Source organism: Salipiger mucosus DSM 16094, assembly GCF_000442255.1.
GTDB classification, from domain to species: domain Bacteria; phylum Pseudomonadota; class Alphaproteobacteria; order Rhodobacterales; family Rhodobacteraceae; genus Salipiger; species Salipiger mucosus.
In genome coordinates, this window is the sequence record NZ_KE557279.1 from 167,409 (window position 1) to 223,367 (window position 55,959).

Consider the following 55,959-nt stretch of genomic DNA (forward strand, 5'->3'; position numbering starts at 1 on the left):
CGACACCAAGGACAGCGTGGCACAGCTGCGCGAAGGCGGCGTCTTCTGCGTCAACATCGTCGAATACGCCATGCGCGACGCGATGAACGCGACCTCCGGCCCCTGGGAAGCGGGCACCGACGAATTCGAGCTCGCGGGCATCGAAAAGGCCGAGTGCGAGACGATCGACTGCCCCCGCGTCGCCAATGCGCCCGCCAACCTCGAGTGCAAGGTCACGCAGATCGTCCGCCTGCCGGGAAAGGCCAACTTCGCCACCTTCGGCGAGGTGACGGGCGTGCACATGCGCGACGACTGCCTCAAGGACGGCATCTTCGACGTCCTGGCCTACAACCCGCTCTCTCGCATGGGCTACCGCGACTACACGGTGGTGCGGGAAAAGTTCAGCCTCAAGCGCCCGGGCGAGTGACGCGGGGCGCGCCGAAACCATAGCCGCCGCCAGCCCGGCGCTCGAAGCGCCGGCCCAGACCTTTCATCTTTCCGCAAATACGCCGGGGGAGGCCGCAGGCCGTGGGGGCAGAGCCCCCGCCCGAGCGCCGCAGCGCGCGGCCTCCGGCCGACGCGGGCGCAGGCCCGCGCCGCAAACCGGCTCAGTGGCCGCCGATGATGCCCGTGCGCACGTGGTAGTCCACGGCCAGCGCGTATTCCGGGTCGTCCTCGGAATCGACCATCAGGTGCCCGGCCTTGGTCAGCAGCCGGTGGCAATCGCGCGACAGGTGCCGCAGCTGGATGCGCTTGCCGGCGGCTTCGTATTTCGCGGCCACGGCCTCGATCGCCTGCAGCGCGGACTGGTCGACCACGCGGCTGCCCTCGAAGTCCACGATCACCGTCTGCGGATCGTCCTCGATCTGGAACAGCTCGACGAACCCGTCCGACGAGCCGAAGAAAAGCGGCCCCTGCACCTGGTAGACCTTCGCGCCCTCGGGCGTGCGGTAGGTGCGCGCGTGGATGCGCCGCGCGTTGTTCCAGGCGTAGGCCAGCGCCGAGACAATCACGCCCACGACGACCGCCACGGCAAGGTCCTCGAGCACCGTGACGACGGTCACCAGCACGATGACGAAGGCATCCGTCAGCGGCACGCGGAACAGGATCCGCAGCGAGTTCCAGGCGAAGGTGCCGATCACCACCATGAACATCACGCCCACCAGCGCGGCGAGCGGAATGAGTTCGATCAGCGGCGAGGCGAAGAGGATGAAGCACAGCAGGAAGAGCGCCGCCGCGATGCCCGCGATCCGGGTGCGGCCGCCGGAATTCACGTTGATCATCGACTGGCCGATCATCGCGCAGCCCCCCATGCCGCCGAAGAAGCCGGTGACGGTATTGGCCACGCCCTGCGCGATGCATTCCTGGCTCGCGCCGCCACGCTGGCCGGTCATCTCGCCGACGAGGTTCAGTGTCAGCAGGCTCTCGATCAGGCCGATGGCGGCGAGGATCACCGCGTAGGGCAGGATGATTTCCAGCGTTTCGAGGTTGAGCGGCACCATCGGCACGTGGAAGGCCGGGAAGCCGCCCTGGATGGAGGACAGATCGCCCACGCGCGGCGTGTCGAGCCCGAAGACGATGACGAGGGCCGCGGTCACCGCGATCCCGGCCAGCGGCGCCGGCACGATCTTGGTGACCTTCGGCAGCAGCCAGATCACCGCCATGGTCAGCGCCACGAGCCCCAGCATCAGGTAGAGCGGCATGCCCGAGAGCCATTCACCGCCGCCAGCACCGTGAGCCGAGACCTCGGCCGTGCCCGGCACCTTGAACTGCGTGAGCTGCGCCATGAAGATCACGATGGCGAGGCCGTTCACGAAGCCCAGCATCACCGGGTGCGGCACCAACCTTATGAACTTGCCCCAGTGCAGCGCCCCCGCGATCATCTGCAGGATGCCCATGAGCACCACCGTCGCGAAGAGGTACTCCACCCCGTGCTCGGCCACCAGCGCCACCATGACCACCGCGAGCGCCCCCGTCGCGCCCGAGATCATGCCGGGCCGCCCCCCCAGGACCGAGGTGATAAGGCCCACCAGGAAGGCCGCGTAGAGACCGACCAGCGGGTGCACGCCCGCGACGAAGGCAAAGGCCACCGCCTCGGGCACCAGCGCCAGCGCGACGGTCAGACCCGACAGCACATCGGTCTTGACCTGCCCGGGCGTGAGCCGGGTGGTGGGCGCGACACTGAGGTCGGGCATCGTGATACGGTTGGCGTAGCGGGCGAGCAGCGGCTTGGCCATCGGGAGGGTCCTATTCTTTCCTGGGTGCGGGGCCGCGGATACTGCAATGCAGCGCGAAAGGCCACCCGTTAGCGCAAATCCGCGCCGCCGAGGCGTGATCCGGGGCCACAGCAGCGACCGGCGCCAAAGCGCTGCGCACATGGCGCGCCACCCCGCGCGATCCCGGTGCCGGCCATCGGGGCCGGCCTTTCCTTCCCCGCCCGCGCGATGCAGTCTGCGCGCAGGCAAGGCGACAGGAGACAAAGGGCATGGCGGCAACGATGATCGGGGTGATCGGCGGATCGGGGGTCTACGACCTGGAGGCACTGGAAGACCGCGAATGGGTCGCGGTCGAGACGCCCTGGGGCGCGCCCTCGGACAGGATCCTGACCGGCACGCTCGGCGGCGTGGCCATGGCCTTCCTGCCGCGGCACGGACGCGGCCACGTGCACGCCCCGTCCTCGGTGCCCTACCGCGCCAATATCGACGCGCTGAAGCGACTGGGCGTGACCGACGTGGTCTCGGTCTCGGCCTGCGGGTCCTTCCGCGAGGAGATGGCGCCGGGCGACTTCGTCGTCGTGAACCAGTTCATCGATCGCACTTTCGCGCGGGAAAAGTCTTTTTTCGGGCAGGGTTGCGTGGCGCATGTCTCGGTCGCGCATCCCACCTGCCCGCGCCTCGGCGCCGCCTGCCTCGCGGCCGCGCGCGAGGCAGGCGTCAGCGTGCACGAGGCCGGCACCTACCTCGCGATGGAGGGGCCGCAGTTCTCGACGCTGGCGGAATCCAAGATGTATCGCGACGCCTGGGGCGCGGACGTCATCGGCATGACCAACATGCCCGAGGCCAAGCTCGCCCGCGAGGCCGAGCTCTGCTACGCCTCCGTCGCCATGGTGACGGACTACGACAGCTGGCATCCCCACCATGGCGAGGTCGACATCACCGACATCGTGCGCGTGCTGAAAGGCAACGCCGACAAGGCCCGCGCGCTGGTCTCGGGCCTGCCCGCCCTGCTGGGCGCCGAGCGTGCGCCCTGCCCGCACGGCTGCGACCGCGCGCTGGACTACGCGATCCTGACCGGCCCCGACAGCCGCGACCCGGCTCTTGTCTCCAAGCTCGACGCGGTGGCCGGCCGCGTGCTCTGAGCGGCCGCGCCCGCTCGCGTTATGGGTTCAGGTTCTTTCATGCTATGCTCGGAATACGAGCATTTCAGCACGGAGAATTTTCATGAACCGCGACACGATTCGCATCATTCAGCGACGCCTGGCCGAGCTTGGCCATTACTCCGACGAGATCGACGGCATCCGCGGCGACAAGACCCACGCCGCGGTGCACTTGGCGATGACGGGCCTCGGCGCCGATGTGCCCGCCGACTGGCCCGAATGGTCGGAGAAACGCCAGACCATCGGCTTCCTGCAGCACTACTGCTGGTCGAAGGAGATCGACGCCGGCCGCATCGACGGCTGGTGGGGCCCGCAGACCGAGTTCGCCGCCTGGGCGCTGGCGCAGCTTCTCGAGACCGGCGCAGTTCCGACCTTCCGCGACATCACCCCCTCGGAAGCCAACCCGAACGGCTGGCCCGACGAGGGCGGCGTGACCGCCTTCTACGGGCCGCACGGCGCCACCGACTGGAGCCGCCCGCCCCCGAAGCTGGTCAAGGTGACCTCGCCCTATCCCTTCAAGATCGCCTGGAACCTGGCACAGAAGCGCAGCTTTCTCTGGGCGCACGAACGCACGGCGGACAGCCTCGCGCGGGTGCTGAAGGAGATCTTCCGCCATTACGGCGAGGCCGAGATCGACCGGCTGTCGATCAACGTCTTCAGCGGCGACTACAATCCGCGCAAGAAGCGCGGCAGCGCGCACCAGTGGTCGATGCACTCCTGGGGCATCGCCTACGATTTCGACGACCAGAACAACAAGCTGCGCTGGGGCGCCGACCGCGCGCGCTTTGCCCGGCCGGACTACGAGGCCTTCTGGAACATCTGGGAAGCCGAGGGCTGGGTCTCGCTCGGCCGTACGGAAAACCGCGACTGGATGCACGTCCAGGCGGCCCGCCGTCACTGACCTTTTCCCCCGCGCCGCGCTGGCCTAGGGTGGCGCGGCGCGGGGGTCCTCCCCGGCCCTTGTCCGCTTCGGGGAGTTGGTCATGCCGCTGGATCTCTGGTTCGCCTTCGTCGCCGCCGCGACGGCGCTTCTGCTGCTGCCCGGGCCGACCGTGCTGCTGGTGCTGTCCTATGCGCTCTCGCAGGGGCGCAGTGTCGCGCTGGCCACCGCCGCGGGCGTGGCGTTGGGGGATCTCGCCGCGATGACAGCCTCGCTTGCGGGGCTCGGCGCGCTGGTCATGGCCTCGGCCACGCTCTTCACCGCGCTGAAGTGGGTCGGCGCCGTCTACCTCGTGTGGCTGGGCTGGCGCCTGCTGCGCACCGCGCCCGCCGAGGGCCTGCGCGTGCCGCAGGCCGAGGTCTCGGCCCGCGGCGTCTTCGGCCATGCCGCCATGGTGACCGCTCTGAACCCGAAAAGCATCGCCTTCTTCATCGCCTTCGTGCCGCAGTTCGTCGATCCGGCGCTCCCGCTGCTGCCGCAGTTCGCCATCCTGACGGCCACCTTCGTCACCCTCGCCGCGCTCAACGTGCTGGCCTACGCACTGGCGGCCGACCGGCTGCGCCAGGTCATCGGCCGGCCCTCGGTGATCGCCTGGTTGACCCGCGCCGGCGGCGCCGCGCTGATCGGCATGGGTGTGCTCACCGCAACGCTTCGCCGCGCCACCTGAAAAGAGGTTCCATGCCCGACAATCGCCAGATCCAGGATTACATCCGCCCCATCGTCGACTTCCCCAAGGAAGGCATCGTCTTTCGCGACGTGACCACGCTCTTCGCCTCGCCGAGGGGCTTCCGCATGGCGGTGGACCAGCTGCTGCATCCCTACGCCGGCACCCGCTTCGACAAGGTCGTCGGGCTTGAGGCGCGCGGCTTCATCCTGGGCGGCGCCGTGGCGCACCAGCTTTCGGCGGGCTTCGTGCCGATCCGCAAGAAGGGCAAGCTGCCCGCAGCCACCATCGCGGAAAGCTACACGCTGGAATACGGCGAAGCGGTGGTCGAGATCCACGACGACGCCATCGCACCGGGCGAGCGCGTGCTGCTGGTCGACGACCTGCTCGCCACGGGCGGCACGGCCGAGGCCGGCATCAAGCTGGTGGAGCGCCTGGGCGGCGAGATCATCGGTTGCGCGTTCCTCGTCGACCTGCCCGACCTGGGCGGCCGCGCGCGGCTCGAGGGGCTGGGCATGGACGTCCACGCCCTCTGCGCCTACGCTGGCGACTGACGCGTGCGGCCGTCCGCCCGCGGGCGGACGGCGCGAGGCCAGGGTCAGGCCGCGTTCGTGTTCGCGGCCTGGCGCGAGGCGTCAGAGTTCATGTCGATGAACTCCAGCACCAGCGGGCGGATGTTGTTGCGCCAGCTCTTGCCCGCGAAGATGCCATAGTGGCCCGCGCCGGGCTCGAGGTGGCTGGCCTTCAGTCGATCCGGAAGCCCGGTGCACAGGTCCAGAGCCGCCACGCATTGCCCGGGCGCCGAGATGTCGTCGTTCGCGCCCTCGACCGTCTTCACGGCGACATCGGTGATCTTGCCGATATCGACCTTGTGGCCGTCGACGACGAACTCGTTCTTGGCGATCTCGGTGTTCTTGAAGATGCGTTCGACTGTCGAGAGGTAGAACTCGGCCGTCATGTCCATGACCGCGAGATACTCGTCGTAGAAACGGTTGTGCGCGTCGTGGTCCGAGGCCTCGCCGCGGCTGACGCGGAACATCTGGTCGGTGAAGGCCTTCGAGTGGCGCTCGGCGTTCATCGACATGAAGGATGCGAGCTGCAGCAGGCCCGGATAGACCATCCGGCCGACGCCCGGGTACTTGAACCCGACGCGCTGGATCATGGTCTCCTCGAGCTGGCCCATGGTCACGCGGTGGCCGAAGTCGGTGACGTCGGTGGGCGTGGCGCTCGGGTCGATCGGACCGCCGATCAGGGTCAGCGTGCGCGGCTGCGCATCGGGATCGAGCTCTGCCAGATAGGCCGTGGCCGCCAGCGTCAGGGGCGCCGGCTGGCAGACCGCGATCACGTGGCTGTCGGGGCCGAGCGCGCGCATGTAGTCCATGAGGTAGAGCGTGTAATCCTCGATATCGAACTTGCCGGCCGAAATCGGAATGTCCCGCGCGTTGTGCCAGTCGGTGACATAGACCTCGGCATCGGGGATCAGCGACAGCACGGTCGAGCGCAGCAGCGTCGCGTAGTGGCCCGACATCGGCGCCACCAGAAGGATCTTGCGCGGCTTTTCCTCGCGCCCGGCGACGTCGAAGTGCAGCAGGTCGCCGAAGGGCTTTTCCACCACCGTGCGGATGTTCACGAGGTGATCCTTGCCGTCCTCGCAGGTGATGGAGCGGATGCCCCAGCTGGGCTTGACCACCATGCGCTCGAACGAGCGTTCGATGACCTCGCCCCAGGCCGCCATCATCCCGATCATCGGGTTCGGAATGCCGGCGAAGGCCGGGTAGGACGCCAGCGTCTTGGCGGTCGAGCCGAGCCACTGGTTCGTGTTCCGGAAAGTCTCCATCAGGTCGTAAGTCGCCATGTAGCGCATGGGTCGGGTCTCCTTGTGACAGGGGCCGAGGCAGCCTCTTCGCCGCCCGGGCGCCCCTCCCCTGCGCCCTGGGTCAACTTGCACGTTCCACGCGTTCCGCCGCTTTGCCCCTGAGTGCCACGACGTATAAGGTGGATCGGGGGAAAGATAGGGGGGATTCGTTGTCATGACAACAGAAGCGACCGAACCAGGCCCGGAGCAGGACACGCTGACGGCAAATCTCGCCCGGATCGAGGAGCTTACGCAGAGGCTCGTCGAGGCGCTCGCGCAGCGCCGTCCGGGCAATCCTGCGCTCGGCGGACCCGAGCCGGGGCTCTACGCCAAGGCGGCGCAGGCCTACTGGCAGGAGTGGATGCAGAACCCCGCCAAGGTCTTCGAGCAGCAGGTCGGCTACTGGGGCAAGTCGCTCACGCATTTCATGGAAGCGCAGCAGGCGCTTGCCCGCGGACAGCTCTCGCCGCCCGAGGATCCGGGCCCCAAGGACCGCCGCTTCAAGAACCCGCTGTGGGATTCGCATCCCTACTTCAACTTCATCAAGCAGCAGTACCTCATCAGCTCGGAGGCGATCCGCGAGGCCGTCGACGAGATCGAGGACCTCGATCCCACCGAGAAGCGCCGCCTGCGCTACTTCGCCCAGCAGATCACCGACATGCTGGCGCCGACCAACTTCTTCGCGACCAATCCCGACGCGCTTCAGAAAGCCGTCGAGACCGAGGGCGAGAGCCTCGTGAAGGGGCTCGAGAACCTCGTCGCCGACCTCGAGGCGAACAACGGCGAGCTGGTCGTGCGGCTGGCCGACGAAGAGGCCTTCCGGATCGGAGAAAACATCGCGACCGCGCCCGGGCAGGTGGTCTGGCGCAATCACATGATGGAGCTGATCCAGTACTCTCCGACCACCGAGAAGGTGCACGAGACGCCGATCGTGCTCTTCCCGCCGTGGATCAACAAGTACTACATCCTCGACCTCAAGGAATCGAACAGCCTGATCCGCTGGATCGTCGACCAGGGCTACACGCTTTTCGTGGTCAGCTGGATCAACCCCGACGAAAGCTATGCCGATGTCGGGCTCGAGGACTACATCGACGACGGTTTCCTCACCGCCATGCGTGTCGCCCGCGAGATCTGCGGCGTCGACCGCGTCAACGCGGTGGGCTACTGCATCGCGGGCACGACTCTGGCCCTCGTGCTCTCGCTGCTCAAGAAGCGCGGCGACAAGCAGGTGAAATCGGCCACCTTCTTCACCGCACTCACCGATTTCTCGGACCAGGGCGAGTTCACGCCCTTCCTGCAGGACGATTTCATCGACGGCATCGAGGACGAGTGCAACCGCTCGGGCATCCTCAAGAGCTTCATCATGTCGCGCACCTTCTCGTTCCTGCGCTCGACGGACCTGATCTACACGCCCGCGATCCGCTCCTACATGATGGGCGAGACGCCGCCGGCCTTCGACTTGCTCTACTGGAACGGTGACGGGGCCAACCTGCCCGGCCGCATGACGATGCAGTACCTGCGCGGGCTCTGCCAACGCAACGAGTTCGCCGAGGGCCGCTTCCAGCTGAAGGGCGAGACGCTGGACCTGGCCGACGTCGACGTGCCGCTGATCTCGATCACCGCCGAGACCGACCACATCGCCGCCTGGAAGGACTGCTACCGGGGCGTGCAGAAGATGGGCTCGCGCTCCAAGACCTTCGTGCTGTCGGAATCGGGCCACATCGCCGGTATCGTGAACCCGCCCAGCAAGAAGAAGTACGGCCACTACCTGAACCCCGACCTCAAGCTTCCGGCAGAGGAATGGCAGGCGCAGGCCGACTACCACGAGGGCTCCTGGTGGGGGCACTGGGAATCCTGGCTGGGCAAGCGCTCGGGCAAGATGGTCCCGGCGCGCGAGCCCGGCGATTCGGCGCATCCGCCGCTCTGCCCGGCCCCCGGCACCTACGTCACGGTCAAGGCCAACCAAGGATAACAATCCCTTGGACGCCATTGCTGCGGCGCAGCATTTCACTCTTGAAATGCTGCGCCGCAGCGTGCATATTCCTGTAAGCCCGAGGAAATAGGGCGGGGTGGGCCCGCCCGGGCAGACAGACAGGATTTTGAACTATGGCCGCCAAGACCCAAGACTTCACCGCCATGATGAAAGACATGATGGGCGCATTCCCCGTGGACACCAAAGCCATGGACGAAGCGTTCAAGACCTCCGCGACCCTGAACGAGAAGCTCTCGGCCGTCGCGCTGGAAGCCGCCGAGAAGTCGACCGAGCTGTCGGCCAAGTGGACCAAGGACACCCTCACCAAGATGTCCGAAATGTCCAAGGCCAAGAAAGAGCCGGCAGACTACGCCAAGGCGATGACCGAGTTCGCATCGGCGCAGGCCGAAGTGACCGCCGAGAACATGGCCGCCTTTGCCGAGATCGCGAAGAAGGTCCAGATGGACACCGTCGAGCTGATGATGGCCGCAGGCAAGGACTTCTCCGAAGACGCCACCGCCGCCATGAAGAAGGCCACCGACGAGATGACCGCGACCGCCAAGAAGGCATCGACCGCAGCGGCCAAGTAATTCCTGCCCTTCCGGGCAGACCAGGACATTGCGCCCCTCTCCTCCCAATCCTTCGGCGCAATGATCGGGGCGGGCTCTTCGGAGCTCGCCCCTTTTTTCATCAACCGACCGATGTTCGCAGGATGCGCCCCCGGCCTCGGCTGGCGCACAGTTCCGCGCCTTGACGCCGAAGGCCTCGCGGTCGACGGAGGGTGACGGGCTGTGCCACGCAGGCCCCCTCATCCAAACCAGCGATCAGGACCTTTCATGCGCAGGGATGCTACCGAACGCGAACTTCAGGCCCAGACGAACCCCAACCACCCACCGCACGACACTGCTGACGAACCCATCGGCCCCGGCAAGATCGCGGCGCTGATCGCCGGCCCGGTGCTGGCGCTTGTGCTCTACCTGCTGCCCGCGCCCGCCGGGATGCCCGAGACCGCCTGGCACCTCGTCGCCGTGACCGCCTGGATGGTGGTCTGGTGGCTGAGCGAGGCGATCCCCCTGCCCGCCACGGCGCTGCTGCCCATCGTGCTGCTGCCGATCCTCGGCATCCAGCCCATCGACGACGTGACGCCGCGCTACGGCAACGACCTCATCTTCCTCTTCCTCGGCGGCTTCATCCTTGCCGGGGGGATGCAGAAATGGGGCCTGCACCGCCGGATCGCGCTCTTCATCGTGCGCGCCATCGGCAGCACGCCCTCGCGCATCGTCATGGGCTTCATGCTGGCCACGGCCTTTCTGTCGATGTGGATCTCCAACACCGCGACCGCCGTGATGATGTATGCCGTGGGCGTTTCGGTCATCGAGTTCATCGACGACCGGATCGAGGACAAGAAGCTGGTCCACAACTTCGGCGTCGCGCTGATGCTGGCCATCGCCTACTCCGCGTCGATCGGGGGGGTCGGCACGCTGATCGGCACGCCGCCGAACGCGCTCATGGCCGGGATCCTGTCGGACAGCTACGACGTCGAGATCGGCTTCATGCAGTGGATGCTGCTCGGTGTGCCCGTCGTGCTGGTCATGCTGCCGCTCGCCTACATCGTGCTGACGCGACTGGCCTTCCCCATGTCCGGGCTCGAGCTGGGCTCGGTGCGTTCGGTCATCGACGACGAATACAAGCAGCTCGGCCGCATGGACCGGGGCGAGATCATCGTTGCCGTCGTCTTCGGTGCGGCCGCGTTCTTCTGGATCACGCGCAGCTTCCTTGGCCTGCCCATCGACGACAGCGGCATTGCCATGACCGCCGCGGTGCTGCTCTTTGCCCTGCCCGTCGGCCGGAGCCAGGGCTTCGTGCTCGACTGGAGCGTGGCGCGCAGCCTCCCCTGGGGCGTGCTGATGCTCTTCGGCGGCGGTCTCGCGCTGGCCGGGGCCTTCGACTCCACCGGCCTCGCGCAGTGGATCGGCGACCAGGTCGCCTCGCTCGAGGGCATCAACCTGTGGATGCTGATCTTCGTGGTGGCCGGGGCGATCATCGTGCTGACCGAGATCACCTCGAACACCGCCTCCACCGCCACTTTCCTGCCGATCCTCGGCGCCGTGGCCGTGGGCCTCGGTGTCGCGGTGCCCTGGCTGACCGTGCCCGTCGCGCTTGGCGCCTCGATGGCCTTCATGATGCCCGTCGCGACGCCGCCCAACGCCATCGTCTTCTCCTACGAGCGCATGACGCTGAGCGACATGGTGCGCGCGGGCATCCTGCTGAACATCTGCTCGGCCGTGGTCGTCTTCCTCGCGATGCGCCTGCTGGCCGGCCCCGTCTTCGGGATGTGAGCCGCGCATGAAAAAGGGCGCGCCCCGCCGGGCGCGCCCTCGCTTGTCCGTTCAGACCGGCGATCAGTCGACGATGGTCGCCTCGGTCTTCTCGCGGATCTCGTCCTCGGTCACGCCGGGCGCGCATTCGACGATCTTCAGACCGCCCTCGACCACGTCGAGCACGCCGAGGTTGGTGATGATGCGGTCCACCACGCCGGTGCCGGTCAGCGGCAAAGTGCACTTCCTGAGAAGCTTGGGCTCGCCCGTCTTGTTGGTGTGGTCCATGACCACGACCACCTTCTTCACGCCGGCGACGAGGTCCATGGCCCCGCCCATGCCCTTCACGAGCTTGCCCGGGATCATCCAGTTCGCGAGATCGCCGTTCTCGGCCACCTCCATGGCGCCCAGGATCGCAGCCGCGATCTTGCCGCCGCGGATCATGGCGAAGCTCTCGGCGCTGTCGAAATAGGACGTGCGGTTCAGCTCGGTGATCGTCTGCTTGCCGGCGTTGATGAGGTCGGGATCCTCTTCACCCTCGTAGGGGAAAGGCCCCATGCCCAGCATGCCGTTCTCGGACTGCAGCGTGATGTCCTTGTCGCCGACGTAGTTGGCGACAAGCGTCGGGATGCCGATCCCGAGGTTGACGTACCAGCCGTCTTCCAGTTCCTGCGCGGCGCGTTCGGCCATCTGGTCGCGTTCCCAGGGCATTACACGGCCTCCTTCTTGCGGGTGGTGACCTTCTCGATGCGCTTCTCGTGCTCGCCCTGGATCAGGCGGTGCACATAGATGCCCGGCAGGTGGATGCAGTCGGGATCGAGCGAGCCGCGCGGCACGATTTCCTCGACCTCCGCGACGCAGACCTTGCCGCACATCGCCGCCGGCGGGTTGAAGTTGCGCGCCGTCTTGCGGAACACGAGGTTGCCGGTGTCGTCGGCCTTCCAGGCCTTCACGATCGACAGGTCCGCGAAGATGCCTTCCTCGAGGATGTAGTGATCCTCGCCGAACTTCTTCACTTCCTTGCCTTCGCCGATCTGCGTGCCGTACCCGGTCTTGGTGTAGAAGCCCGCGATGCCGGCGCCGCCGGCGCGCATGCGCTCTGCCAGGGTGCCCTGCGGGTTGAACTCCAGCTCCAGCTCGCCGGACAGGTACTGCCGCATGAACTCGGCGTTCTCGCCGACGTAGGAGCTCATCATCTTCTTGACCTGCTTGCTTTCGAGCAGCAGGCCCAGCCCGAAGCCGTCGACGCCGGCGTTGTTGGACGCCACGGTCAGATCCTTCGTGCCCGCGTCGCGGATCGCCTGGATCAGGAGTTCGGGGATACCGCAGAGGCCGAAGCCGCCCGCCGCGATCAGCATGCCGTCGTGCAGCAGGCCGTCGAGCGCCTCTGCCGCCGAACCGTAGACTTTCTGCATGAAGTCCTCCCTATGGATTGGTGACGAAGGTTGTGCCGCGCCGCAGAGGGAGAGTCAACGAAGGCGCCCCCTTGCCCCGGGGGGGCGCCCCGCGCCTGTCAGATGAGGCGCACCTGCGTGCCCACCGGGCAAAGCGCGAAAAGCTCTTCGATCTTGGGGTTGTAGAGCCCGATGCAGCCGTCCGAGCTGCGCCGCCCGATCTTGCGCGTGTCGTGCGTGCCGTGGATGATGTAGGCGGGCCAGCTGAGATACATCGCATGGGTGCCGAGCGGATTGTCCGGCCCGGGCGGAATGTATTCCCAGTCGGGGAAGCGTTCCAGTTGGCTGGGCGTCGGCGTCCAGTCCGGGCCCACCTTCTTGCGCACGATCTTGGTATAGCCGCGCTTGGTCAGCTGCTCGGTCTTGGGCACCGAGGTCGGATAGACCCGGTAGTCGGTGCCGTCGCCCGACCAGAAGTGCAGCGCCCGCGAGCGGGTGTCGGCAACGATCGTGGCAACGCCGAGGTCATCGAAGTGGTCGCGCCAGTCCTGCGCCACGAAGCTCGAGATATTGCGCCGCGTGGTCGTGGCCGCCTCGGAGGCATGAACCTGGGCGGGCACCAGCGGAAGCGCGCAGGCGGCCCCGGCGGTGGCAAGCAGGCGGCGGCGTGAAAATCCGTTGTTCGACATGGTGTTGCGGTCTCCTCATCGTGGCTGACAGTACGCAACCTGAAGTGGCGGCCGAACAAAGACCAATCACGTATTCTTGTGTGTCGATGTATCGGTGCGCATCGGCCACACGGGGCCGTTCCGATGCCGTGAAACCGGGCATTCCCGGTCGAAAGGCGGTGGCCTCGGCGCCCGCCGGGGCCACGCGCTGTCACGCGTCGTCGGCCTCGTCCGTCTTGGCGGCCGCCTTGCCGGCGGCGGCCGTCTTGGACGTGCTCTTGCTGGCGCTCGTCTTCTTGGCGGCGGTCTTCTTCGGCGCGGCTTTCTTGGCCGTGGTCGCCTTCTTCGGAGCGGCCTTCTTCTTGCCGCCGCCCTTCTTGGCGGCCTTCTCGGCGATGAGCGGCAGCGCGCTCTCGAGCGTCACCTCCGAAGGCTCGGTCTCCTTCGGCAGCGTCGCGTTGATCTTCTCCCACTTCACGTAGGGGCCGTAGCGCCCCTCGTAGACAGCGACCTTGCCGCCGTCGGGATGCTCGCCAAGCTCCTTGATCGGCTTCGCGGCGGCGCCCCTGCCCCGGCCGGGGTTGGCGCGCTTCTCCGCAAGAAGCTCCACCGCGTGGTTCATGCCGATCTCGAAGACCTCCTGGAACTCCTTGAGGTTCACGTAGACCGGCTTCGCCTCGTCGGGCAGCTGGTGCACGACGTAGGGCCCGAAACGGCCGAGGTTCGACTTGATGACCCCGCCTTCGGGGTGCATGCCGATCTCGCGCGGCAGCGTGAGCAGCGTCAGCGCCTTCTCGAGCGTCATGTCGTCGGGCGACCAGCCCGGCAGATACTGCCCCCGCGCCTTCGGCAGCGAGGCGCGCGGCGGTTTCTTGACCTCGGGCGTCGGCTCGCCGCGCTGGACGTAGGGGCCGAAACGGCCGGCCTTGAGCCAGATCTCGTCCTCGTCGTCATAGCCCAGCAGCTTTTCCTCGCCCTCGGCGCCCTCGCCCGCGATGGGGCGGGTATAGGTGCACTCGGGGTAGTTGCCGCAGCCCACGAACCCGCCGGTGCGCGATGTCTTGAGGTGCAGCCGCCCCTGCCCGCAGCGCGGGCAGATGCGCGGATCAGAGCCGTCCTCGCGCGGCGGGTAGAGCTGCGGCGCGAGCGCGTCGTCGAGCACGTCCAACACCTCGGCGATCCGCAGATCCGAGGTCTCCGAGATCGCGGCCGAGAAATCGCGCCAGAACTTTGCCAGCAGCGACTTGTAGTCCATCTCGCCGGCCGAAACCTCGTCGAGCTCGTTCTCGAGCTCCGCGGTGAACTCGTAGCCCACGTATTTCCGGAAGAAGTTGAGCAGGAAGATCGTGACGATCCGGCCCTTGTCCTCGGGGATCAGGCGGTTCTGTTCCTTGCGGACGTACTCGCGGTCCTGGATCGTGCCGATCACGCTGGCGTAGGTCGAGGGCCGGCCGATGCCCAGCTCTTCCATCTTCTTGACCAGCGTCGCCTCGGTGTAGCGCGGCGGCGGCTGGGTGAAGCTCTGCGTCGCGAGCACCGAGCCGTTCTCCGACAGCACCGCGGACGAGGCCGTCTGCATGCCGCCGGCACTTGCGCTCTCGACCACCTCGTCGCCCTTCTCGGCCGCCTTGGAAAACTGCTGATGCAGCCCGGCCTTGGCGAACGTCGCGGCGTCGCCTTCCATGATCTGCGGCAGGCGCTTGTCGTCGTCGTCGGCCACGTCGTCGCGGCCCTCTTCGTAAACCTTCAGGAAGCCGTCGAAGAGCACCACCTGCCCCGTCGCGCGCAGGCCCACCTGGCCGTCGTCGCTGGCGATCTCGACGGTGGTGCGCTCCAGCCGCGCGGCCTCCATCTGGCAGGCGAGCGTGCGCTTCCAGATCAGGTCGTAGAGCTTGCGCTGGTCGGCCTCGCGCAGCTTGAGCGACTCGGCATCCGCCGCCATGTCGGTCGGTCGGATGCACTCGTGCGCTTCCTGCGCGTTCTTGGCCTTGTTCTTGTAGATGCGCGGGCTGCCGGGCACGTAGTCCTTGCCGTAGCGGTCGGCGATGGCATCACGGCAGGCGCTGACCGCTTCCGGGGCCATGTCGATGCCATCGGTCCGCATGTAGGTGATATGGCCGGCCTCGTAGAGGCGCTGCGCCGCGCTCATGCAGGCCCGGGCGCCCATGCCGAACTTGCGGCTCGCTTCCTGCTGCAGGGTCGAGGTCATGAAGGGCGCCGAGGGGTTCCGGCTCGATGGCTTGGCCTCGACGCTGGCGACCTTGAGGGCGCGCGAGGTGATGGCCTGCACCGCAAGCTCGGCCTGCGTGGCGTTCTCGATGTCGTAGCGGTCGAGCTTCTTGCCGCCCAGCACTGTCAGACGCGCCTCGAAGTCCTGACCGCGCGGCGTGCTCAGCAGCGCCTTGACCTGCCAATATTCGCGGGGATCGAAAGCCTCGATCTCCATCTCGCGCTCGACGATGAGGCGCAGGCAGACCGACTGCACGCGCCCCGCCGACTTGGCGCCCGGCAGCTTGCGCCAGAGCACGGGGCTGAGGTTGAACCCCACGAGGTAGTCCAGCGCGCGGCGAGCGAGGTAGGCCTCGACCAGCGGCGCGTCGATCTCGCGCGGGTTCTGCATCGCCTCGGTGACGGCGCTCTTGGTGATCGCGTTGAAGGTCACGCGACGGACGTCCGTGTCCTTCTTGATCGAGCGCCGCTTGGTCAGCGCCTCCTTGAGGTGCCACGAGATCGCCTCGCCCTCGCGATCGGGGTCGGTCGCGAGAATGAGCGCGTTGTCGGTCTTGAGCGCCTCGGCGATGGCTGAAACGTGCTTGCGGGAATCGTTCGCGATCTCCCATTTCATGGCGAAATCGTGCTCGGGATCGACCGATCCGTCCTTGGGCGGCAGGTCCCGGACGTGTCCGTACGAGGCGAGAACCGTGTAGTCGGAGCCCAGATACTTGTTGATTGTCTTGGCCTTGGCCGGGGACTCGACGACGACGACGGGCATGAAAGCTCTGACCTCTCGGACATTATTGGAACGGCCTGCTCGCGGGCCGTCATGGCGGCGCAAGATGTGGGACGCAAGGGGGGAATGTCAATGTGGCCGCCGGCCACCGCCCCCGTGAGGGGCCCCGGTGGCCCTAGACGACGAGCGACAGGAGCCCGCCCGGGCGCCGCTCGATCCGGCCCTCGACCTCGAGATCGGTAAGCGCCGGAGAGACCGTGCCGGAGGTCGCGCCGAGGTCGCGGATGAGCTGATCCTCGGCCAGCGGCGCGGGGCCCAGCCGTGACAGGATCTGCGCGTGCAGCGCGGCGGTTTCGGCCAGGCTGCGCTTTTCCGGCGCGGCGGGCGGGACCCGGGGGTCTTCCGCAGGCGCCTCGAGCGGCAGGTCGCGCTGCGGCGCCGGGGCCTCGGATGGTCCCAGCGCCTCGACCACGTCCTCGGCGCTGCGGACAAGCCGTGCGCCGTCGCGGATCAGGATGTTGCAGCCGCCGGCCCGCGCATCGAGCGGATGGCCCGGCACGGCGAGAACCTCGCGCCCCTGGTCCAGCGCGCAGCGCGCGGTGATGAGCGAGCCGGATTTCGCCGCGGCCTCGACCACGACGACCGCGCGCGAGAGCCCCGAGACGATGCGGTTGCGCGCCGGGAAATGCCGCGCCTGCGGCTGGGTGCCCATGGGCTGCTCGGACAGCAGAGCGCCACCCCTGGCCCGGATGCCCTCCGCCAGACCCGCGTTTTCCGAGGGGTAGAGCACGTCGACGCCGCCGCCCAGGACCGCTGCCGTGCCTGTGTCCAGCGCGGCCGCGTGCGCGGCCGTGTCCACGCCGCGCGCCAGCCCCGAGACCACGACGAATCCCGCCTCGCCCAGCCCCTGCGCAAGCGCGCGGGCCATGCGTGTGCCCAGAGACGAGGCATTGCGTGCGCCCACGAGCGCGATCATCGGCCGCGCCATGACGCCCGCGTCGCCGGCGGCCCAGAGGATCGGCGGCGGATCGGCGATGTCCGAAAGGTCGGCGGGATACTCCGGTTCGCCCCGGCAGATCATGCGCGCGCCGTGGCGCCGAGCCGCGGCGAGTTCGGCCTGCACGACACCCTCGGGACAGATCTGGTAGTTCTCGACACCGGCGGCCCGGGCGACCCCGGGCAACGCGGCCAGCGCGGCCGCCGCGTCACCATGTTCGGCCATCAGCCGCCAGAAGGTCGTCACGCCCACGCGGCGCGAGCGCAAGAGACGGAGCCACAACACCCGAGCGTCTTCCGTGGTGGGTGGGAGTGGGGGGTGAGCGGAAGAATAATTGTCCTCGGTCATTCTGACCCCGTCTTCTTGCAGGGTCAGGTCTAGCGCGACCTTCCTTAATTGCAGGTAAACGGCCACAAGATTTCTGGCGGCCCGTCCCCGCAGGGACGGCGGATCAGGCGGCCGCGCCGCCCACCGTCAGACCGCCGATCATCACCGTGGGCTGGCCCACGCCCACCGGCACCCACTGGCCCTGCTTGCCGCAGTTGCCCATACCGGGGTCGAGCGCCATGTCGTTGCCGAGCGCCCGGATCTGGCCCAGCGCCGTCGCCCCGTCGCCGATCAGCGTGGCGCCCTTGACCGGCGCGCCCACCTTGCCGTTCTTGACGCGGTAGGCTTCCGTACAGCTGAAGACGAACTTGCCGTTGGTGATGTCGACCTGCCCGCCGCCGAATCCCACGGCCCAGATGCCGTCATCCAGCCCCGCCACGATGTCGGCCGGGTCGCTGTCGCCGCCCAGCATGTAGGTGTTGGTCATGCGCGGCATCGGGATATGCGCGTAGCTCTCGCGTCGGCCGTTGCCGGTGGGCTGCGCCCCCATGAGGCGCGCGTTCTGCCGGTCCTGCATGTAGCCCACCAGCACGCCGTCCTCGATCAGCACGTTCTTGCCCGAGGGCGTGCCCTCATCGTCCACGCTGATCGATCCGCGCCGGTCGGGGATGGTGCCGTCGTCCAGAACGGTCACGCCCTTGGCCGCGACCTGCTGGCCCATGAGCCCCGCGAAGGCCGAGGATTTCTTGCGGTTGAAGTCGCCTTCGAGCCCGTGGCCGATGGCCTCATGCAGCAGGATGCCGGGCCAGCCGGGGCCAAGCACGATGTCCATGACACCCGCCGGAGCAGGCTCGGCGCGCAGGTTCACCAGCGCGATGCGCAACGCCTCGCGGGCCTTGGCCTGCCAGTCCTGCGGCTCGAGCAGGCCGTCGAGCGTGACACGCCCGCCGCCGCCCGCGGTGCCGGATTCGCGGCGGCCGTTCTCCTCGACGATGACGCTCACGTTGACACGGGTCATCGGGCGCACGTCGGTCACCAGCACGTCCTCGGGGCGCAGGATCGCGACCTCCTGCAACGAGGCGGCGATGGTAGCCGTGACCTGCACCACCCGGCTGTCGAGGGCCCGGGCGAAGGCGTCGATCTCGCGCAGCGTGTCGACCTTCACAGGAAACGACTGCCCGTCGATCGGGTCGGCATCGGTGTAGAGCCGGCGGTTGGTGCCCGCGGGCGGCGGGGCCATCACGCCGCCGCCGTCGCCCACCGCGAGACGCGCCGTCTCGGAGGCCCGGCCGATGGCGGCCTCGGAAAGCTCGGTCGCATGGGCATAGCCCGCAACCTCGCCGGCGACGGCGCGCAGGCCGAATCCCTCGGAGGCGTCATAGCTCGCGGTCTTGATTCGCCCGTCGTCCAGCACGAGCGCCTCGGATCGCTTCCGCTCGAGAAAGAGTTCCCCGTCCTCGGCGCCCTCCAGCGCCGCGCGCAACTGGGCCAGCGTGCGGTCGCGGTCCAGCGCGGTCTCGAAGGGGCGGAAGGGGCCGTCACTCATTGTCTTCCTCGCGTGATTTGATCTAGATCAAGAAAAAGCGCCGTTTCGCCGCAGCGGTTCGGCTTTATCTGGTGCCCGCTTTGTGCAATTTAAAGGCACAGCTCAACGGGGAGGGGTATGTCCGGGCGACCGGCCCGCACGCCATCCTCCTGCGACGACACAAGAAAGACAACCGGATCAGGTGAGACATGCGTAAGATTTCGATGCTGACGGGCCTCCTGGCCGGCCTCACGGCCGCCCCCGCCCTGGCACAGGACCTCGAAACGGTGGGCAAGCCCCACGCGGGCGGCATGGGCTTCCAGCCCGCGGCAACGGGCCTGGCCGAAGACCTGCAGTGGCTGGACGGGATGATCCTGGTCATCATCACCGCGATCTGCATCCTCGTGGCCGGCCTGCTCCTCTTCGCCGTCCTGCGCTACAACAGCCGCGCCAACCCGAACCCCAAGAGCTTCACGCACAACACCCCGCTCGAGGTGGCCTGGACGCTGGGTCCCATCGTGGTTCTCGTGGTGATCGGCGCCTACTCGCTGCCGGTGCTCTTCAACCAGCAGGAAATCCCCGAGGGCGACGTCGTCATCAAGGCGACCGGCTACCAGTGGTACTGGGGCTACGAGTACGTCGGCGAAGACCTGGGCTATGACGGCTACATGATCGGCTCGCCCGCGACCGGCGGCGACAACCGCCTGACGCCCGAGGTCGAGGAGCAGCTGACAGAAGCCGGCTACTCGCGCGACGACTTCCTGCTCGCCACCGACACCGCCATGGTCGTTCCCGTGGGCGCAACCGTGGTCGTGCAGGTGACCGGCGCCGACGTGATCCACTCCTGGACCATCCCCGCCTTCGGCGTGAAGCAGGACGCCGTTCCGGGCCGGATCGCCGAGCTGTGGTTCACGCCCGAGCGCGAGGGGATCTACTACGGCCAGTGCTCGGAGCTCTGCGGCATCCAGCACGCCTACATGCCGATCACCGTCAAGGTGGTCAGCCAGGAGGCCTACGACGCATGGCTCGCCGCCTCCAAGGAAGAGGGCTGGTACGTGGACGTGAACCAGTTCCTCGCCGGCGCCTGATCCGGTTCCGCGCATCCCGGACCGCCGGGATGCGCCCTTCTCCGACTGACTGCCCGACTGCCTGAAAGACCCAGATGACCGACCTCAGCACCAACGCCAAGGTTCCCGGCGCCGAGACCGAAGCGCAATTCGGCGACTACTTCGCGCTCCTGAAGCCGCGCGTCATGACGCTGGTGGTCTTCACCGCCTTTGTCGGCCTGCTGGCAGCGCCGGCGTCGGTGCATCCCTTCGTGGGCTTCTGCGCGATTCTCTTCATCGCCGTGGGCGGTGGCGCCTCGGGCGCGCTGAACATGTGGTGGGACGCCGACATCGACGCCGTGATGCGCCGCACCGCGCGCCGTCCGATCCCCTCGGGCCGTGTCGAGGGCGGCGAGGCGCTGGCCATCGGGCTGGTGCTTTCGGCCTTCGCGGTAGTGTTCCTGGGGCTCGCCACCAACTGGCTGGCCGCCGGCCTGCTGGCCTTCACCATCTTCTTCTACGTCGTGATCTACACCATGTGGCTGAAGCGCACGACGCCCCAGAACATCGTCATCGGCGGCGCCGCCGGCGCCTTCCCCCCGATGATCGGCTGGGCCGCCGCGACCGGATCGGTCAGCGTCGAGGCCGTGCTGATGTTCTGCCTGACCTTCATGTGGACGCCGCCGCACTTCTGGGCCCTCGCGCTCTTCATGCGGGGTGACTACGACGCCGCCAAGGTGCCGATGCTGACCGTGACCCACGGTCGCCGGTCGACCCGCGTGCACATCCTCGTCTACACCGTGCTGCTGGCCGCGCTGGCCGTCGGCACCGCCTTCACCGCCGTCGGCGGGCCGGTCTACCTGGCGACCGCGCTGGTCCTCAACGCGCTCTTCCTCAAGGGCGCCTGGGACATCTTCCGCCGAGACGAGGCGGCCTCGGAGGCGGACAACTACAAGGCCGAGAAAGCGTTCTTCAAGCTGTCGCTGCTCTACCTCTTCGCGCATTTCGGCGCGATCCTGGTCGAGGCCGGCCTGGCACGCTTCGGCTTCGGAGGCTGGGCATGAGCATCGCGCGCCTCCACGACCTCCACAAGCGCCGCATGGGCCGCAACCTTGGCGTGGGCCTCGTGCTCGCGGCCTTCATCGTGATCATCTTCGGCCTGACGATCGTCAAGATCGGGCGCGGCGACTTCTCGACCAACCCGGGTGCGCCCGGACGGGCCATTGAGGAGACGAGCAATGAAAACTGACGGCAACAACCCCAAGAAGACGGTCCTTCAGCTCGTGGGCGTCGTGCTCTTCATGGGCGGCATGGCCTGGGCCTCGGTCCCGCTCTACGATTTCTTCTGCCGGGTGACCGGCTACGGCGGCGAGACCGGCGTGGCCTCGGCCACCACCGGCGAGGTTCTGGAGCGCGAAATCACGGTGCGCTTCGACGCCTCGAAGGAGCGCGGGATGCCCTGGGAGTTCAAGCCGATGCAGACCGAAATGACGGTCAAGATCGGACAGGACGGCCTGGCTTTCTACGAGGCCTACAATCCGACCGACCGACCGATCGCCGGGCAGGCGGCCTACAACGTCTACCCCTTCGACGCGGGCAACTTCTTCAACAAGATCGCCTGCTTCTGCTTCACCGAACAGGTGCTGATGCCCGGTGAGCGTGTCGAGATGCCGGTGAACTTCTTCGTCGACCCCGCGATCGTCAACGATCCGGACGCGAAGCACACCAACCACATCACGCTCAGCTACACCTTCTACGAGATCGACCTGCCCGAAGAGGTGCAGGCTTCGCTCGAGACCGAGAACGCGGACGCAAGCTCCGTCAACTAACGCCGAGATCCAACGAGGGAAACGAGATGGCGCACGCTAAAGAACATGACTACCACATCCTGAGCCCGTCGATCTGGCCTTTCGTCGCTTCGGTCTCGTCGTTCGTGATGCTCTTCGGGGCCGTCCTTTGGATGAAGGACAGCGGCCCCTGGATCTTCCTGATCGGCTTCGTGGGCGTTCTCTACGTGATGTTCGGCTGGTGGTCGGACGTCATCGCCGAAAGCCGCGTGGGCGATCACACGCCCGTCGTGCAGATCGGCCTCAAGTACGGCTTCATCCTGTTCATCATGTCCGAGGTGATGTTCTTCCTCGCGTGGTTCTGGAGCTTCTTCAAGCACGCGCTCTACCCGATGGGGCCGAACTCCCCCGCGCAGGACGGCGTTTGGCCGCCCGCCGGGATCGAGACCTTCGACCCCTGGCACCTGCCGCTGATCAACACCCTGATCCTGCTGTGCTCGGGCGCGGCCGTGACCTGGGCGCACCACGCGCTGGTGCACGAGAACAACCGCGAGGACATGAAGTGGGGCCTGATCATCGGCATCGCGCTCGGCGCCATCTTCACGGTCTTCCAGGCCTATGAATACAGCCACGCGGCCTTCGGCTTCTCGGGCAACATCTACGGCGCCAACTTCTTCATGGCGACGGGTTTCCACGGGATGCACGTGATCATCGGGACGATCTTCCTCTTCGTCTGCCTGCTGCGCCTGCTGGGCGGCGACTTCACGCCCGACAAGCACGTGGGCTTCGAGGCGGCCGCCTGGTACTGGCATTTCGTCGACGTGGTCTGGCTCTTCCTCTTCGCCGCCATCTACGTCTGGGGCGGCTGAACCGCACCGCGACGCAGACCATCACAAGCGCCCGCCCTCACCGGCGGGCGCTTTGCCGTTCCGGCAAGCGCATCCGCCGCGCCCCACCCCGGCCATTCCACCTTGAAGCTGCCGGTCCCCCCGCGATAAAGCAGGCAGGACACGCCCCTGCCCACAGCCGGACCTTTCGTGACCCGCTACCTCGCTCCCCTGCTCTTCGGCCTCATCGGCGCCGCCATCCTGGTGGGGCTGGGCACGTGGCAAGTGCAGCGCCTTGGCGAGAAGGAGGGCATCCTCGCCGAGCGCGAGGCGCTGATCCACGGCGCGCCGCAGCCCCTGCCCCGGACGATCGCCCCCGAGGAGCAGCGCTATCGCCCCGTGGAACTCTCGGGCGAGATCCTGCCCGGCGCCCTGCGCGTCCTGGTCAGCCGCAAGCAGATCGGCCCGGGCTACCTTGTCGTCTCGCCGTTCCGCACTGACGACGGGCGCCTCCTGCTTCTGGACCGCGGCTTCACGCCGGTCGACAACCGCGATCTCGCGCCGCGCAGTGGACCGGCCCAGGTGACGGGCAACCTTCACTGGCCGGACGAGCGCAACGCCTCGACGCCTCAGAACGACATCGCGGGCAACACCTGGTTCGCCCGCGACATCGGCCCCATGGCCGAGGAACTGGGCACCGAGCCTCTGCTGGTCGTCGCGCGCAAGATCACGCCCGCGGACGCCGCGATCGAGCCGCTGCCCGTGGACACGAGCAACATTCCGAACGATCACCTGCAATACGCCATCACCTGGTTCTCACTGGCAGTGGTGTGGCTGGGCATGACCGCCTATTGGATATGGCGGAGAGCGACCACGAGGGAGACCTGATGCGCTACATCTCGACCCGGGGCCAGGCGCCCGCGCTGAGCTTCGAAGAGGCGATGCTGTCGGGCCTTGCCCGTGACGGCGGGCTCTACGTTCCCGAAACCGTGCCCACCATGAGCGCGGAGGACATCCGCGCCCTGCACGGGCTGAGCTACGAGGAAACCGCCTTTCGCGTGATGCGGCCCTTCGTCGGCGACAGCTTCACCGACGAGACCTTCGGCGACCTGATCGCCAAGGCCTATGCCGGCTTCGGCCACGGTGCGCGCGCGCCCATGGTGCAGCTTGCGCCGGGGCACTTCCTGCTGGAGCTGTTCCACGGGCCGACGCTGGCCTTCAAGGACTTCGCGATGCAGCTCATCGGGCAGCTCTTCGAGGAGGCCCTGACCCGGCGCGGCGAACGGGTGACCATCGTCGGCGCCACCAGCGGCGACACCGGCAGCGCGGCGATCGAGGCCTTCAAGGGGCTCGACGCGGTGGATGTCTTCATCCTCTACCCGCACGGACGCGTGTCCGAGGTGCAGCGCCGCCAGATGACCACGCCGACCGAGGCAAACGTCCATGCTGTCGCGCTCGACGGGCATTTCGACGACTGCCAGGCGCGGCTGAAGGACATGTTCAACGACTTCGCCTTCCGCGACGAGGTGCGGCTGGCGGGCGTGAACTCGATCAACTGGGCGCGGGTGCTGGCGCAGGTGGTCTACTACTTCTCCGCCGCCGTGTCGCTGGGCGCGCCTGACCGCAAGGTCAGCTTCACCGTGCCCACCGGCAACTTCGGCGACGTCTTCGCCGGCTACATCGCCAAGAAGATGGGCCTGCCCATCGACAGGCTTGTCGTGGCGACCAACCAGAACGACATCCTGCATCGCTGCCTGACCTCGGGCGACTACGTCACCTCCGAAGTGCACCCTTCGGTCTCGCCCTCCATGGACATCCAGGTCAGCAGCAACTTCGAGCGCGTGCTCTTCGACGCTTACGGCCGCGACGGAAATGCCGTGGCACAGCTCATGGACGAGCTGAAATCCGGCGGCGGCTTCCACGTCAGCCAGGGCGCGCTGCAGGCCCTGCGCGAGCATTTCGAGAGCGGCCGCGCCTCCGAGGACGAGACACTGGCCACGATCAAGGCCGCACGCGCCAGCATGGGCGAGCTGCTGTGCCCCCACTCGGCGGTGGGCGTGAAGGTGGCGGACGAGCACCGCGCACCGGACACACCCATGGTGACCCTCGCCACCGCCCATCCCGCCAAGTTCCCCGACGCGGTCGAGCAGGCCAGCGGCATCCGCCCGCCCCTGCCCGAGCGCATGGCCGACCTCTTCGACCGGGAGGAGCGCATGACGCGCGCGCCCAACGACCTGTCGGCCCTCGAAACCCTGATCCGAGAGCGTATTCCCCAGTGACAGTCGACCTGACCACCCTGCCCAACGGCATGCGTGTCGTCTCCGAGCGCATGCCCTCGATGAAATCCGCCGCCATCGGCGTCTGGGTCACCGCAGGTGGCCGCAACGAACGCCCCGAGCAGAACGGCGTGGCGCATTTCCTGGAACACATGGCCTTCAAGGGCACCAAGACCCGCAGCGCGCTGCAGATCGCCGAGCAGATCGAGGACGTGGGTGGCTACATCAACGCCTATACCTCGCGCGAGGTGACGGCCTACTACGCCCGCGTGCTCGAGAACGACACCAGGCTCGCGGTCGAGCTGATCGCCGACATCCTGCGCAATCCGGTCTTCGACAACCGCGAGATCGAGACCGAGCGCGGCGTCATCCTGCAGGAAATCGGCCAGTCGCTCGACACGCCCGACGACGTGATCTTCGACTGGCTGCAGGAGCGCGCCTATGCCGACCAGCCGTTGGGCCGCACGATCCTCGGCGAGACCGAGAACATCCGCCGCTTCGGCAAGGGCGATCTTTCGACCTTCGTCGAGGAGCATTACGGCCCCGAGCAGCTGATCCTCTCGGCGGCCGGTGCCGTCGATCACGAGGCGCTGGTGGCCCAGGCCGAGGCGCTCTTCGGCGACATGGGCAGCCGCAAGGCCACCGGCCCCGAGCCCGCGCGCTTCACCGGCGGCGAGATGCGCCGCGAGAAGGCGCTCGAACAGGCGCACATGGCGCTGGCCTTCGAGGCGCCGGGCTATCGCGATCCCTCGTTCTTCACTGCGCAGATCTACTCCATCGCGCTGGGGGGCGGCATGTCCTCGCGGCTGTTCCAGGAGATCCGCGAGAAGCGGGGCCTGTGCTACACGATCTTCGCGCAGAGCGGAGCCTATGCCGACACCGGGCTGATGACGATCTACGCCGGCACCGGGGGCGAGGACCTGCGCGATCTCGCGACGCTGACCATCGACGAGATGAAGCGCGCCGCCAGCGACATGACCCCCGAGGAGGTCGCCCGTGCCCGGGCCCAGATGAAGGCCGGGCTGCTCATGGGCCTGGAAAGCCCCGCGAGCCGCGCCGAACGCATGGCGCGGATGATCCAGATCTGGGGCAAGGTGCCCGCGATCGAGGAGACCGTGGCGCGCATCGACAACGTCACCACCGGCGACGTGCGGCTTTTTTCCGAAAGCATGGCAGCCGAGTCGTCCGCGGCGCTGGCGCTTTACGGGCCCGTCGGCAGCGCCCCCGATCTCGGGGAGTTGCAGGCGCGCAGGGCGGCGTGATGCTGGCACGGCGGCGCAAGCTGAGGCTCGAGACCGAGCGTCTGACCCTGCGCCCGCCGCACCACGGCGACTACACGGGCTGGGTGTCCCTTCGGCTGGAGAGCCGCGCGTATCTCGAGCCCTGGGAGCCCTCCTGGGCGCCCGACCACCTGTCGCGGCGAGCCTTCACGAACCGCGTCTACTGGGCCAACCGCTCGATCACGGGCGAAACCGCGCTGCCGCTCTTCCTCGTGCGGCGCGATGACCAGGTGCTGGTGGGGGCGATCACGCTCGACAATATCCGCCGCGGGCCCGCGCAGTCGGGCACGCTGGGCTACTGGACGGGCCAGCCCTTTGCCCGCCAGGGATACATGCGCGAGGCCATCGCCGGCGTCGTGCATCACGCCTTCGAGCGCATGGACCTGAGCCGGATCGAGGCCGCCTGCCTGCCCGAGAACGTCGCCTCGCGCGGGCTGCTCGAGCGGTCGGGCTTCAAGTACGAGGGCGTCGCGCAGAGCTACCTGCAGATCAACGGCCGCTGGCGCACGCATGTCCTTTATGCCGCGCTGCGCGGCGACCGGCGCGGGCGCACGCAGGTCGGCTGAGGCCCCGCCACTGCGCAAGGATTGCGCAACGGTGTGGCCTCCCCGACTTGAAGGCGGGTGTTCACGCGACTGTCAGACGCGACCGCGCCGCTTTACGTTAGGGTCAGGTGCAGAGACACCGGAGCCCCTCATGCGACACCTCGTCCTGATCGCCAGCCTCCTCTGCCTCGCCCTGCCGGCGACGGCGCAGGAGACGCGCCGCCCGTCCCACTGCATCGCCATCGCCGACGCCGATCCGGGCATCCGCTACCTGCACAAGGCCTCGTGGACCGAGCCGGTGCCGGAATATTCCGTGCGGATCCACTACATCGCCCATGCCTCCTTCCTCATCCAGACGCGCGGCGGGCTGGAGGCTGTGACCGATTTCACCGGCTTCATCGGCAATGCCGACCTCATCCCCGACGTGGTGACGATGAACCACGCCCACGACACGCACTGGACCGCCAATCCCGACCCGGCGATTCCGCATGTCTTGCCGGGCTGGGGGGAGGAGTTCGGCGCCGGGATCGACCACTACCTCGACCTCGGCGAGATGCTGATCCGCAACGTCTCGACCGACATCCGCTCGGGGCGCGGCGGGGCGGAGGAGGATGGCAACTCGATCTTCGTCTTCGAAGTCGAGGGGCTCTGCATCGCGCATCTCGGTCACCTGCATCATGAGCCGAACGAGGAGCAATACGCGGCACTGGGGCGCGCGGACGTGCTGATGGTGCCGGTGGATGGCGGCATGACCATGCCGCTCCCGTCGATGGTGCGCGTGGTCGAGCGGCTGCGCAGCTCGATCATCCTGCCGATGCACTGGTTCTCGGGTTACGCGCTGGAGCGCTTCCTCGAGGACGTTTCGGACACCTTCGCGGTGGACCGCCGCAGCGATCCGGAAATGGTGGTGAGCCTGCGCGACCTGCCCCCGCGCCCGACCGTCGTCGTGTTGCAACCGCAGTGGCTGCGCGACCCCGGCTGAGGCGAAGCCGCAAAAGTCTTCGAAGACTTTTGCAGATTCCTTTGAAGGAATTTCGGCCGCGCCGCGAGGCTTGGCATCCGCGCCGAAACGGATAAGTCTTCCCGCGCAGGAGGACACCCATGACACTGAACCCCGCCGACGACGCCTTCGCCGAGACCCTTGCCGCGCAGCTGCCCGAGGGCACCCTGCGCCGCGCCGAGCCGCGCCACCTCGAGGAGCCGCGCGGGCGCTGGACGGGCGTCTCGGAATGGGTCGCCCTGCCCCGCGACACCGACGAGGTCGCGACGATCCTGCGCGCCTGCAACGCGGCACGGGTGGGCGTGGTGCCGCTGGGGGGCGGGACCGGGCTCGTGGGCGGACAGGTCGCCCCTGAGGGCACGCCCGCACCGCTCCTGCTGTCGCTGGAGCGCATGAGCGCGGTGCGCTCCGTCCATCCCGAGGAAAACGTCCTGATCGCCGAGGCGGGCGCCGTGCTGGCCGACGTGCAGGCGGCGGCGCGCGAGGTGGACCGGCTCTTCGCCCTCTCGCTGGCCTCGGAGGGGACGGCGCGGATCGGCGGGCTGCTCGCCACCAACGCCGGCGGCGTGAACGTGCTGCGCTACGGCAACGCCCGCGACCAGGTGCTGGGGATCGAGGCCGTGCTGCCCGACGGCAGCGTGCTGCGCGGGCTCAAGCGGCTGCGCAAGGACAACACCGGCTACGACCTGCGCAACCTGCTGATCGGCGCCGAGGGCACGCTGGGCGTCATCACCGCAGCGAGCCTGCGGCTGGCCGCCGTGCCTGCCGCGCAGGGCACCGCGCTCATGGTTGTCGAGAGCCCCGAGGCGGCGCTTGCGCTGCTGGCCATGGCCCGGTCGCAGATCGGCGAGGGCATCAGCGCCTTCGAGCTGATGTCGCGCACGGGCTTCGACTTTCTCGCGGAAACGCTGCCCGAGGTGCGCCAGCCCTGGGACGAGCCGCCGGAATGGTGCGTGCTGATCGAGCTGGGCCTCGCACGCGGGCTCGACCCGGCGGAGGCGCTGGAGACGCTCTTTGCCGAGGCGCTCGAGGCGGGGCTGGTGCGGGACGGCATGGTGGCGCAGTCCGACACCCAGCGCGGCGAGTTCTGGGCCATGCGCGAGCGCATGCCCGAGGCCAACCGGCTGGTCGGCGCGATCTCGTCGCACGACATCTCCCTCCCGCTTGGCGCGGTCGCCGCGTTCATCGAACGTGGCGCGCCGCGGCTGGCCGAGATCGGCGAATTCCGGATCAATGCCTTCGGGCACCTGGGCGACGGCAACCTGCACTACAACGTCTTCCCGCCGCGCGGCGGGCGGCGCGAGGATCACGTGTCCCAGCGCGAGGCGATCAAGCGAACGGTGCATGACCTCGTGCACGAGATGGAAGGCTCGGTCAGCGCCGAGCACGGCGTCGGGCGGCTGAAGGTCGAGGACCTGGAGCGCTACGGCGATCCGGCGCGGCTGGCGGCGATGCGGGCGATCAAGGCGGCGCTGGACCCGGCGGGGATCATGAACCCGGGCGCCGTGCTGCGCCGCGAGGCCGGCTAGGCACGCCGCCTGCGGCGGCATGCCGTTTGGATATTTGCAGCCAGAAGATGCCCCGCGCGCGGCGCCTCAGTTCGACGCGACGCGGAAGACGCAGCCGTCGGAGACGAGCTGCGGGGGCGTGAGGCAAAGCCCGCGGGCGACGCCGAAGGCCGCGAGGACCTTGGGCACGTAGTCGCGGGTCTCGGCGTAGGGCGGGACGCCGTCGTGTTTCGGGATCGAGTTCTCGCCCGCGTTGTAGCCCGCCAGCACGAGGATCGGGTCGCCGTCGAAGCGCTCCATCAGGAAGTCGAGGAAGGCCACGCCGCCACGGATGTTGTCGACCGGATCGAGCGCATCGGAGACGCCGAAGCGCGCCGCCGTGGCGGGCATGAGCTGCATCAGGCCCTGCGCGCCTGCACCGCTGACCGCGTCCGCGCGGCCGCCGGATTCCACCGACATCACCGCCAGCGCCAGCGCGGGCGAGACCCTGGTGCCCACGGTGGCCTTCAGCAGCTCGATGCCGTGCGACGCGGCAAGACCCTGCAGGTCCTGCAGCCGCGGCTCCGCGACACGGCCGCCGCTGGGCGGGTTGCCGAGTTTGACCAGCGCGGGCTCGAGCCGACCGGGGCCACTGTCGTTGAGCGCGGGCGAGACCGCCTTCCAGAACCAGTCGTAGCGCCCCTGCCCGGCCTCGCGGCCGGATGTGCCTCCGGCCGAGGGCTGCGCCGGCGGGGGCGCGGGCGCGCGCGGGGCCGGGGCGATCTGCACGGTGATGCGCTTTCGCGTGCCCGGCTCCGGCGGGGTCACGCGCTTCGCGGAGAATTCCGGAAAGGGCGTCGGCTCGGCCGGGAGCGGCCCGGCGCAAAGGACCGACGTCACGGCCAGCCCGGCCAACATGCGTCGCATTGCTCGATCTGCCTCTGATCTTGTCGTTGCCGCCAGCATCGCACAATCGGGCAGGCGCGGCCAAGATCGTCGCCGGATTCGCACCACGGATGTGGCAGATGCGCCCTGAAGCGGAGGGCCAGAAAGGCCGAATCGTCCGAAATCGATATATTTATAAAGCCCAATCAATGGCTTGCTTGTTTTTTCCCCTGAAAATTACGGGACTGCAAAAACAAACCATTCGCGCCCAACTCATGCCACGTTCCGGGAGCTTTATGACCTCATACCGCAACGGGGACGGGCAAGTGAGAGAGGCCCGAACAGGATCCGAAGCGGTCAGGAGACAAACGGAACGCAGAGACTGGAGAGAGACTATGCAGAAATTCATCAACACCTTCCGCAAGGACGAAGACGGTGCCGTGACGGTCGACTGGGTCGTGCTGACCGCTGCCGTCGTGGGCATGGCAATCGCCGCCTACACCACCATCGAGACCAACGCGAATACCCTGATCAGCTCCGCGGGCACCGCGGTCGGCGACCAGGACGACTTCTGAGGCTCTGCAGCTAAACGCTGCGTGACCTGACCGGCGCGCCGGGCCGTCCCCGGTGCGCCACCCCACAAGACGCCCCCGCCGGGGCAGAGACCGGAGAGAGACTATGCAGAAATTCATCAACACCTTCCGCAAGGACGAAGACGGTGCCGTGACGGTTGACTGGGTCGTGCTGACCGCTGCCGTCGTGGGCATGGCAATCGCCGCCTACACCACCATCGAGACCAACGCGAACACCCTGATCAGCTCCGCGGGCACCGCGGTCGGCGACCAGGACGACTTCTGAGGCGCTGCAGCTAGACGCTGCGTGACTTGATCGGCGCGCCGGGTCGTCCCCGATGCGCCACCCTAGGAACCGACGCCCCGCCCGGGCTGCGAGTGGAGAACCGAAATGCAAAAATTCATCAACACCTTCCGCAAGGACGAAGACGGTGCCGTGACGGTCGACTGGGTCGTGCTGACCGCTGCCGTCGTGGGCATGGCAATCGCCGCCTACACCACCATCGAGACCAACGCGAACACCCTGATCAGCTCCGCGGGCACCGCGGTCGGCGACCAGGACGACTTCTGAGTCTTTCATGCGTGACATTGCCCGGCCCGCCAGTCCGGCGGACCGGGCCTATCCAGCTGAGTTTCACTGCGAGACGGCACCATGCAGGAATTCCTCGAATTTTTCCGCCATGACGAAACCGGCGCGGTCACCGTGGACTGGGTCGTCATCACGGCGGCCGTCGTCGGAATGTCCGCGATCTCGTTCTTCGTGATCGAAGACAACGGCACTGCCCTGATGAACTCCGCCGCCACGGCGGTGGCGGACCAGGACGACTTCTGAGCCGCATTGCGCTCCGGCGTGGCACCGAACGAGGCTGTGGCCAGAAGGCACGGCCTTCTTATCGTTTCGGTAATAGCCCAAGGCACCCGGCCGGGGCATTCGCCGCACAAGAACCCCGCAAGCGACCTTTTTTGACCACAATGCGCGGTCAGGACTGCCATTGATCGCGTGTCGAGAACGCGCATCGGACGGACACCGCAGCAGACCCCGAAAGGACAGAGAACCATGCGACTGGTATTCGGACTTGTGCTGATCGTGGGGCTCGGCCTGGCCGGGTTCGCGGTCTACATGGCTCAGAACTACATCGGTGCCTACCAGACGGCGCTGCAACAGGAACGCGAGAAGGCGGTGAAGGCCGTTCCCACGCAGCCGATCTTCGTGGCCACCCGCGCGATGATGCACGGTGAGCGGCTGACCGCCAAGGACGTGAAACTGGCTCCCTGGCCCAAGGAAATCCTTCCCGAAGGCTTCTTCGACGCCGAGACGCCGCTCTTCGAGGACGGCGACGAGCCGCGCTTCGTGGTGCGCCCGATGGAGGCCAACGAGGCGATCCTGGCCGTCAAGGTCAGCGAACCGGGCGGCTCGGCGGGCCTGACCTCGCAGCTCGAGCCCGGGCAGCGCGCCTTCGCGATCAAGGTGGACGTGGCAACCGGTGTGTCGGGGTTCCTTCGCCCCGGCGACCGGGTCGACGTCTACTGGACGGGCCGCGTGCCCGGCGCCGACCGCAACCTGCCCTCGGGCGACGTAACCAAGCTGATCGAGACCGGCGTGCGGCTGATCGCCATCGACCAGTCGGCCAACGCCGAGAACTCGGAAGCGAGCAACGATCTCAAGACCGTCACCGTGGCCGCGAGCCCGCAGCAGGTGGCAAGCCTCGCACAAGCGCAGAGCACGGGCCGGCTGTCGCTGTCGCTGATGGGCGCCAAGGACACCACCGTCGCCGAGGCCATCGAGGTGAACCAGAGCACGCTGCTGGGACTGAGCCAGCGGGAACAGACGGTCGAGAAGGAAACGGTCGAAGTCTGCAGCACCCGCGTGCGCCGCGGCTCGGAAGTGGTCGAGATCCCCATCCCCTGCACAAACTGAGCGAATTCAGATCGTTGACGTGGGGGCGCCGTGATGCGCCCCCTTTTCACGACATGCGGAAAAACCGCGTCTGTTGCGCGTTATCCACATAAGCCTTTCCGCCGAAGTCGTTGATTATTGCATAAAATCGGAAACTGCCGCACAGTCCGGTCAACTGCAGGCCCCAAGACCTGCGATCGAGGCGTGATCGAAAGGCAGGTCACATGAACATCGACGGATTTCTGAAGGCGGCCCTGGTGGGTCTCACCCTCGGCACGAGCCCGCTTGCGCTCGATGCACGGGCCGAGAACCTGCGGGTGGTGCGCACCGGCACCGAAAGCGTGCTGAGCGTGCCGATGAACCGCGCCGTGGTGGTCGAAAGCGACGAGCCCTTCGCAGAGCTGTCCATCGCCAACCCCGCCATCGCCGACATCTCGTCGCTGTCCGATCGCACGATCTACGTGCTGGGCAAGACGCCGGGCACGACGACGCTCACGATTCTCAATGCCAACGGCCAGCTCATCACCAACGTGGACGTGCGGGTGGCCGCGGATGTCACCGAATTCAAGGAGCGGCTGCGCCAGATCCTTCCCGGCGAGACCATCGAGGTGCGCACCGCCAACGACGGCATCGTGCTGTCCGGCACGGTATCGAGCATCCAGAAACAGCAGCGCGCGCTGGAGCTTGCCGAGCGCTACGCGCCCGAACGGGTCTCGAACCTGATGACCGTGGGCGGCGTGCAGCAGGTCATGCTGAAGGTCCGCTTCGCCGAGATGGAGCGCTCGGTCGCCAAGACGCTGCGCTCGTCGCTTTCGGTTGCCGGTGACCTGCTGGGTGGCGACGTCGGCATCAATACCGAGACAGGAACCTGGCTGGACGGATCGAACGAGCTCGGCTCGGGCGTCAGCGTGAACAGTGAAACCGAGGGCGCCATGCTCCTGGGCTTCGACGCCGGCGCGCTCGAGGTGGGGATCCTTCTCGAGGCGCTGGAAAGCAAGGGCGTCGTGCGCACCCTGGCCGAGCCGAACCTGACCGCGCTGTCGGGACAGGAAGCGAAGTTTCTCGCGGGCGGCGAATACCCGGTGCCGGTCTCGCAGCAGGACGGCATGATCACCGTCGAGTTCAAGCCCTTCGGCGTTGAGCTGAACTTCACGCCACGGGTCGTCGACGAGGACCTCATCAACCTCGAGCTCGAGGCGGCGGTCTCCTCGATCGACCCGGACAGCGGCTTCGATCTTGAGGCGATCCGAATCGACGCCTTCCGGCGCCGCGAGACCTCGACCACGGTCGAGATGCGCGACGGCGAGAGCTTTGCCATCGCGGGGCTCCTGCAGGACGATTTCCGCGACGTCAACGGACAGGTCCCCTGGCTGGGCGACATCCCGGTGCTGGGCGCCCTGTTCCGCAGCGCCGAATATGAACGGCAGCAATCGGAGCTGGTCATCATCGTGACCCCGCACCTCGTGACGCCCACTCGCGGCGAGGCGCTGGCACTGCCGACCGACCGCATCAAGCCGCCGTCGGAAAAGGATCTTTTCCTCTACGGCCGGACTGCCTCGGACGAACGTGCCCCCGTGCGCGGCGCGGCGGGCGAGGTTGCCAAGCAGGACTTCTCCGGGTCCTATGGCTACGTGATGGACTGAGCGGATGCAGGGGCAGAGCATGATCAGGATTTCCTTGGCGCTGGCCTCGCTTGGCCTGATCGGCGCATGCAGCGTGAGCAACGATCCCACCACCCGCCAGTTCTACGAAGAGGCCGGCTCGATCACCGACAATGGTGATTTCGGCAACGCCACGATGAACAACACGCAGATCATGAACGGCGAGAAAGCCTACGTCTACGATCTGTCCAAGCGCTTTGCCGACGAGGTGACGAGCACCGTCACCTTCGCCTTCAACAGCGCGACGCTCGAGCCCGCCGCGATCAACACGCTGCGCGAACAGGCCAATTTCATCCGCCAATTCCCCGAACTGACCTTCCGCGTCTACGGCCACACCGACCTCGTCGGATCGCAGGCCTACAACAAGGCGCTCGGTCTGCGCCGGGCACAGGCGGTGGTGCGATTCCTTGCCTCGCAGGGCATCTCGACCTCGCGGCTCGAGGCCGTCGTTTCCTACGGAGAGCAGCAGCCGCTGATCTTCACCGAGACCCGCGAACGCCGCAACCGCCGCACCGTGACCGAGGTTTCCGGCTGGGTCGCCGGCCATCCCACGGTGCTCGACGGGCGCTATGCCGAGGTGATCTACCGTGATTACGTCCGCAGCGCCGAGCCCCGCTCGACGCTGACCGGCATCACGGGCGGAGACTTCCGACCCGACAGCTGACGCCGCCCGTTCATCGTCAGAGAATACCGTACAATTACGATTTTTCGGCCCCAATGTTGCCCACATTGCCGGCCACCTTGGCCCTAGACGGGAGTGCCAGGTCCGACCTTCGAGTCGGCCATGGCCCCTCCCGGAGAGCCAGGATGGCAGCGCGTGCGGTGCCTCGATGTCCTCGTCTCTTCGGGCAGGTGTCCCCAAAGGCAAAGGACGACAGGCAATGACGAGTACGACACCTGCGCATACTCAGCCGGCTCCGATCGTGGCCTGCACGATCAGTCGCGACGTGCAGAACTTCGACCTGCTCATCGAGGACATGGAGACGCTGCTGGGCGAAGGCTGGGGCGATCTCGGCTTCGGTGAGGCGCTCGCCTTCCTGGCACAGCCCGACGCGGAAGGTCTCGAATTCGTGGCACTGGCGATGGACGAGGAGGACGAGGAACAGCTCGCGCTGCTCTCCGAGGTCATCCAGGCGGCCAAGTTGCGCGATATCCGCGTGATCCTCATCGCCGAGGACGTGACCCCGGCGGCCCTGCACCAGCTCCTGCGGGGCGGCGCCGACGAATTCGTCCCCTACCCGCTTCCCGAGGGCGAGCTTGCCACGGCGGTCGACCGGGTGCGCCGCATGGCGCAGGCGCCCGATCCGGCCGCGCAACAACCGGGCCGCGACGGCGTCAAGCTGCGGGGTGGCGGCGACGGCGTGCTGATCGCCGTGCAGGGCATGGCCGGGGGCTGCGGCGCGACCACGCTGTCGGTGAACCTCGCCTGGGAACTTGCCACGGTCTCCAAGGAGAACGCCCCGCGCGTCTGCCTGATCGACCTCGGCCTGCAATACGGCTCGGTCGCCACCTACCTCGACCTGCCCCGGCGCGAGGCGGTCCTCGAGCTGCTGAGCGACATGGAGAGCATGGACGGCGACAGCTTCGGCCAGGCGCTGGTCACCTACGAGGACAAGCTGCAGGTCCTGACCTCGCCTGCCGACGTGGTGCCGCTGGACATGCTGAGCGCCGAGGACGTGAAGGCCCTGCTGGACGTTGCCCGCGAGTATTTCGACTTCGTGATCGTCGACATGCCCACGACGCTGGTGCAGTGGACCGACACGGTCCTCTTCGAATCGCAGGTCTGGTTCTCGGTCGTCGAGCTCGACATGCGTTCGGCCCAGAACACGATCCGCCTCAAGCGCTTGATGCAGTCCGAGGACATGCCCTTCGAGAAGCTGCGCTTCGCGCTGAACCGCGGGCCCAAGTTCACCGACCTGCAGGGCAAGAGCCGCGTCAAGCGCATGGCCGAGAGCCTTGGCATCGACCTCGGCCTTCAGTTTCCTGACGGCGGGCGTGTCGTGACGCAGGCCTGCGACCACGGCCAGCCGCTGGCCGTACAGGCCGCGAAGAACCCCCTGCGCAAGGAAATCGCCAAGCTTGCCGCAGAGCTGCACGCCATCGGCGCGTCCGAGGCCGAAGCGGCCTGAGAGGAGCCTGACAGATGTTTTCCCGCTACAAGAAGTCCCCGGTCAAGGACGCGACGCCGATCTCGCCGGCCAACACGGCCCCTGCCCCGGCGGACAAACCGCGGACCGAGGCAGACGCCGCCCGCCCACCCGCCGCGAAGCGCAAGCCGAAGCCGGTGAAACCGGCCGAGGTCGTCCCGCAGGACAAGGAGAAGCGCCGCAAGGAGCGCCTCGGCGAGATCAAGGTCGAGCTGCACCGCGCGCTTCTGGACAACCTCAACCTCGCCGCGATCGACCAGGCCAGCGAGAAGGACCTGCGCGAGGAGATCGCCGCGATCGCGGTCGAGACGCTGCAGGAAAAGGGCGTCGTGCTGAACCGCGACGAGCGGCAGACCCTCAACCAGGAGCTCTACGACGAGGTCAAGGGCCTCGGCCCGCTGGAGACGCTGCTGCAGGACGACACGGTGTCGGACATCCTCGTGAACGGCCCGCACCAGATCTTCATCGAGCGCAACGGCAAGCTCACCCTGTCGGACGTCACCTTCAAGGACGAGCGCCACCTGCTGCGGATCATCGACAAGATCGTCTCGGCCGTGGGCCGGCGCGTCGACGAATCGAACCCCTACGTCGACGCGCGCCTCGCCGACGGCTCGCGCTTCAACGCGATGGTCCCGCCCATCGCGGTGGACGGCAGCCTCGTGTCGATCCGGAAGTTCAAGAAGGACAAGCTGTCCATCGACGACCTCGTGCAGTTCGGCGCCTTCACCGAGGAGATGGCCGTCTACCTGCAGGCTGCCGTCTCCACCCGGCTGAACGTGATCGTCTCGGGCGGCACGGGCTCGGGCAAGACGACGACGCTCAACGCGCTGTCGTCCTTCATCGACGACAGCGAGCGCATCCTGACCATCGAGGACACCGCCGAACTCCAGCTGCAGCAGAGCCATGTCGGCCGCATGGAAAGCCGTCCCGCCAACGTCGAGGGCAAGGGCGCGGTCTCGCCGCGCGACTGTCTCAAGAACGCGCTGCGGATGCGTCCCGACCGCATCATCGTGGGCGAGACCCGCGGCGAGGAGGTCATCGACATGCTGCAGGCCATGAACACCGGCCACGACGGCTCGATGACCACGATCCACGCCAACAGCGCCCGTGACGGCATCTCCCGTCTCGAGAACATGATCGCCATGGCCGGCGTCGAGATGCCCCTCAAGGCGGTGCGCAGCCAGATCGCCTCGGCCGTGCATCTCATCGTGCAGGCCAGCCGCCTTCAGGACGGCTCGCGCCGGATGACCTCGATCACCGAGGTCACGGGCATGGAGGGCGAAGTGATCTCGATGCAGGAGATCTTCCGCTTCCAGCGCGTGGGCCTCACGCCCGACAACAAGATCATCGGCCATTTCACCGCGACCGGCGTGCGCAGCCACTTCTCGGAACGCTTCCGGATGTGGGGCTTCGACATCCCGCCCTCGATCTACGAACCCTTCCGCCCGGAGTAAGCGCCCATGCTGTCCGCAGAACCCATCATCTACGGCCTGATCTTCGTCGGCGTCCTCGTCATGGTCGAGGGCGTCTACCTCGTGGCCTTCGGCAAGTCGATCCGGCTCAACAGCAAGGTGAACCGGCGGCTGGAGATGCTCGACAAGCACCAGAACCGCGAGGAAGTGCTGGCCAAGCTCCGCAAGGAGATGGACCAGCACATGAAGTCGCGGGGCATCCCGCTCTACTCGCTGCTGGCCGACAAGGCGAACCAGGCGGCCATCGCCTTCACCCCCAACCAGCTCATCCTGATGATGGCGGGCGTCAGTGTCGCGGCCTTCCTGGGCCTGACCATCGGAACCGAGGCGGGGCTGGTCGTGCGCCTCGTCATGGGCGTCGCCATGGGCGTGGGCGGCGTCTACATGTGGGTGAACAACAAGGCCAAGAACCGTCTCGCCATGATCGAGGAACAGCTTCCCGACGCGGTCGAGCTCATGGTGCGCTCGCTGCGGGTCGGGCACCCGTTCAGCTCGGCGATCCAGATCGTCTCGAAGGAGATCAAGGACCCGCTGGCGACCGAGTTCGGCATCATCGCGGACGAGTCGACCTACGGTCGCGACATGGGCGAGAGCCTCAAGCACATGGCCGAGCGCATCGGCCTGCAGGACCTTCGCTTCCTCGCGGTGGCGGTGACGATCCAGCAGACCTCGGGCGGCAACCTTGCCGAGATCCTCGAGGGGCTCGCCAAGGTGATCCGCGCGCGCTTCCGCCTGTTCCGCCGGGTCAAGGCGATCACCGCCGAAGCGCAGTGGTCGGGCAAGTTCCTGTCGGGCTTCCCGGTCGCGGCGCTCATCGTCATCCAGGTCACCGACCCGCACTACTACGACGAGGTGCTCGACCACCCGTGGTTCATTCCCGCCTGTTTCCTCGTGGCGATCTTCCTGGCGCTGAACCTCATCGTCATGCGCATGCTCGTCAACATCAAGGTCTGAAAGGTATTTCACCGTGGACGCACTGAACGCCCTGCTCGTCGACCTTCTGGGGCCCGCCGGCCCGCTCATCGCGATCGCGGGACTCGCCTTTGTGCTGATCCTGGCCAGCATCCCGCTGATGATCGCCAGCCGGCCCGACCCGATGGACAAGCTCAAGAAGCAGGGGCGCGAGCGGCTGGACGCCGAGACCAAGGCGATCCTGCGCGACAAGCGCCGCAACGCGAAACTGAACAAGTACGCCCAGTACCTCGAGCCCAAGAACGCCGAGGAACTCGGCGAGATGCGCCTCAAGCTGCTGCAGGCGGGCTACCGCACGCGCGATGCCGTGCGCTACTACTACCTCTCCCAGATGGTGCTGGGGCTGGGTCTGCTCGCGGCGGGCACGGCCTATTACTTCATGTTCATCGACGGCCCCGCCGCGACGATGCAGCAGAAACTGATGTATATCCTCGGCCCCGGCGGCGCGGGCTACCTGGCGCCGAAATACTGGCTGACCAAGCGCGTCGAGGAACGCAAGCAGCAGATCGAGCGGGGCTTTCCCGACGCGCTGGACATGATGCTGGTCTGCGTCGAGGCCGGCCAGTCGCTCGACCAGTCCATCGTGCGGGTCTCGCGCGAACTTCGCGCCTCCTACCCCGCGCTTGCCGACGAGTTCGAGATCATCGCCCACGAGATGAAGGCCGGCAAGGACAAGTCCAACGTTCTCAACGACATGAGCGAGCGCTGCGGCGTGCAGGACGTGTCGTCCTTCGTCACCGTGCTGAACCAGGCCTCGAGCTTCGGCACCTCGATCGCCGATGCGCTGCGCGTCTACGCCTCGGAAATGCGTGACAAAAGGGTCATGCGTGCCGAGGAAGCCGCAAACAAGTTGCCGACAAAGATGACGCTGACCACTATGATGCTCACGGTGCCGCCGCTGCTGATCATCCTCGTGGGTCCGTCCGTGGTGAGCATCTCGGAACTGGGACAACTCGCCGGCAAGTGACATGCGCCTACTCATCCTCGGCACGCTGATGCTGACGCTGCTGGCCGCCTGCTCGGGCGGCCGGTTCGCGTCCGAGGACCAGACATACGCCCCCTCGATCGACCCGCGCGGCGAGGCCGTCGACGGCCTGCTCGTCGGTCACCGCCTGATGGCTGCCGGCCAGGCCGAGCTCGCACTCGAGGCCTACACCCGCGCCGCCGGCGCCCGCGGGCTGACGGGCGAGGTGCTGACCTCGCTCGGCTCGGCCAACCTCGCGCTCGGCCGGCTCAACCAGTCCGAGGACCTGCTGCGCCGCGCGGTGGATACCGAGCCCGAGTGGCCCGAGGCCTGGAACAATCTCGGCGTCGTTCTGATCGAGCGCGGCAAGACCGGCGAGGCCGCCGAGGTCTTCCGCCGCGCCTACGCGCTGGACAATGGCGAAAGTGACGCAATCCGGGACAATCTGCGCTTGGCGCTCGCAAAATTGCAAAATCGCGGCTATGGTCAGGGCCAAGAACAAGACTACAGGCTGGTGCGACGGGGCAGCGGGGAATACCTCATCCGCAGCACACAGTAACGAGGCAAGAGCAGTAAAAGGACGCACGAAATGCGCCACACCATTCTTGTGGGCCTCTGCATGGCAGGGGTCTTCGGTCTTTCCGCCTGCGACAAAGCCATCGACAAGGACGCCGTGGATCGCGAGTTCTCGGGCGTCAACGCCATCGACGGGGCCGACCTGAACGACGTCATGCTGACCGTCGGCGATCCGAACGAGGCCGTCGCCTACTTCCAGCGCGCCGATGCGCAGGACAGCGGACGCATCGACCTGATGCGCGGGCTGGCCAAGTCGCTGGTGCGCGCCAAGCGCCACCAGGAGGCCGCCATCGCCTGGGCCAAGGTCGTGGACCACGAGGAGGCCACCAGCGACGACCGCGTGGCTCTGGCCGACGCGCTCATTCGCAACAACGACTGGGACCGCGCCGAACAGACGCTGGATTCCATCCCGCCCACGCACGAGACCTACAAGCGCTACCGGCTCGAGGCGATGATCGCCGACGCCAACCAGGAATGGGACCGCGCCGACAGCTTCTACGAGACCGCCGTGGGCCTCACCACCAAGCCGGCGAGCACGCTGAACAACTGGGGCTATTCCAAGCTCACCCGCGGCGACTACGCCGAGGCGGAACGGATGTTCTTCGACGCGATCCGGCAGGATCCCAAGCTCTTCACCGCCAAGAACAACCTGATCCTCGCGCGGGGTGCGCAGGGCAACTACACCCTGCCCGTGCTGCAGATGACGCAGGTCGAACGCGCCAAGCTGCTGCACTCGCTGGGCCTCGCCGCGGTCAAGCGTGGCGACGTCGAGATCGGCAAGGGCCTGTTGCGCGACGCGATCGAGACGCATCCGCAGCACTTCGAGGCCGCGGCAACCTCGCTCGCGGCGCTGGAAAACACGGTCACCACGCGGTAGGGCAATGCTGGCACTTTCCGCACAGGCGGCGGCATGGTTCCTGCCCTTCGTCCTGCCGATCTGCCTCTGGGTCGCCTATACCGACATGAAGTCGATGCGCATCACCAACAAGGCAGTGGTGACGCTCTTCGCGGTCTTCGTTGTGGTGGGGCTGATCGCCCTGCCCCTCGACGCCTACCTCTGGCGCTACCTGCACCTCGGCGTGGCGCTGGTGGCGGGCATGGCGCTGAACGCGGGCGGCGTGATGGGCGCGGGCGATGCCAAGTTCATCGCCGCCGCCGCGCCTTTCATCCACCTAGGCGACCTGCGCTTCGTGCTGGCGCTCTACGCGGCCTGCCTGCTGGCGGCCTACGTCGCCCATCGCATCGTGCGCGCCACGCCGATCCGGCGCCTCGCGCCGGACTGGGACAGCTGGTCCGCGGGCAAGCGATTCCCCATGGGCCTTGCCTTGGGGCCGACGCTCGCAATCTACCTCGGAGCGGGCCTCGCCTTCGGAAAGTGACGCGCGGCCGCCGCGCTCAGGCCTCGGCGACGATCTGCGCCACGAGGTCGCGAAGGTCTCCGAAGTAGCCGTCGGAGCGCGCGGGCTGCATCGGGTCCGAGGTCACGCAGATTACCATCTCGCGCGCGGGCACGACCGCCAGCATCTGTCCGCCGTAGCCCCGGCCATAGGCCACCTCGGCGCCGTCCATCGTCGTCAGGAACCAGCCATAGCCGTAGCGGTCGCCCGACCAGGGCGAGCGGGCGCGCGGCTCCCACGACCGGGCGATCCACTCGGCGGGCACGACCTGCTCGCCCTGCCAGCGGCCTCCGTCCAGCACCATCTGCCCGACCCGCGACAACCCGCGCGGGCTCAGCGCCATCTCGTTGCCGCCAAGGTAGCGCCCCTGCGGATCGCGCACCCAGGGCGGCACGACGATGCCCAGCGGATCGGCCATCCAGTCGCGTGTCAGCGCCAGCAGGCTCTGCCCTGTCAAGCGCGACAGCACCGCGCCCAGGATGTGCCAGCCGCCGGTGGAATAGATGAAGCGACCGCCGGGCTGCCCCTCCGGCTCCCGGTCGAGGATGTAGTCCACCCAGTCACCGCTCGAGACCCAATTGCCATAGCTCGCCCCCGAGGTGCGCACGAGCCCCGCCTGCATCGACAGCAGGTGCCCGACGGTGACATCGTCGCGCGCGTCGCCAGTGGCCGGCCGCCCCAGCAGCGGCAGAACCCGGGCATCGACGCTCTCGATCGCGCCGCGCTCCAGCGCGATGCCGGTCAGCAGCGCAACAAGCGTCTTGGAGACCGACTTCACGTTGGCCACGCGGTCGAGCCCGTCGCCGCGATAGGCCCGGGCGAAGACCTCCTCGCCGCCGCGCCGCACGACGAGCGCGTGCAACTGGTCGAGCCCCTCGGCGCGCGCCGCGAAATCGGAACTCTGCGCGGCAAGCACCGCGGGCGTGGCGACTAGCGCGGCACCGCCCCAAAGGACGGCTCTGCGGGACGGGCGGCGGGTGGCGGGATCTGGATCAATGCTCATGCCTGCCAAGAGACGCCGCGCGGCGCCGATGACAACCCACACGGCTTCACGACCGCGTGGGCCCGCTCCGGCTGCGCGGCATTTCCCAACCCGCGCCCCGCTCTCGCCACAAAGCGGTTGTTTCCTGCGCGGGAACGAACGAACGGGGCCAAGCCGAAATGAACATGGAGTCCAGCGCCGTCGTGGCGCCGCCCGCACCGAAACGGATCGAGGACATGGGCCTGCCCCTTGTCTTCATGCGGGACATCGTGCTCAAGACCATCTTCCGCAAGAACGCCAACACGGTCAGCCTGCTGGCCAAGGCGACCTGTCTGCCCATCGGCGTGGCCAAGGAGCTCATCGATGCGGCCCGCACGCAGGGGCTGCTCGAGGCCATGGGCACGCTCAGCGCAACCGCCGCCGGCAACGAGATGTCCTACCAGCTCACCGACAGCGGCAAGGCCCGGTCGCTCGACGCGCTCGCGCAGTCGGAATACTTCGGCGCCATGCCGGTGCCGCTCGAGGCCTACCGCGAGCAGGTCGAGCGTCAGTCGATCCGCAACGTGCAGATCACCCGCGAGCAGCTGGTCGGCGCCATGGGCCACCTCGTGCTGCCCGACCAGCTCATCGCCCACCTCGGGCCCGCCGTGGGCTCCGGCCGGTCGATCCTGATGTACGGCCCCCCGGGCAACGGCAAGTCCTCGATCTCGAACGGGATCCGCGACGCCATGGGCGACCGGATCTACGTGCCGCGCGCGATCGAGTATTCCGGCCAGGTGATCTCGGTCTACGACCCCATCGTGCATTCCGCGGCCGAGGATTCGGCGCAGCAGACCTCGGGCCTGCGCCGCACGAACCGCTACGACATGCGCTACGTGCTCTGCGACCGCCCCACCGTCATCACCGGCGGCGAGCTGTCGCTCAACATGCTCGACCTCGTCTACAACCCCACCGCGCGCACCTATCAGGCCCCGCTGCAGTTCAAGTCGACGGGCGGGATCTTCATCGTCGACGACCTCGGTCGCCAGGCCGAGCCGCCGCAGAAGCTGGTGAACCGCTGGATCGTCCCGCTCGAGGAGAACAAGGACATCCTCGCCCTTCAGTCGGGCGAAAAGTTCGAGGTGCCCTTCGACACGCTGGTGATCTTCTCGACCAACTTCCACCCGAACGAGATCTTCGACAAGGCGGCGCTGCGCCGGATCTTCTTCAAGATCAAGATCGACGGCCCCAGCCAGGAGGACTTCCTCAAGATCTTCGCGCTGGTGGCCCGCAAGAAGAAGATGCAGCTCGACGAGGCCTCGCTCGTGCACCTTCTGAAGAACAAGTATCCGACCATCGACAACGTCTACGCCAACTACCAGCCGGTGTTCCTGATCGACCAGATGATCGCGGTCTGCGACTTCGAGGGCTGGCCCTACAGGATGACGCCCGAGCTGGTCGACCGCGCCTGGGCCAACATGTTCGTCAAGGACGAGGTCATCGTGAAATGACCCTCTGGGGCCGGTGCAAAAAACTCGGCAAAAAGTGCCGGATTACCGCTTGACGGTCCGGCCGGTCTGCCATAATCAGCGCCTCGGTCCGGCGGAGTAGCTCAGGTGGTTAGAGCAGCGGAATCATAATCCGCGTGTCGGGGGTTCAAGTCCCTCCTCCGCTACCAAAATCCCGAAAAGCCCTGTTCATCGCATTCCTCAAGCAGGGAACGACAGACGGGTACGCTCCCTCGTCTCTTGTGAAATTCCGCCACCCCGAGGCGCGCGCCACCAAGCAACGCGTGGCGCTTCAGACGGTGTGCGCCGAGCCGAGGCGGCCTTTCTTCTCGGCCGCCTTTCCACGCCGCCGCACGCGCGACAGCACGAACCCCGAGCCGAAGCAGGCCAGCTCACCAACGGTCGTGACCACCCGGAACACCAGCGCCCCCAGCAGCACGTCCGCCGATGCCGAGGCGCCTCCCAGAAGCGCGGCGATCAGGGCTTCGCGCGTGCCGATGCCCCCCGGTGCGCCGGGCGTGGCGTAACCCGCGACCCAGGCCGCGATGCCGACGGCCATGGACAGGACCACCGACGTCTCCGCGACCAGCTGGAGGACCGCCGCGAATATACCGGCAAAGACGAGCATGAAGAGGGTCGCAAGGCAGACCGGTGCGAGAACGGCGCGCAGGGCCAGGCCCTTGGCCTTGCGCCGCAGAAGCAGGCTCATGCCGAACCCGGCAAGCCCGACCCCCAGTGCAATCCCGGTCCAGATCGCCGCCACGGTCGTGCCCAGCGCCTCAGCGATCCCGCCGACGGGTAGGACCGGCAACAGCAGCAGCAGGGCCAGCATGGCGCCCATCGGCGTCACGATGAGTTCGAGCACGCTGGCCCGGGTCAGGTCCGCCTTCGAGAGCGGCCCGCCCCGCAGCCAGACGGCGTGCCCGATGACATGCGCCACGTTCCCGGGCAGGTACCGCGCGACCAGGGTTCCGGTGTAGGAGGGCCAGCTGCGCGACCGCGGCTCGGGGCCGAACAGGCCCACGATCCGGTGCCAGCCCTCGGCCAGCAGGTAGAGCGCCGCGCCGTAGGCCAGCGCGAGCGCCGTCAGCCCCGCCAGTACGCCGGCCGAGGGGCGCCACCCGGCCAGGTCCGACCGATGTTCGAGCAAGGCGTGCCCGAGAAAGACCAGCGAGCCGGCGACGAAGACCACGCCGACCGTCTTGGCAATGGCCGGAAGGCGGCTCATTCCCGCCCTGCCGGCCGCGTCAGGAGCGTCGTCTCGTCCGGATAGGGCAAGGCGGGCGTCAGGCCGCGCAGCCGCCGGGCGCTCAGCCCGCTCTGCGCGATCGCACGCCGGTAGCGTGTCCGACCGCTATTGTCGAAGACGATCATGCCCCCCTCGGCCAGGTGCCGCTCCGCGTGGGCCAGGCAGGCGTTCCGGGACCGGCCGTCGATCACGATCAGATCGTAGAGCGCGTCTGCGCCCGCATCGATTTCGCGCGCGTAGGCGGAGAAGCTCACGCCCGCCGACCCCGATTTCTCGGAAAGGTAAAGGCTGTCGGACGACGGCGCGGCATCGGGCGCGACGAGGCGCAGGTCGACAGGACACGCGATCGGGAACCGTCCCAACGCGTCCTGCATGCGGTCGTACCAGCCGCGGTGATGCTCGACGCTGGTGACCGAGCCCGCCCGGCGCGCCAGCCACAGGGTGCTGGCCCCGGAGCCGTATTCGAAGACGCGCGCGCCGGGGCGCTCGCGCAGGAACCGCTCGACCGCGTCGATGGCGTCGTAGGACCACCACGGCACGTCGAGCGCCACGAGCGCCTCGAGGTCGTGGATCGCGCCGAGCGACAGCATCCAGTGTGCCAGGCGCGAGGTCTCGCCGCGCGCCTCCAGCCAGCGGCGAAGCCCGATCTGGCCAGAGGCAGCGGCCAGCCCTCGCGCCGAGACAACGTATCCGTTCTTGAGGGTGTTCGTAACGGTCATGCTCAATCCTCAGCTTTCGGTTTCGACGCGCGGCGCGCGGCAGATTTCCTGAATTCTCGGGGCATCGAACCCCTTTTCCGCGGCATGGGCCGAACAGGTCGCGGCGTCCCACGCCGCGAAGTCCGACGCCGGGTGCTCGCGCGAGATGTACCGGTAGGCGCCGGCCGTCTGCACATTGACCAGCGTGCCGATGACGCCAACCACCAGCAAGCGCGCGTACCAGCGCCCGCGCATGGCTGAGACGCGCCGAATTGCATGCGGCAGGCCGACGATGGCCAGAGCGGCCACCAGGGGCCACAGATCGACGTGGTAGCGCGGCGCGATGGTGGCGTAGGACAGCATCAGCAGCGCGGCGATCCCGGCGACGCCGACCAGCACGATCTCTCCGCGCCGCGCCCGTCGCAGCGTGCCGATGCCGACCGCGGCCGCGATGCTCCAGAACGTCCAGAGGAACACGATCCCCGCATCCGGCACCTCGATGCGGATCAATCCGAACCTCGGCTCCGTATAAGCCCGGTGGAGGCTCAAAACGGCCTCGCTGGCGGACGGCGCGTGCAACTGCGGAGGGCTGACCGCGTAGACGACGAGGTTCGGCACGATCCGCCCGGGATTGAAACGACCATGCTCGGCAAAGCCCGAAGCGCGCGCCGAGTCCTCGTCTTCGAACCCCCAGAAGGTCATGCCGTATTGGGTCCCGCCGGCGGCAAAGCTGCCGTGGACCTCGGTCGCACTGCCGAAGCGCATCTTGTTGAGGCCGAGGTAACCCGCGCCGCCGGCCCCCAGGATCGCGACCCCGAGAACGGCGGGAAGCAGCGCGGCGCGGCCGCGTTGTCCAAGGGCCCAGACGATCAGTGCCGCCACGCCGCAATAGAGGGCGACCGCCAGGTGCGGCCGTGCGTGCACGCAAAGCGCAGCCAGCACGGCGACCGTGATCAGGGCCCTGCCCGAGATGCGCCCGGATCTCACGGCTTGCATCCAGATATAGATGAAGCCGCCGAACAGCGCGTAGGCCACGGCGATCGGCTCCTGGTAGAACCCGTGGTTCGCCGTCAGCAGGACACCGGGTCCGCCGATCCAGGTGAGGATCCCGATGAGCGCCACGAACGGCAGGCGCTTCTCCTGCGATACCGAAACCTGGTCGAGCGTCCGCAGAAAGGCCGCATGATAGAACGTCGTGCCGAGAACGGCCCAGAACCAGATCGTGACGGGCGCCAATGACGCGGTGCCGACGGTCACGAACGGATCAAGCAATGCGCGGGTCAGCAGCGGCGCCAACCCGTGGTAGATGAAGGCGGTGCCATCCGGCGTATAGTGCCCCTCGATGCGCGCGACCCGGGCCGGCACGTCGAGCCGCCCCTCCTTCAGGGACAGCCAGAGCTGGTCGTAGATCTCGCTGCCGAAGGCCGCCGGGGTGGTGGTGGCCGAGAGGTGAAGCATCCAGGCGTAGAAGGTTGCCCCCAGGATCGCCACCAGCACGGACGCGGCACGCGTCCCGTCACGGCTCTGCGAGACATGCATGGCCGCGACGCTCATTCCGCCGCCACCCGCGCCGCGTAATCCTCGTCCGCGTCGGTGGCGTGCGGGGCCCGGTCGGCCTCGATGCGGCGCAGGCGGATCAGGGCCTCTTCGGTGAGGCGCCGGTTCGTGGCGATCGTGTCGCTCAGCAGGGCGATCGCGAGGGTGAAATACCCGGCCAGCAGCAGCACGCCGCCAAGGACCAGCGACTGAACGTGGCCGTCCCCGTCCCCGATCGCGTAGAAATAGAGGAAGCGCAGGATCGGCAGCATGCCGAACGCCGACATGACGAGACCGACCGTCATGAAGGTCCGCAGCGGCCGGTACATCACGCAGCTGCGCAACATGGTCACGACCTGGCGCCCCATGAACTGCCCCATCGACCGGAAGAGGCGCGAGGGCCGCATCGTCGGATTTGTGCGCACGGGCACCGAGCACACGGTCAGCCCGCGCTGGCCGGCATGGATCAGCGTCTCCACCGTGTAGCTGAAGCGGGTCATGACGTTGATGCTCATCGCGGCGTCGCGCGAATAGGCGCGAAAGCCGGTCACCGCGTCCGGCACGTCGAGGTCCGCAAGGCCGCGCACCACGCGGCTCCCGATGCGCTGCAGCATGCGCTTGCGCCACGAGAACGCGCGGTTCTCGCTCGGCTTGCGATCTCCGAGCACGATATCGGCACGGCCCTCGACGATCGGGCGCACGAGATCGGCAATGGAGCTGCCGCAATACTGGTTGTCGCCATCGGTGTTGACGATGATGTCCGCCGACTGGGCCAGGGCATTCTCGATTCCCGCCTGGAAGGCGCGGGCGAGGCCCTTGTTTCCCTTCAGGCGGACGATGTGCTCGACGCCGGCCCGGCGGGCGATCTCGACGGTCTCGTCGGACGAGCCGTCGTCGATGACCTGCACCTCGATGCACCCGATGCCGTCGATCTGGCGGGGGATCCCCTCCAGGACGACCGGCAGGGTTTGCGCCTCGTTGTAGCAGGGAATCTGCACGACCAGCTTCAGAAGCCGATGCGCGGGCGCGGCCTGCTTTGCGAAGGTGCCCTGTATCGCTTCGTGCGTCATACCGATGTTGTCCCGTTCCCGATTACCCGTACCCTGTCGATCATCCGGGGGAATTGTGTCGAAACAGGGGACAAATCGGCTCCATTCGCGGAACAGGTGAAGGCAACTTCTGGCCCTCCGCTTCAGCCGTCCCGGCCCGAAACCTCCAGCAGAACCAGCGCCGGGTCCGGCCCCGCGACGGCCTCGAGCCCGTCTGCGCCCTCTCCGGCCGCGAGGCCCGTCGCAAAGGACGAGCCGTCGCCGTAGACCGCGTCGCGGCACAGCAGCAGGTAATCGGCCCCGGTCCTGCGAAGGGCGGCGCGCATCTGCGCCTCGTCGCCTTCGAAGGGCAACACGCCATCGGCCATGGCCTCCGGGCTGCGATGATAGGGACCCGCCAGCGCCATGTGATGGGTCAGGAGCAGCAGAGGCGCGCCGAGGTTCGAGGTGCTCAGCACCGCGCCGCTCGGCACGGTGTTCAGGCTGCGCAGGACATCAGGTGTCCGGCAAGAGGCATCGGTCGCGCGCATCTGCGCCGGGCCCATGCTGCTCCCGGCCCGCGCGGCCAGTGATGTCGCGAGGGAATAGAGCGCGGGCGAGAGCAACGTCAGCGCCAGCACCGGCACGAGCGCGAGCCGCGCCCCACGGCCCGCCCCGCGGGCCTTGCCGACCCGCAGCACGCCCTCGACGAGGTATCCGCACAGGAAGGGAAAGGCCGCCGCGCCCAGCATCACCAGCCGGATCTGGAACAGGCTGCCGATCACGCCCAGCCAGCCGAAAAGCAGCAGGATGCCCACGCGGCGGCGCGTCTCGGCACCGCCGGCGCGGCGCCGCATGTCCAGGACCCAGAGGGCCGAGGCAAGCGCGGCCGCCATCAGCGCCGGAAAGACGAAGCGCACCGCCATGGTATCCCCGGCCAGCAGGGCCGGAAGCGCCGGGCGCGCCTCGGCGATGCGCATGCTGATAACGTCCTGCACGCGCTGCGGAAGATCGCCGTAGGGGCCCACGAGGCAGGGTCGCACGACGGGATAGACGAGCGCCACCGCAAGCACGACCAACACAAGGGCGGCGACGCCCCGCAGCGCGCCGTTCGGCACGCGCCCTGCCATCGCGGCCACGGCGAGGCAGCACAGCGCCCCGGCCGAGGCCAGCGCCAGGTAGGGCATCGACAACTCGTCGCAGCGCGTGGCCATCCATTCGTCGGGGGCGGTCTGACCGGCGAACAGCACCGCTGCGACAAGGGCCAGCGTCACCGAGAAAGCGCCGAGCTGGCGCGCCCTGCCCGGCGTCAGAAAGACGGTCTGGCACAGCAGCACGATCCCGGCGAGGCCGATCGCGGGCATCATCTCGAGCCCGACCGCCAGCGACATCGCCGAGGCCGCGCCTCCGATCGCCCCGAGCCTGCCCGCCGGCCCCGGAACGACGAGCGTGATGAGCGTGACGGCGGTCAGCAGCATCTGGATGTTGTGGTGATCGACATGCATGGGCGCGAAGAAGGTCGCCCCCGTCGGCGGCCACAGCAGAAGCGCCATGACGCTGACCAGCGCCGCCCTGCTGCCCAGAACCCGCCGGGCGGCCAGTCCCGTCGCGGCGATCAGGCCCAGAAACAGCAGCGTCGGCCAGGCGACCAGCGCGAAGACCTCGGCCCGCTCCGTCGACACCACGACCTCGCCCAGCCGGACAAGTCCGCCGATCGCGGCATCCACGAAGCGTGACCAGTGCAGGTCGAGGCCCTCGGGCGGCACCATGCGGTACTGCCGCGTGTCGAACCATGCCTGCCCCGCCAGCCAGTCCCGCACCGACAGGAAGCGCATGATGTCGTCGTTGCCGGTCTGCGCGAGGCCCTCGATCCCCGAGGAGGCCGTCAGGACCGCCTTGGCGACCACCAGCGCCATGGCCATGAACAGGACCATGCGGAATCGCCGATTCTCGCGGGGGTCTGCGTCGTGCTGAAGTGCCATGTCTGTCCTGTCTCCGGCTCCTTTTGCGCCTCTCCTGCGCATCCAAGCGGGCATCAACATGACAGGTGCTGGCCGAAAGTGTGGCCCGGCAGAACTCACGGGATCAACCAGAATTCGCCGCATTTTCGCCGGCATCCTGCGGCTGATTGGGCCCGGAACGACAGGACGACCGCCGGAGCAGCAGACGATGCCAGTGATTTACCCCAGCAGGTTCCAGAAGGAGCGGGACGCGCTCGATGCATCCGACCTCAAGGTCGTGGTCCTGATCCCCTGCTTCAACGAGGCGGCCGCGATCGGCGGCGTCGTGCGGGATTTCCGCAAGTCCCTGCCCGAGGCCGAGATCTACGTCTACGACAACAACTCGACCGACGACACCGCCCGGGTCGCCGCCGAGGCCGGCGCCATCGTCCGCTTCGAGCCGCGGCAGGGCAAGGGCCACGTGGTGCGCCGGATGTTCGCCGATGTCGAGGCCGACATCTTCGTGATGGTCGATGGCGACGACACCTACGATGCGGGCGCCGCGCGCAAGATGGTCGACACCATGCTGCACGAGGGGCTGGACATCGTGAACGGCGTCCGCGTGCCCGAGACGGGCACCGCCTATCGCCCCGGCCATGCCTTTGGAAACAAGGCACTTTCCGGCCTCGTCCGGACGATCTTCGGACGCGGCACCACCGACATGCTGTCGGGATACCGCGTGTTCTCGCGCCGCTTCGTCAAATCCTTCCCGATGATGTCCCGGGGCTTCGAGATCGAGACCGAACTCACCATTCACGCGCTGGAACTCCAGATGCCGGTCGGCGAGGTCGCAGGCCGGTTCAAGGACCGCGCCGCAGGCTCCGAAAGCAAGCTGCGGAGCATCCAAGACGGCATGCGCATCCTCGGGACCATCGTCCGGATCCTGCGGCAGGAACGACCGCTTCCGGTCTTCGGTGCCGCCGCGGCCCTGCTGGCGCTCGCCTCGCTCGGGCTGGCCTCGCCGGTGGTCCTCGAGTATCTTGAAACCGGACTGGTGCCGCGCCTGCCCACGGCGGTGCTTGCGGCCAGCATGATGATCCTCGCCTTCCTCATGGGGGTGGCCGGGCTCATCCTCGACACCGTGACGCGGGGCCGGCAGGAGGCGAAGCGCATGCACTACATGGCAGTGCCCGGCGTGCTCAGCGAACTCGGCATGCGGCGGCCCGCCCCGGGCGTCGCGCTGGAGAAGACCTGATGCCGGGCCTCTCGAGGCCCTTTCTCAGGTTTGCCGTCGTCGGCGGCGTCGGCTTCGTCGTCGACGCGGGCGCGCTCTATGCATTCGTCTCGCTCGGCGGCGACGCCTTCCAGTCGCGGATCGCGAGCTTCGCGATCGCCGTCACCGTCACATGGCTTCTGAACCGCATCTGGACCTTCAGCGGACGCGGCGCGCGGACCATCCCGCAGGAATTCGCGTCCTACCTCGCGGTGCAGGGCGTCGGGATCGTCCTGAGCTACGCGGTCTTCGCCCTCGTCCTTTCGCTCATCCCTATGACGGCCGCCAACGCCGTCCTCGCCACGGCCTGCGGGTCGGCCGTCGCGCTCATCGGCAACTTTTTCGGGGCGAACAGGCTGGTGTTTCCCGGCTATCGCCCCTCAAGCAGACCCTGACAGCACCACGGCTCGGTCCCGGTGCCGTGACGCAGGGCGCGACAGGTCACCGACGAGCGCAGCCCGCCGATGGCCCTGACATCCCGGCGAAACGCCGCTCCTAGCGGTAGCGCGAGGTCGCGCTGCGAAACGCGGACTGGATGTCGTCCCAGGCGCGGTCGAAGCCTGCCTTCATGTCGTCCCAGGCCTGGTCGCTGGCATGCTGCATCTTCTTGAGCTGCGCCTCGGCCTCGTCGCGGTGCTTTCGCATCTCCGCGAGGTTCTTCTCGTAGCTGGCCTTGGCCTCGGCCTGCGATTCGCGCATCTTCGCCTGCATCTTGTCAATCTCGGCGTTCCATTCGTCGATGCGCGCCTTGGTCTTCTCGACGTATTCGTCGCGGTCCATCATGGTACACTCCTCCCGTTTGCGCCCTTCCGGCTGTGATCCACTCTAGACCACTCGGGCGCCCGCGTCTTGGCCCGCGTGACCCCGGCGCGCGGCGTGGCGTCGCAAAGGCCCGAGGCTTGCCGCCCCCGCCCCGACCTGAAAGGATCGCGCCGGAAACGACCCCTCTGCGCGGCGATGGGAAACGCCGCGGGGAAACGCGGAAAGGACGGGCGGCATGACCGAGTTCATCGTTCTGGGCGCCGGCATGGCGGGCGTCGGCGCGGCGCTGGCGCTGCAGGCGCGCGGCCACGCGGTGAGCCTGCTCGACCGCCGCGCGCCCGGCTCCGAGACCAGCCATGGCAACGCCGGCGTCATCCAGTCCGAGGCGGTCGAGCCCTATGCCATCCCGCGCGACGTGCCGACGCTGCTGCGCTACGCGCTGGGGCGCAGCAACGACGTGGTCTGGCACGCCCGCGACCTGCCCCGCCTCGCGCCGGCGCTCTGGCGCTACTTCCAGCAATCCGCGCCCGCCCGGCATGGCGAGATATCCCGCAGCTACGCGCAGCTCATCGGCCGCGTGCTGGACGACCACGCGCCCCTGATCACCGCTTCCGAAAGCGAGCCGCTGATCCGCCGCACCGGCATGGGCGAGATCCACCGCTCGGCCCGCGCCCTCGAGGCCGCCGCGCGCGAGGCCCGGCGCCTGCGCGAGGCCTACGGCATCCCCTCGCAGGTGATGGACGCCTCTGCCATGCGCGAGGACGACCCCGCGCTCAGGTCCGGCCCCGCCGGCATGCTGCTCTGGACCGGCTCCTGGAGTTGCACCGATCCGGGCGCCCTGACCCGCGCCTATGCCGACCTCTTCGCCCGGCGCGGCGGACGCGTGCTGACGGGCGAGGCGCAAAGCCTCGCCCGGCGGGCCAGCGGCTGGCAGGTCGCCAGCGACGACGGGCCGGTCGAGGCCTCGCAGGTCGTGGTCGCGCTCGGCCCCTGGGGCCCCGACCTGCTGCGCCGCTTCGGCTATCGCGTGCCGATGGTCTGGAAGCGCGGCTATCACGGCCACTACGACACACCCGCACGGCTGGCCCGCCCCTATGTCGACGCCGACAACGGCGTCGTCATGAGCTCGATGACGCGCGGCCTGCGGATCACCACCGGCGCCGAACTGGTGCGCCGGGACGGCCCCGCCGCCCCGCGCCAGCTGGAACGCGGGCGCCGCGCGGTGGCGGAACTGGTCGAGCTTGGCGAGCCGGTGCCCGACGGCCAGTGGCACGGCCACCGGCCCTGCCTGCCCGACATGCTGCCTTTGGTCGGCCCCGCCCCCCGGCACGAGGGGCTCTGGTTCGACTTCGGGCACGGCCACCAGGGCTTCACGCTCGGCCCCACCACCGGCGAGATCCTGGCCGAGGCGATCGAGGGCCGCGACGATGCCCTCACCGCCGCGCTCGACCCGCGAAGGCGGGGTCTCTGACCGGCCTCATGTCTTGGCCAGCCGGTAGACCGCCGGGATCACCAGAACCGTCAACGCGGTCGAGGACAGCAGCCCGAAGAGCAGCGATATCGCCAGCCCCTGGAAGATCGGGTCGACGAGGATCACCGCCGCCCCGATCATCGCCGCCAGCGCGGTCAGCAGGATCGGCTTGAACCGCGTGGCGCCCGCCTCGATCAGGATATCGACGGTCACGCGCCGGTCCGGGTCGGCGTGGCGGATGAAATCGACCAGCAGGATCGAGTTGCGCACGATGATCCCCGCCAGCGCGATGAAGCCGATCATCGAGGTCGCCGAGAAGGGCGCCCCGAAGAGCCAGTGCCCCGCCATGATCCCCAGGAAGGTCAGCGGCACCGGCGTCAGGATCACCAGCGGCAGGCGGAAGCTGCCGAACTGCGCCACCACGAGGATGTAGATCCCCAGCAGCGCCACCGCAAAGGCCGCGCCCATGTCGCGGAAGGTGACCCAGGTGACCTCCCACTCGCCGTCCCAGAGCAGCGAGGGATGCGCGGTGCTCTCGGGCTGGCCGTTGAGACGGATCTCGGGCTGCATCCCCTCGGGCCAGTCCATCGCCTCGATCCGGTCCGCGACCGCCAGCATGCCATAGAGCGGCGCCTCGAAGTCGCCGGCCAACTCGCCGGTCACCATGATGACGTCGTAGCCATTGTGCCGGAAGATCGGGAACGAGGCGCGCTCCTCGGTGATCCGAACCACGTCGCCCAGTTCGACCACGCCGCGCCCGCCGGGCAAAGCGTTGGCCGGCACCGGGGTCGAGAGCGCCTGCGCGTCCAGCACCTGGTCCGCCCGCGCGCGCGCCATGACGATGGGGATGGGCCGCCGTCCCTCGCCGCGGTGCGAATAGCCCACCGTCGAGGCGCCGTTGAGCAGGCGCAGCGTCTCCAGCGCGTCGGCCTCCTGAAACCCGGAAGAAGTCGAGATCCGAGGGCTGAAGCTCGGCCCGCAGGCGGCGCGGGCGGGTGCCGTAGCTGTCGTCGACATCGACCACGAAGGGCACCTCGGCAAAGGCCCCGCGCACGCGCTCGGCCACCGCGCGGCGTGTCTCGGCGTCGGGGCCGTAGATCTCGGCCAGCAGGGTCGAGATCACCGGCGGGCCCGGCGGCGGCTCGACCACCTTGAGCACCGTGCCCGCGGGCACCTCCAGCGCCGCCAGCCGTTCGCGCAGATCGAGCGCGATGTCGTGGCTGGTGCGATCCCGCTCGCCTTTGTGCGCGAGGTTGAGCTGCACCTCGCCCATCTCGGGGCCCTCGCGCAGGTAGTAGTGGCGCACCAGCCCGTTGAAGTTGAAGGCCGCCGCCGTGCCCGCGTGGGTCTGGGCCGAGTGCACCTCGGGCAGCTCCAGCGCCACCCGCGCGGCACGCTGCGCCACGGCGTCGGTATCCTCGACGCTGGCACCCTCGGGCAGGTCGATGACGACCGAAAGCTCGGACTTGTTGTCGAAGGGCAGCAGCTTGACCGTCACGTCCTTGGTGTAGAACAGCCCCAGCGAGCCGAAGGAGAGCACCACCACCGCCAGCAGGAAGAGCGCGCTGCGCCCCTTGCCCGCCAGCAGCGGCCGCGCGACGGCGGCGTAGACCCGGCCCAACCGCCCGCCCGGGAAGCCGCCCTCGCCCTCGTGGTGCGTCGGCGCGCGCCCCGCGACCTTGAGCATCAGCCAGGGCGTGATCATCACCGCCACGAAGAAGGAAAAGATCATCGCGGCCGAGGCATTGGCCGGGATCGGGCTCATGTAGGGGCCCAT

General features: G+C 67.9%; 53 protein-coding genes, 1 tRNA gene and 1 pseudogene (2 of these 55 running past the window's edge). 38 read left to right on the forward strand and 17 right to left on the reverse strand.

What is annotated here, in order from left to right:
- Positions 1–406, forward strand: the 3' portion of a protein-coding gene (locus SALMUC_RS18085) for a flavin reductase family protein (protein ID WP_020039096.1). The gene continues 197 nt to the left of window position 1, outside the view; 406 of the gene's 603 nt are visible here — the last part of the coding sequence; the start codon falls outside the window, past its left edge; its stop codon occupies positions 404–406.
- A gap of 181 nt (positions 407–587) precedes the next feature.
- On the opposite strand, the gene SALMUC_RS18090 is transcribed toward SALMUC_RS18085, so the two are convergent.
- Positions 588–2,216 carry a SulP family inorganic anion transporter gene (locus SALMUC_RS18090; protein ID WP_020039095.1) on the reverse strand — a complete coding sequence of 543 codons (1,629 nt, stop codon included), beginning with the start codon at positions 2,214–2,216 and terminating at the stop codon, positions 588–590.
- A 248-nt stretch (positions 2,217–2,464) separates the two neighbouring features.
- Here SALMUC_RS18090 and SALMUC_RS18095 point away from each other — a divergent pair, with 248 nt between their 5' ends.
- The 4 genes from SALMUC_RS18095 to SALMUC_RS18110 all read left to right on the forward strand — a co-directional run bounded on the left by SALMUC_RS18095 (position 2,465) and on the right by SALMUC_RS18110 (position 5,513).
- Positions 2,465–3,337, forward strand: a complete 873-nt coding sequence (locus SALMUC_RS18095; RefSeq protein WP_020039094.1) for an S-methyl-5'-thioadenosine phosphorylase — start codon at positions 2,465–2,467, stop codon at positions 3,335–3,337.
- 82 nt (positions 3,338–3,419) lie between these two features.
- Positions 3,420–4,256, forward strand: a complete 837-nt coding sequence (locus SALMUC_RS18100; protein ID WP_020039093.1) for a M15 family metallopeptidase — start codon at positions 3,420–3,422, stop codon at positions 4,254–4,256.
- Between the two features lie 82 nt (positions 4,257–4,338).
- Positions 4,339–4,962 (forward strand): LysE family translocator, encoded by a 624-nt coding sequence (locus SALMUC_RS18105; protein WP_020039092.1) that lies wholly within the window; start codon positions 4,339–4,341, stop codon positions 4,960–4,962.
- 11 nt (positions 4,963–4,973) lie between these two features.
- Positions 4,974–5,513 carry an adenine phosphoribosyltransferase gene (locus SALMUC_RS18110; RefSeq protein ID WP_020039091.1) on the forward strand — a complete coding sequence of 180 codons (540 nt, stop codon included), beginning with the start codon at positions 4,974–4,976 and terminating at the stop codon, positions 5,511–5,513.
- A 44-nt stretch (positions 5,514–5,557) separates the two neighbouring features.
- Here the strand turns inward: SALMUC_RS18110 and phaZ are convergent, their stop codons facing one another.
- Positions 5,558–6,823 carry a polyhydroxyalkanoate depolymerase gene (gene phaZ, locus SALMUC_RS18115; protein ID WP_020039090.1) on the reverse strand — a complete coding sequence of 422 codons (1,266 nt, stop codon included), beginning with the start codon at positions 6,821–6,823 and terminating at the stop codon, positions 5,558–5,560.
- Between the two features lie 166 nt (positions 6,824–6,989).
- Between phaZ and SALMUC_RS18120 the strand changes: the two genes are divergently transcribed.
- The 3 genes from SALMUC_RS18120 (at position 6,990) to SALMUC_RS18130 (ending at position 11,125) form a co-directional block, all read left to right on the forward strand.
- Positions 6,990–8,786: a PHA/PHB synthase family protein gene (locus SALMUC_RS18120; RefSeq protein WP_020039089.1), complete on the forward strand. Its 1,797-nt coding sequence runs from the start codon at positions 6,990–6,992 to the stop codon at positions 8,784–8,786.
- 134 nt (positions 8,787–8,920) lie between these two features.
- On the forward strand, positions 8,921–9,376 hold the full coding sequence (locus tag SALMUC_RS18125; protein WP_020039088.1) for a phasin, PhaP: 456 nt from the start codon (positions 8,921–8,923) through the stop codon (positions 9,374–9,376).
- A 246-nt stretch (positions 9,377–9,622) separates the two neighbouring features.
- A complete protein-coding gene (locus SALMUC_RS18130; protein ID WP_020039087.1) occupies positions 9,623–11,125 on the forward strand; it encodes an SLC13 family permease in 1,503 nt (500 codons plus the stop codon).
- A gap of 63 nt (positions 11,126–11,188) precedes the next feature.
- Here SALMUC_RS18130 and SALMUC_RS18135 read toward each other — a convergent pair whose 3' ends face one another.
- From SALMUC_RS18135 to tldD, 6 genes are all read right to left on the reverse strand, one after another.
- Positions 11,189–11,815: a 3-oxoacid CoA-transferase subunit B gene (locus SALMUC_RS18135; RefSeq protein WP_020039086.1), complete on the reverse strand. Its 627-nt coding sequence runs from the start codon at positions 11,813–11,815 to the stop codon at positions 11,189–11,191.
- Positions 11,815–12,519 carry a CoA transferase subunit A gene (locus SALMUC_RS18140; protein ID WP_020039085.1) on the reverse strand — a complete coding sequence of 235 codons (705 nt, stop codon included), beginning with the start codon at positions 12,517–12,519 and terminating at the stop codon, positions 11,815–11,817. Before SALMUC_RS18140 ends, SALMUC_RS18135 begins: the two co-directional genes overlap by 1 nt.
- A 98-nt stretch (positions 12,520–12,617) precedes the next feature.
- A complete protein-coding gene (locus tag SALMUC_RS18145; RefSeq protein WP_020039084.1) occupies positions 12,618–13,187 on the reverse strand; it encodes a L,D-transpeptidase in 570 nt (189 codons plus the stop codon).
- Positions 13,188–13,377: 190 nt separating this feature from the next.
- Complete coding sequence (topA, locus tag SALMUC_RS18150; RefSeq protein ID WP_020039083.1) at positions 13,378–16,158, reverse strand: type I DNA topoisomerase; 2,781 nt, start codon at positions 16,156–16,158, stop codon at positions 13,378–13,380.
- A 133-nt stretch (positions 16,159–16,291) separates the two neighbouring features.
- Positions 16,292–17,461, reverse strand: coding sequence for a DNA-processing protein DprA (gene dprA / locus SALMUC_RS18155; RefSeq protein ID WP_084514025.1), 1,170 nt, complete (start codon positions 17,459–17,461; stop codon positions 16,292–16,294).
- A 103-nt stretch (positions 17,462–17,564) separates the two neighbouring features.
- Positions 17,565–18,986, reverse strand: a complete 1,422-nt coding sequence (tldD, locus tag SALMUC_RS18160; RefSeq protein ID WP_020039081.1) for a metalloprotease TldD — start codon at positions 18,984–18,986, stop codon at positions 17,565–17,567.
- A 188-nt stretch (positions 18,987–19,174) separates the two neighbouring features.
- Between tldD and coxB the strand changes: the two genes are divergently transcribed.
- From coxB to SALMUC_RS18215, 11 genes are all read left to right on the forward strand, one after another.
- A complete protein-coding gene (gene coxB, locus SALMUC_RS18165; protein ID WP_037372216.1) occupies positions 19,175–20,053 on the forward strand; it encodes a cytochrome c oxidase subunit II in 879 nt (292 codons plus the stop codon).
- A 74-nt stretch (positions 20,054–20,127) separates the two neighbouring features.
- A complete protein-coding gene (cyoE, locus tag SALMUC_RS18170) occupies positions 20,128–21,075 on the forward strand; it encodes a heme o synthase (protein WP_020039079.1) in 948 nt (315 codons plus the stop codon).
- Positions 21,072–21,260 (forward strand): hypothetical protein, encoded by a 189-nt coding sequence (locus tag SALMUC_RS18175; protein ID WP_020039078.1) that lies wholly within the window; start codon positions 21,072–21,074, stop codon positions 21,258–21,260. The genes cyoE and SALMUC_RS18175 overlap by 4 nt, the downstream gene beginning before the upstream one ends.
- Positions 21,250–21,840 carry a cytochrome c oxidase assembly protein gene (locus tag SALMUC_RS18180; RefSeq protein ID WP_020039077.1) on the forward strand — a complete coding sequence of 197 codons (591 nt, stop codon included), beginning with the start codon at positions 21,250–21,252 and terminating at the stop codon, positions 21,838–21,840. The genes SALMUC_RS18175 and SALMUC_RS18180 overlap by 11 nt, the downstream gene beginning before the upstream one ends.
- A 26-nt stretch (positions 21,841–21,866) precedes the next feature.
- Entirely contained in the window at positions 21,867–22,667 is an 801-nt protein-coding gene (locus SALMUC_RS18185) for a cytochrome c oxidase subunit 3 (RefSeq protein WP_020039076.1), read from the forward strand.
- A 168-nt stretch (positions 22,668–22,835) separates the two neighbouring features.
- Positions 22,836–23,513 carry an SURF1 family protein gene (locus tag SALMUC_RS18190; protein WP_020039075.1) on the forward strand — a complete coding sequence of 226 codons (678 nt, stop codon included), beginning with the start codon at positions 22,836–22,838 and terminating at the stop codon, positions 23,511–23,513.
- Positions 23,513–24,904 carry a threonine synthase gene (gene thrC, locus SALMUC_RS18195; protein WP_021120596.1) on the forward strand — a complete coding sequence of 464 codons (1,392 nt, stop codon included), beginning with the start codon at positions 23,513–23,515 and terminating at the stop codon, positions 24,902–24,904. The genes SALMUC_RS18190 and thrC overlap by 1 nt, the downstream gene beginning before the upstream one ends.
- The gene (locus SALMUC_RS18200) at positions 24,901–26,163 is read left to right on the forward strand and encodes a M16 family metallopeptidase (RefSeq protein WP_020039073.1); all 1,263 of its coding nucleotides are present in this window, start codon (positions 24,901–24,903) and stop codon (positions 26,161–26,163) included. The genes thrC and SALMUC_RS18200 overlap by 4 nt, the downstream gene beginning before the upstream one ends.
- Positions 26,163–26,747: a GNAT family N-acetyltransferase gene (locus SALMUC_RS18205; protein WP_020039072.1), complete on the forward strand. Its 585-nt coding sequence runs from the start codon at positions 26,163–26,165 to the stop codon at positions 26,745–26,747. Before SALMUC_RS18200 ends, SALMUC_RS18205 begins: the two co-directional genes overlap by 1 nt.
- 130 nt (positions 26,748–26,877) lie before the next feature.
- Positions 26,878–27,708 (forward strand): MBL fold metallo-hydrolase, encoded by an 831-nt coding sequence (locus SALMUC_RS18210; protein WP_020039071.1) that lies wholly within the window; start codon positions 26,878–26,880, stop codon positions 27,706–27,708.
- A gap of 119 nt (positions 27,709–27,827) precedes the next feature.
- On the forward strand, positions 27,828–29,255 hold the full coding sequence (locus SALMUC_RS18215; protein WP_020039070.1) for an FAD-binding oxidoreductase: 1,428 nt from the start codon (positions 27,828–27,830) through the stop codon (positions 29,253–29,255).
- A gap of 66 nt (positions 29,256–29,321) precedes the next feature.
- Here the strand turns inward: SALMUC_RS18215 and SALMUC_RS18220 are convergent, their stop codons facing one another.
- Positions 29,322–30,131 carry a lytic transglycosylase domain-containing protein gene (locus tag SALMUC_RS18220; RefSeq protein ID WP_020039069.1) on the reverse strand — a complete coding sequence of 270 codons (810 nt, stop codon included), beginning with the start codon at positions 30,129–30,131 and terminating at the stop codon, positions 29,322–29,324.
- A gap of 362 nt (positions 30,132–30,493) precedes the next feature.
- On the opposite strand from SALMUC_RS18220, the gene SALMUC_RS18225 reads away from it, so the two are divergent.
- From SALMUC_RS18225 to SALMUC_RS18290, 14 genes are all read left to right on the forward strand, one after another.
- Positions 30,494–30,673 (forward strand): Flp family type IVb pilin, encoded by a 180-nt coding sequence (locus SALMUC_RS18225; RefSeq protein ID WP_020039068.1) that lies wholly within the window; start codon positions 30,494–30,496, stop codon positions 30,671–30,673.
- A 103-nt stretch (positions 30,674–30,776) separates the two neighbouring features.
- Positions 30,777–30,956, forward strand: coding sequence for a Flp family type IVb pilin (locus SALMUC_RS18230; protein WP_020039068.1), 180 nt, complete (start codon positions 30,777–30,779; stop codon positions 30,954–30,956).
- Positions 30,957–31,061: 105 nt separating this feature from the next.
- Complete coding sequence (locus tag SALMUC_RS18235) at positions 31,062–31,241, forward strand: Flp family type IVb pilin (RefSeq protein ID WP_020039068.1); 180 nt, start codon at positions 31,062–31,064, stop codon at positions 31,239–31,241.
- Positions 31,242–31,322: 81 nt separating this feature from the next.
- Positions 31,323–31,502: a hypothetical protein gene (locus SALMUC_RS18240; RefSeq protein ID WP_020039067.1), complete on the forward strand. Its 180-nt coding sequence runs from the start codon at positions 31,323–31,325 to the stop codon at positions 31,500–31,502.
- A 225-nt stretch (positions 31,503–31,727) separates the two neighbouring features.
- Positions 31,728–32,588, forward strand: a complete 861-nt coding sequence (gene cpaB / locus SALMUC_RS18245) for a Flp pilus assembly protein CpaB (RefSeq protein ID WP_020039066.1) — start codon at positions 31,728–31,730, stop codon at positions 32,586–32,588.
- Between the two features lie 203 nt (positions 32,589–32,791).
- Positions 32,792–34,210: a type II and III secretion system protein family protein gene (locus tag SALMUC_RS18250; RefSeq protein WP_020039065.1), complete on the forward strand. Its 1,419-nt coding sequence runs from the start codon at positions 32,792–32,794 to the stop codon at positions 34,208–34,210.
- Between the two features lie 19 nt (positions 34,211–34,229).
- Positions 34,230–34,892: an OmpA family protein gene (locus SALMUC_RS18255; protein WP_245584722.1), complete on the forward strand. Its 663-nt coding sequence runs from the start codon at positions 34,230–34,232 to the stop codon at positions 34,890–34,892.
- A gap of 217 nt (positions 34,893–35,109) precedes the next feature.
- On the forward strand, positions 35,110–36,357 hold the full coding sequence (locus tag SALMUC_RS18260; protein ID WP_021120600.1) for a CpaE/TadZ family protein: 1,248 nt from the start codon (positions 35,110–35,112) through the stop codon (positions 36,355–36,357).
- 14 nt (positions 36,358–36,371) lie between these two features.
- Complete coding sequence (locus SALMUC_RS18265) at positions 36,372–37,829, forward strand: TadA family conjugal transfer-associated ATPase (protein ID WP_020039062.1); 1,458 nt, start codon at positions 36,372–36,374, stop codon at positions 37,827–37,829.
- Positions 37,830–37,835: 6 nt separating this feature from the next.
- A complete protein-coding gene (locus tag SALMUC_RS18270; RefSeq protein ID WP_020039061.1) occupies positions 37,836–38,801 on the forward strand; it encodes a type II secretion system F family protein in 966 nt (321 codons plus the stop codon).
- A 13-nt stretch (positions 38,802–38,814) separates the two neighbouring features.
- On the forward strand, positions 38,815–39,786 hold the full coding sequence (locus tag SALMUC_RS18275; RefSeq protein ID WP_020039060.1) for a type II secretion system F family protein: 972 nt from the start codon (positions 38,815–38,817) through the stop codon (positions 39,784–39,786).
- Between the two features lies 1 nt (position 39,787).
- The gene (locus SALMUC_RS18280) at positions 39,788–40,342 is read left to right on the forward strand and encodes a tetratricopeptide repeat protein (protein WP_020039059.1); all 555 of its coding nucleotides are present in this window, start codon (positions 39,788–39,790) and stop codon (positions 40,340–40,342) included.
- Between the two features lie 30 nt (positions 40,343–40,372).
- A complete protein-coding gene (locus tag SALMUC_RS18285; RefSeq protein ID WP_020039058.1) occupies positions 40,373–41,236 on the forward strand; it encodes a tetratricopeptide repeat protein in 864 nt (287 codons plus the stop codon).
- 4 nt (positions 41,237–41,240) lie between these two features.
- On the forward strand, positions 41,241–41,738 hold the full coding sequence (locus tag SALMUC_RS18290) for a prepilin peptidase (RefSeq protein WP_020039057.1): 498 nt from the start codon (positions 41,241–41,243) through the stop codon (positions 41,736–41,738).
- A gap of 16 nt (positions 41,739–41,754) precedes the next feature.
- Here SALMUC_RS18290 and SALMUC_RS18295 read toward each other — a convergent pair whose 3' ends face one another.
- Positions 41,755–42,759 carry a serine hydrolase domain-containing protein gene (locus SALMUC_RS18295; protein WP_051155945.1) on the reverse strand — a complete coding sequence of 335 codons (1,005 nt, stop codon included), beginning with the start codon at positions 42,757–42,759 and terminating at the stop codon, positions 41,755–41,757.
- Between the two features lie 158 nt (positions 42,760–42,917).
- Between SALMUC_RS18295 and SALMUC_RS18300 the strand changes: the two genes are divergently transcribed.
- Together SALMUC_RS18300 and SALMUC_RS18305 are read left to right on the forward strand one after the other, a co-directional pair.
- On the forward strand, positions 42,918–44,228 hold the full coding sequence (locus tag SALMUC_RS18300; RefSeq protein WP_020039055.1) for a P-loop NTPase family protein: 1,311 nt from the start codon (positions 42,918–42,920) through the stop codon (positions 44,226–44,228).
- 90 nt (positions 44,229–44,318) lie between these two features.
- Positions 44,319–44,395 (forward strand) — tRNA-Met (locus SALMUC_RS18305).
- Between the two features lie 122 nt (positions 44,396–44,517).
- On the opposite strand, the gene SALMUC_RS18310 is transcribed toward SALMUC_RS18305, so the two are convergent.
- From SALMUC_RS18310 to SALMUC_RS18330, 5 genes are all read right to left on the reverse strand, one after another.
- The gene (locus SALMUC_RS18310; protein WP_021120602.1) at positions 44,518–45,453 is read right to left on the reverse strand and encodes a hypothetical protein; all 936 of its coding nucleotides are present in this window, start codon (positions 45,451–45,453) and stop codon (positions 44,518–44,520) included.
- On the reverse strand, positions 45,450–46,193 hold the full coding sequence (locus tag SALMUC_RS18315; protein ID WP_020039053.1) for an O-methyltransferase: 744 nt from the start codon (positions 46,191–46,193) through the stop codon (positions 45,450–45,452). Before SALMUC_RS18315 ends, SALMUC_RS18310 begins: the two co-directional genes overlap by 4 nt.
- Before the next feature lie 9 nt (positions 46,194–46,202).
- Positions 46,203–47,726: a hypothetical protein gene (locus SALMUC_RS18320; RefSeq protein WP_020039052.1), complete on the reverse strand. Its 1,524-nt coding sequence runs from the start codon at positions 47,724–47,726 to the stop codon at positions 46,203–46,205.
- Positions 47,723–48,778 carry a glycosyltransferase family 2 protein gene (locus SALMUC_RS18325; RefSeq protein WP_020039051.1) on the reverse strand — a complete coding sequence of 352 codons (1,056 nt, stop codon included), beginning with the start codon at positions 48,776–48,778 and terminating at the stop codon, positions 47,723–47,725. Before SALMUC_RS18325 ends, SALMUC_RS18320 begins: the two co-directional genes overlap by 4 nt.
- A 122-nt stretch (positions 48,779–48,900) precedes the next feature.
- Complete coding sequence (locus SALMUC_RS18330; protein WP_020039050.1) at positions 48,901–50,718, reverse strand: hypothetical protein; 1,818 nt, start codon at positions 50,716–50,718, stop codon at positions 48,901–48,903.
- Positions 50,719–50,905: 187 nt separating this feature from the next.
- On the opposite strand from SALMUC_RS18330, the gene SALMUC_RS18335 reads away from it, so the two are divergent.
- Both SALMUC_RS18335 and SALMUC_RS18340 read left to right on the forward strand, forming a co-directional pair.
- Entirely contained in the window at positions 50,906–51,931 is a 1,026-nt protein-coding gene (locus SALMUC_RS18335; protein ID WP_020039049.1) for a glycosyltransferase family 2 protein, read from the forward strand.
- On the forward strand, positions 51,931–52,344 hold the full coding sequence (locus SALMUC_RS18340) for a GtrA family protein (protein WP_020039048.1): 414 nt from the start codon (positions 51,931–51,933) through the stop codon (positions 52,342–52,344). The genes SALMUC_RS18335 and SALMUC_RS18340 overlap by 1 nt, the downstream gene beginning before the upstream one ends.
- Before the next feature lie 100 nt (positions 52,345–52,444).
- Here the strand turns inward: SALMUC_RS18340 and SALMUC_RS18345 are convergent, their stop codons facing one another.
- Positions 52,445–52,732 (reverse strand): sll1863 family stress response protein, encoded by a 288-nt coding sequence (locus tag SALMUC_RS18345; protein WP_020039047.1) that lies wholly within the window; start codon positions 52,730–52,732, stop codon positions 52,445–52,447.
- A gap of 214 nt (positions 52,733–52,946) precedes the next feature.
- Here SALMUC_RS18345 and SALMUC_RS18350 point away from each other — a divergent pair, with 214 nt between their 5' ends.
- Positions 52,947–54,182 carry an NAD(P)/FAD-dependent oxidoreductase gene (locus SALMUC_RS18350; RefSeq protein ID WP_020039046.1) on the forward strand — a complete coding sequence of 412 codons (1,236 nt, stop codon included), beginning with the start codon at positions 52,947–52,949 and terminating at the stop codon, positions 54,180–54,182.
- 6 nt (positions 54,183–54,188) lie between these two features.
- On the opposite strand, the pseudogene SALMUC_RS18355 reads toward SALMUC_RS18350, so the two are convergent.
- Positions 54,189–55,959, reverse strand: a pseudogene (locus SALMUC_RS18355) (efflux RND transporter permease subunit); it runs 1,455 nt beyond the window's last position.

Bases quoted from the DNA above. Each gene is read 5' to 3' on its own strand.
- SALMUC_RS18265 (WP_020039062.1), top strand. From the start codon at position 36,372: ATGTTTTCCCGCTACAAGAAGTCCCCGGTCAAGGACGCGACGCCGATC.
- SALMUC_RS18140 (WP_020039085.1), bottom strand. From the start codon at position 12,519: ATGCAGAAAGTCTACGGTTCGGCGGCAGAGGCGCTCGACGGCCTGCTG.
- SALMUC_RS18135 (WP_020039086.1), bottom strand. From the start codon at position 11,815: ATGCCCTGGGAACGCGACCAGATGGCCGAACGCGCCGCGCAGGAACTG.
- SALMUC_RS18340 (WP_020039048.1), top strand. From the start codon at position 51,931: ATGCCGGGCCTCTCGAGGCCCTTTCTCAGGTTTGCCGTCGTCGGCGGC.
- topA (WP_020039083.1), bottom strand. From the start codon at position 16,158: ATGCCCGTCGTCGTCGTCGAGTCCCCGGCCAAGGCCAAGACAATCAAC.
- SALMUC_RS18285 (WP_020039058.1), top strand. From the start codon at position 40,373: ATGCGCCACACCATTCTTGTGGGCCTCTGCATGGCAGGGGTCTTCGGT.
- cyoE (WP_020039079.1), top strand. From the start codon at position 20,128: ATGACCGACCTCAGCACCAACGCCAAGGTTCCCGGCGCCGAGACCGAA.
- SALMUC_RS18350 (WP_020039046.1), top strand. From the start codon at position 52,947: ATGACCGAGTTCATCGTTCTGGGCGCCGGCATGGCGGGCGTCGGCGCG.
- SALMUC_RS18110 (WP_020039091.1), top strand. From the start codon at position 4,974: ATGCCCGACAATCGCCAGATCCAGGATTACATCCGCCCCATCGTCGAC.
- SALMUC_RS18130 (WP_020039087.1), top strand. From the start codon at position 9,623: ATGCGCAGGGATGCTACCGAACGCGAACTTCAGGCCCAGACGAACCCC.
- cpaB (WP_020039066.1), top strand. From the start codon at position 31,728: ATGCGACTGGTATTCGGACTTGTGCTGATCGTGGGGCTCGGCCTGGCC.
- SALMUC_RS18255 (WP_245584722.1), top strand. From the start codon at position 34,230: ATGATCAGGATTTCCTTGGCGCTGGCCTCGCTTGGCCTGATCGGCGCA.
- SALMUC_RS18230 (WP_020039068.1), top strand. From the start codon at position 30,777: ATGCAGAAATTCATCAACACCTTCCGCAAGGACGAAGACGGTGCCGTG.
- SALMUC_RS18260 (WP_021120600.1), top strand. From the start codon at position 35,110: ATGACGAGTACGACACCTGCGCATACTCAGCCGGCTCCGATCGTGGCC.
- SALMUC_RS18300 (WP_020039055.1), top strand. From the start codon at position 42,918: ATGAACATGGAGTCCAGCGCCGTCGTGGCGCCGCCCGCACCGAAACGG.
- SALMUC_RS18280 (WP_020039059.1), top strand. From the start codon at position 39,788: ATGCGCCTACTCATCCTCGGCACGCTGATGCTGACGCTGCTGGCCGCC.
- SALMUC_RS18175 (WP_020039078.1), top strand. From the start codon at position 21,072: ATGAGCATCGCGCGCCTCCACGACCTCCACAAGCGCCGCATGGGCCGC.
- dprA (WP_084514025.1), bottom strand. From the start codon at position 17,461: ATGACCGAGGACAATTATTCTTCCGCTCACCCCCCACTCCCACCCACC.
- SALMUC_RS18320 (WP_020039052.1), bottom strand. From the start codon at position 47,726: ATGAGCGTCGCGGCCATGCATGTCTCGCAGAGCCGTGACGGGACGCGT.
- SALMUC_RS18345 (WP_020039047.1), bottom strand. From the start codon at position 52,732: ATGATGGACCGCGACGAATACGTCGAGAAGACCAAGGCGCGCATCGAC.
- SALMUC_RS18090 (WP_020039095.1), bottom strand. From the start codon at position 2,216: ATGGCCAAGCCGCTGCTCGCCCGCTACGCCAACCGTATCACGATGCCC.
- SALMUC_RS18235 (WP_020039068.1), top strand. From the start codon at position 31,062: ATGCAAAAATTCATCAACACCTTCCGCAAGGACGAAGACGGTGCCGTG.
- SALMUC_RS18205 (WP_020039072.1), top strand. From the start codon at position 26,163: ATGCTGGCACGGCGGCGCAAGCTGAGGCTCGAGACCGAGCGTCTGACC.
- SALMUC_RS18325 (WP_020039051.1), bottom strand. From the start codon at position 48,778: ATGACGCACGAAGCGATACAGGGCACCTTCGCAAAGCAGGCCGCGCCC.
- SALMUC_RS18100 (WP_020039093.1), top strand. From the start codon at position 3,420: ATGAACCGCGACACGATTCGCATCATTCAGCGACGCCTGGCCGAGCTT.
- SALMUC_RS18145 (WP_020039084.1), bottom strand. From the start codon at position 13,187: ATGTCGAACAACGGATTTTCACGCCGCCGCCTGCTTGCCACCGCCGGG.
- SALMUC_RS18125 (WP_020039088.1), top strand. From the start codon at position 8,921: ATGGCCGCCAAGACCCAAGACTTCACCGCCATGATGAAAGACATGATG.
- SALMUC_RS18290 (WP_020039057.1), top strand. From the start codon at position 41,241: ATGCTGGCACTTTCCGCACAGGCGGCGGCATGGTTCCTGCCCTTCGTC.
- SALMUC_RS18105 (WP_020039092.1), top strand. From the start codon at position 4,339: ATGCCGCTGGATCTCTGGTTCGCCTTCGTCGCCGCCGCGACGGCGCTT.
- SALMUC_RS18120 (WP_020039089.1), top strand. From the start codon at position 6,990: ATGACAACAGAAGCGACCGAACCAGGCCCGGAGCAGGACACGCTGACG.
- phaZ (WP_020039090.1), bottom strand. From the start codon at position 6,823: ATGCGCTACATGGCGACTTACGACCTGATGGAGACTTTCCGGAACACG.
- SALMUC_RS18180 (WP_020039077.1), top strand. From the start codon at position 21,250: ATGAAAACTGACGGCAACAACCCCAAGAAGACGGTCCTTCAGCTCGTG.
- SALMUC_RS18220 (WP_020039069.1), bottom strand. From the start codon at position 30,131: ATGTTGGCCGGGCTGGCCGTGACGTCGGTCCTTTGCGCCGGGCCGCTC.
- SALMUC_RS18335 (WP_020039049.1), top strand. From the start codon at position 50,906: ATGCCAGTGATTTACCCCAGCAGGTTCCAGAAGGAGCGGGACGCGCTC.
- SALMUC_RS18215 (WP_020039070.1), top strand. From the start codon at position 27,828: ATGACACTGAACCCCGCCGACGACGCCTTCGCCGAGACCCTTGCCGCG.
- SALMUC_RS18270 (WP_020039061.1), top strand. From the start codon at position 37,836: ATGCTGTCCGCAGAACCCATCATCTACGGCCTGATCTTCGTCGGCGTC.
- SALMUC_RS18210 (WP_020039071.1), top strand. From the start codon at position 26,878: ATGCGACACCTCGTCCTGATCGCCAGCCTCCTCTGCCTCGCCCTGCCG.
- SALMUC_RS18250 (WP_020039065.1), top strand. From the start codon at position 32,792: ATGAACATCGACGGATTTCTGAAGGCGGCCCTGGTGGGTCTCACCCTC.
- SALMUC_RS18310 (WP_021120602.1), bottom strand. From the start codon at position 45,453: ATGAGCCGCCTTCCGGCCATTGCCAAGACGGTCGGCGTGGTCTTCGTC.
- coxB (WP_037372216.1), top strand. From the start codon at position 19,175: ATGCGTAAGATTTCGATGCTGACGGGCCTCCTGGCCGGCCTCACGGCC.
- SALMUC_RS18315 (WP_020039053.1), bottom strand. From the start codon at position 46,193: ATGACCGTTACGAACACCCTCAAGAACGGATACGTTGTCTCGGCGCGA.
- SALMUC_RS18095 (WP_020039094.1), top strand. From the start codon at position 2,465: ATGGCGGCAACGATGATCGGGGTGATCGGCGGATCGGGGGTCTACGAC.
- SALMUC_RS18225 (WP_020039068.1), top strand. From the start codon at position 30,494: ATGCAGAAATTCATCAACACCTTCCGCAAGGACGAAGACGGTGCCGTG.
- SALMUC_RS18330 (WP_020039050.1), bottom strand. From the start codon at position 50,718: ATGGCACTTCAGCACGACGCAGACCCCCGCGAGAATCGGCGATTCCGC.
- SALMUC_RS18185 (WP_020039076.1), top strand. From the start codon at position 21,867: ATGGCGCACGCTAAAGAACATGACTACCACATCCTGAGCCCGTCGATC.
- SALMUC_RS18295 (WP_051155945.1), bottom strand. From the start codon at position 42,759: ATGAGCATTGATCCAGATCCCGCCACCCGCCGCCCGTCCCGCAGAGCC.
- SALMUC_RS18240 (WP_020039067.1), top strand. From the start codon at position 31,323: ATGCAGGAATTCCTCGAATTTTTCCGCCATGACGAAACCGGCGCGGTC.
- thrC (WP_021120596.1), top strand. From the start codon at position 23,513: ATGCGCTACATCTCGACCCGGGGCCAGGCGCCCGCGCTGAGCTTCGAA.
- tldD (WP_020039081.1), bottom strand. From the start codon at position 18,986: ATGAGTGACGGCCCCTTCCGCCCCTTCGAGACCGCGCTGGACCGCGAC.